The sequence below is a fragment of the Acinetobacter sp. YH12112 genome (assembly GCF_013418945.1).
In the GTDB taxonomy this organism is placed as follows: domain Bacteria; phylum Pseudomonadota; class Gammaproteobacteria; order Pseudomonadales; family Moraxellaceae; genus Acinetobacter; species Acinetobacter indicus.
In genome coordinates this window covers 57,672-115,342 of the sequence record NZ_VPBA01000006.1, presented here as the reverse complement: position 1 = coordinate 115,342, position 57,671 = coordinate 57,672, and the positions used below count along the sequence as shown (strand labels likewise).

The 57,671-nt window shown below is 47.6% G+C and carries 43 protein-coding genes and 2 pseudogenes (2 of these 45 cut by a window edge); 23 read left to right on the top strand and 22 right to left on the bottom strand.

Annotated features, from left to right (window positions below; all coding sequences use genetic code 11):
- From FTU50_RS03865 to tusA, 9 genes and pseudogenes are all read right to left on the bottom strand, one after another.
- Positions 1-874, bottom strand: partial view of a hypothetical protein gene (locus FTU50_RS03865; protein WP_127801905.1) — the 5' portion only. 575 nt of this gene lie to the left of the window's left edge; only the first 874 of its 1,449 coding nucleotides appear in the window; it begins with the start codon at positions 872-874; its stop codon lies beyond the left edge, outside the window.
- A pseudogene (locus FTU50_RS03860) lies at positions 871-2,042 on the bottom strand (DUF2345 domain-containing protein); the annotation flags it as partial. The pseudogene FTU50_RS03860 and the gene FTU50_RS03865, both read right to left, overlap by 4 nt.
- Before the next feature lie 56 nt (positions 2,043-2,098).
- On the bottom strand, positions 2,099-3,217 hold the full coding sequence (locus FTU50_RS03855) for a hypothetical protein (RefSeq protein ID WP_180069504.1): 1,119 nt from the start codon (positions 3,215-3,217) through the stop codon (positions 2,099-2,101).
- A 122-nt stretch (positions 3,218-3,339) separates the two neighbouring features.
- On the bottom strand, positions 3,340-4,263 hold the full coding sequence (locus FTU50_RS03850) for a hypothetical protein (protein ID WP_180055213.1): 924 nt from the start codon (positions 4,261-4,263) through the stop codon (positions 3,340-3,342).
- The gene (locus tag FTU50_RS03845; protein ID WP_180055215.1) at positions 4,263-5,207 is read right to left on the bottom strand and encodes a hypothetical protein; all 945 of its coding nucleotides are present in this window, start codon (positions 5,205-5,207) and stop codon (positions 4,263-4,265) included. The genes FTU50_RS03850 and FTU50_RS03845 overlap by 1 nt, the downstream gene beginning before the upstream one ends.
- 2 nt (positions 5,208-5,209) lie before the next feature.
- Positions 5,210-6,157 (bottom strand): hypothetical protein, encoded by a 948-nt coding sequence (locus FTU50_RS03840; protein ID WP_180055217.1) that lies wholly within the window; start codon positions 6,155-6,157, stop codon positions 5,210-5,212.
- 17 nt (positions 6,158-6,174) lie between these two features.
- Positions 6,175-7,725 carry a hypothetical protein gene (locus FTU50_RS03835; protein WP_180055219.1) on the bottom strand — a complete coding sequence of 517 codons (1,551 nt, stop codon included), beginning with the start codon at positions 7,723-7,725 and terminating at the stop codon, positions 6,175-6,177.
- Positions 7,725-10,571: a type VI secretion system Vgr family protein gene (locus FTU50_RS03830; RefSeq protein ID WP_180069501.1), complete on the bottom strand. Its 2,847-nt coding sequence runs from the start codon at positions 10,569-10,571 to the stop codon at positions 7,725-7,727. The genes FTU50_RS03835 and FTU50_RS03830 overlap by 1 nt, the downstream gene beginning before the upstream one ends.
- 151 nt (positions 10,572-10,722) lie before the next feature.
- On the bottom strand, positions 10,723-10,980 hold the full coding sequence (gene tusA / locus FTU50_RS03825; RefSeq protein ID WP_005181880.1) for a sulfurtransferase TusA: 258 nt from the start codon (positions 10,978-10,980) through the stop codon (positions 10,723-10,725).
- 198 nt (positions 10,981-11,178) lie between these two features.
- On the opposite strand from tusA, the gene FTU50_RS03820 reads away from it, so the two are divergent.
- Positions 11,179-12,018: an HlyC/CorC family transporter gene (locus tag FTU50_RS03820; protein ID WP_005181878.1), complete on the top strand. Its 840-nt coding sequence runs from the start codon at positions 11,179-11,181 to the stop codon at positions 12,016-12,018.
- The gene (gene lnt / locus FTU50_RS03815) at positions 12,015-13,574 is read left to right on the top strand and encodes an apolipoprotein N-acyltransferase (RefSeq protein WP_168391332.1); all 1,560 of its coding nucleotides are present in this window, start codon (positions 12,015-12,017) and stop codon (positions 13,572-13,574) included. The genes FTU50_RS03820 and lnt overlap by 4 nt, the downstream gene beginning before the upstream one ends.
- A 151-nt stretch (positions 13,575-13,725) precedes the next feature.
- Here the strand turns inward: lnt and FTU50_RS03810 are convergent, their stop codons facing one another.
- From FTU50_RS03810 to gspF, 3 genes are all read right to left on the bottom strand, one after another.
- The gene (locus FTU50_RS03810; protein ID WP_045795389.1) at positions 13,726-14,061 is read right to left on the bottom strand and encodes a hypothetical protein; all 336 of its coding nucleotides are present in this window, start codon (positions 14,059-14,061) and stop codon (positions 13,726-13,728) included.
- 279 nt (positions 14,062-14,340) lie between these two features.
- Positions 14,341-14,778 (bottom strand): type II secretion system major pseudopilin GspG, encoded by a 438-nt coding sequence (gspG, locus tag FTU50_RS03805; RefSeq protein ID WP_005181871.1) that lies wholly within the window; start codon positions 14,776-14,778, stop codon positions 14,341-14,343.
- 51 nt (positions 14,779-14,829) lie between these two features.
- Positions 14,830-16,035 (bottom strand): type II secretion system inner membrane protein GspF, encoded by a 1,206-nt coding sequence (gspF, locus tag FTU50_RS03800; protein ID WP_045795388.1) that lies wholly within the window; start codon positions 16,033-16,035, stop codon positions 14,830-14,832.
- A 151-nt stretch (positions 16,036-16,186) separates the two neighbouring features.
- Between gspF and FTU50_RS03795 the strand changes: the two genes are divergently transcribed.
- From FTU50_RS03795 to FTU50_RS03770, 6 genes are all read left to right on the top strand, one after another.
- Positions 16,187-18,409, top strand: coding sequence for a primosomal protein N' (locus FTU50_RS03795; protein WP_168408507.1), 2,223 nt, complete (start codon positions 16,187-16,189; stop codon positions 18,407-18,409).
- 49 nt (positions 18,410-18,458) lie between these two features.
- Positions 18,459-20,300, top strand: a complete 1,842-nt coding sequence (locus tag FTU50_RS03790) for a monovalent cation:proton antiporter-2 (CPA2) family protein (RefSeq protein WP_016659637.1) — start codon at positions 18,459-18,461, stop codon at positions 20,298-20,300.
- Between the two features lie 50 nt (positions 20,301-20,350).
- Positions 20,351-21,226 carry an Hsp33 family molecular chaperone HslO gene (locus FTU50_RS03785; protein WP_005181862.1) on the top strand — a complete coding sequence of 292 codons (876 nt, stop codon included), beginning with the start codon at positions 20,351-20,353 and terminating at the stop codon, positions 21,224-21,226.
- 413 nt (positions 21,227-21,639) lie between these two features.
- A complete protein-coding gene (locus tag FTU50_RS03780) occupies positions 21,640-22,101 on the top strand; it encodes a DUF2147 domain-containing protein (protein ID WP_005181860.1) in 462 nt (153 codons plus the stop codon).
- A 403-nt stretch (positions 22,102-22,504) separates the two neighbouring features.
- A complete protein-coding gene (locus FTU50_RS03775; protein WP_005181858.1) occupies positions 22,505-22,843 on the top strand; it encodes a chaperone modulator CbpM in 339 nt (112 codons plus the stop codon).
- A 76-nt stretch (positions 22,844-22,919) separates the two neighbouring features.
- Positions 22,920-23,189: a YdcH family protein gene (locus FTU50_RS03770; RefSeq protein WP_034598128.1), complete on the top strand. Its 270-nt coding sequence runs from the start codon at positions 22,920-22,922 to the stop codon at positions 23,187-23,189.
- A gap of 87 nt (positions 23,190-23,276) precedes the next feature.
- Here the strand turns inward: FTU50_RS03770 and FTU50_RS03765 are convergent, their stop codons facing one another.
- From FTU50_RS03765 to FTU50_RS03735, 7 genes and pseudogenes are all read right to left on the bottom strand, one after another.
- The gene (locus tag FTU50_RS03765; RefSeq protein ID WP_180054572.1) at positions 23,277-24,503 is read right to left on the bottom strand and encodes a CorA family divalent cation transporter; all 1,227 of its coding nucleotides are present in this window, start codon (positions 24,501-24,503) and stop codon (positions 23,277-23,279) included.
- A 97-nt stretch (positions 24,504-24,600) separates the two neighbouring features.
- Positions 24,601-26,688, bottom strand: coding sequence for a polyribonucleotide nucleotidyltransferase (gene pnp, locus FTU50_RS03760; RefSeq protein ID WP_180069507.1), 2,088 nt, complete (start codon positions 26,686-26,688; stop codon positions 24,601-24,603).
- 247 nt (positions 26,689-26,935) lie between these two features.
- On the bottom strand, positions 26,936-27,205 hold the full coding sequence (gene rpsO / locus FTU50_RS03755; protein ID WP_004637724.1) for a 30S ribosomal protein S15: 270 nt from the start codon (positions 27,203-27,205) through the stop codon (positions 26,936-26,938).
- Between the two features lie 217 nt (positions 27,206-27,422).
- A pseudogene (locus tag FTU50_RS03750) lies at positions 27,423-28,490 on the bottom strand (RNA-guided endonuclease InsQ/TnpB family protein).
- A 685-nt stretch (positions 28,491-29,175) separates the two neighbouring features.
- The gene (gene recD, locus FTU50_RS03745; protein ID WP_127801100.1) at positions 29,176-30,951 is read right to left on the bottom strand and encodes an exodeoxyribonuclease V subunit alpha; all 1,776 of its coding nucleotides are present in this window, start codon (positions 30,949-30,951) and stop codon (positions 29,176-29,178) included.
- Positions 30,952-31,013: 62 nt separating this feature from the next.
- On the bottom strand, positions 31,014-34,730 hold the full coding sequence (locus FTU50_RS03740; protein ID WP_180054573.1) for a UvrD-helicase domain-containing protein: 3,717 nt from the start codon (positions 34,728-34,730) through the stop codon (positions 31,014-31,016).
- Positions 34,731-34,733: 3 nt separating this feature from the next.
- A complete protein-coding gene (locus FTU50_RS03735; RefSeq protein WP_180054575.1) occupies positions 34,734-38,420 on the bottom strand; it encodes an exodeoxyribonuclease V subunit gamma in 3,687 nt (1,228 codons plus the stop codon).
- 181 nt (positions 38,421-38,601) lie between these two features.
- On the opposite strand from FTU50_RS03735, the gene FTU50_RS03730 reads away from it, so the two are divergent.
- Positions 38,602-39,108 carry a hypothetical protein gene (locus FTU50_RS03730; RefSeq protein ID WP_180054577.1) on the top strand — a complete coding sequence of 169 codons (507 nt, stop codon included), beginning with the start codon at positions 38,602-38,604 and terminating at the stop codon, positions 39,106-39,108.
- Positions 39,109-39,182: 74 nt separating this feature from the next.
- Here FTU50_RS03730 and FTU50_RS03725 read toward each other — a convergent pair whose 3' ends face one another.
- Positions 39,183-40,607 carry a phosphate--AMP phosphotransferase gene (locus tag FTU50_RS03725; protein ID WP_180054579.1) on the bottom strand — a complete coding sequence of 475 codons (1,425 nt, stop codon included), beginning with the start codon at positions 40,605-40,607 and terminating at the stop codon, positions 39,183-39,185.
- A 207-nt stretch (positions 40,608-40,814) separates the two neighbouring features.
- Between FTU50_RS03725 and FTU50_RS03720 the strand changes: the two genes are divergently transcribed.
- The 14 genes from FTU50_RS03720 (at position 40,815) to FTU50_RS03655 (ending at position 56,662) form a co-directional block, all read left to right on the top strand.
- Entirely contained in the window at positions 40,815-41,519 is a 705-nt protein-coding gene (locus FTU50_RS03720) for a hypothetical protein (protein ID WP_127798531.1), read from the top strand.
- A 207-nt stretch (positions 41,520-41,726) separates the two neighbouring features.
- On the top strand, positions 41,727-42,668 hold the full coding sequence (ubiE, locus tag FTU50_RS03715) for a bifunctional demethylmenaquinone methyltransferase/2-methoxy-6-polyprenyl-1,4-benzoquinol methylase UbiE (RefSeq protein ID WP_005181822.1): 942 nt from the start codon (positions 41,727-41,729) through the stop codon (positions 42,666-42,668).
- A 19-nt stretch (positions 42,669-42,687) separates the two neighbouring features.
- Complete coding sequence (locus FTU50_RS03710; RefSeq protein WP_104471776.1) at positions 42,688-43,359, top strand: SCP2 domain-containing protein; 672 nt, start codon at positions 42,688-42,690, stop codon at positions 43,357-43,359.
- A 12-nt stretch (positions 43,360-43,371) separates the two neighbouring features.
- Positions 43,372-44,991, top strand: a complete 1,620-nt coding sequence (locus FTU50_RS03705) for an AarF/ABC1/UbiB kinase family protein (protein ID WP_104471778.1) — start codon at positions 43,372-43,374, stop codon at positions 44,989-44,991.
- Positions 44,992-45,184: 193 nt separating this feature from the next.
- A complete protein-coding gene (locus tag FTU50_RS03700) occupies positions 45,185-46,261 on the top strand; it encodes a patatin-like phospholipase family protein (RefSeq protein WP_005181814.1) in 1,077 nt (358 codons plus the stop codon).
- A 148-nt stretch (positions 46,262-46,409) separates the two neighbouring features.
- A complete protein-coding gene (gene hisIE / locus FTU50_RS03695) occupies positions 46,410-47,195 on the top strand; it encodes a bifunctional phosphoribosyl-AMP cyclohydrolase/phosphoribosyl-ATP diphosphatase HisIE (protein WP_005181811.1) in 786 nt (261 codons plus the stop codon).
- Positions 47,196-47,206: 11 nt separating this feature from the next.
- Positions 47,207-48,709 carry a UvrD-helicase domain-containing protein gene (locus FTU50_RS03690; RefSeq protein WP_005181808.1) on the top strand — a complete coding sequence of 501 codons (1,503 nt, stop codon included), beginning with the start codon at positions 47,207-47,209 and terminating at the stop codon, positions 48,707-48,709.
- 16 nt (positions 48,710-48,725) lie between these two features.
- Complete coding sequence (locus tag FTU50_RS03685; protein WP_180054580.1) at positions 48,726-50,093, top strand: AAA family ATPase; 1,368 nt, start codon at positions 48,726-48,728, stop codon at positions 50,091-50,093.
- Between the two features lie 339 nt (positions 50,094-50,432).
- Positions 50,433-53,270, top strand: a complete 2,838-nt coding sequence (locus tag FTU50_RS03680) for a monovalent cation/H+ antiporter subunit A (RefSeq protein ID WP_104499198.1) — start codon at positions 50,433-50,435, stop codon at positions 53,268-53,270.
- Positions 53,271-53,272: 2 nt separating this feature from the next.
- Complete coding sequence (locus FTU50_RS03675; RefSeq protein ID WP_075167613.1) at positions 53,273-53,638, top strand: Na+/H+ antiporter subunit C; 366 nt, start codon at positions 53,273-53,275, stop codon at positions 53,636-53,638.
- Positions 53,638-55,446 (top strand): monovalent cation/H+ antiporter subunit D, encoded by a 1,809-nt coding sequence (locus FTU50_RS03670; protein ID WP_168407410.1) that lies wholly within the window; start codon positions 53,638-53,640, stop codon positions 55,444-55,446. Before FTU50_RS03675 ends, FTU50_RS03670 begins: the two co-directional genes overlap by 1 nt.
- Positions 55,447-55,448: 2 nt before the next feature.
- The gene (locus FTU50_RS03665; RefSeq protein ID WP_005181800.1) at positions 55,449-55,970 is read left to right on the top strand and encodes a Na+/H+ antiporter subunit E; all 522 of its coding nucleotides are present in this window, start codon (positions 55,449-55,451) and stop codon (positions 55,968-55,970) included.
- On the top strand, positions 55,967-56,242 hold the full coding sequence (locus FTU50_RS03660; protein WP_005181799.1) for a monovalent cation/H+ antiporter subunit F: 276 nt from the start codon (positions 55,967-55,969) through the stop codon (positions 56,240-56,242). The genes FTU50_RS03665 and FTU50_RS03660 overlap by 4 nt, the downstream gene beginning before the upstream one ends.
- Before the next feature lie 9 nt (positions 56,243-56,251).
- On the top strand, positions 56,252-56,662 hold the full coding sequence (locus tag FTU50_RS03655; protein ID WP_016659653.1) for a Na+/H+ antiporter subunit G: 411 nt from the start codon (positions 56,252-56,254) through the stop codon (positions 56,660-56,662).
- A 202-nt stretch (positions 56,663-56,864) separates the two neighbouring features.
- Here the strand turns inward: FTU50_RS03655 and FTU50_RS03650 are convergent, their stop codons facing one another.
- A complete protein-coding gene (locus tag FTU50_RS03650) occupies positions 56,865-57,269 on the bottom strand; it encodes a ribosome-binding factor A (protein ID WP_005181793.1) in 405 nt (134 codons plus the stop codon).
- On the bottom strand, positions 57,269-57,671 hold the end of the coding sequence (gene infB / locus FTU50_RS03645; RefSeq protein WP_005181788.1) for a translation initiation factor IF-2. Its footprint extends 2,318 nt past the window's final position; the window shows 403 of its 2,721 coding nt (coding positions 2,319-2,721); the start codon falls outside the window, past its right edge — the gene reads right to left on this strand; the stop codon is at positions 57,269-57,271. Before infB ends, FTU50_RS03650 begins: the two co-directional genes overlap by 1 nt.

Genomic DNA, 57,671 nt, shown 5'->3' with positions numbered 1-57,671 from the left:
TCATGCGTTTTACATAGTAATAATCCGTAATGTGCTCACCACCTGAACCAAGTTCTTGATTCGATCTTCTTTTTCGCTGTAATTGTTGACGTCGTGTTGAAGTATTTTGACGACCTGGGCTTACATTATTTCCTCCAGTATTTCTTGATACATTGCCATTTTGCTGAGTTCGTGGGGCTGGATTTTGATTTGGTCTACTGGTTGTTGTCGGTGTTCGAGTCGTAATTGGAGCTCTAGCTGTAGTGTTAGGATAAGGAGTTGCTAGTGCCTTTTTATGGGCTGCTTGCATTTCTTTCATAACCATATCAATTTTTTGATTGGCAACTTTCTTCATTTGCTGAAGCTGAGTTACTAATGTTTTTAACTTAGCATTGCCGAGAACAGCTCGTGTCATCCAACTATCAAAAACGCCAATTAAACCATCAATAATTTTATTACTAGTTGTTTGCAGCTCTCTTGTGTATGTATTCCAATTTAAGGTTCTAAACCATTTATCTACATCACCACGTAATGTTTTGCTTGGTATTGCATCCAAAATAGCTCCCATAGCTTTACCTGAACGCAATTGTTTAAAAACAATTTTTAATCCATCACCAGCAATTGGAACAAATGCAACAAGATTAAATACCAAATCAAACCAATTCTCTTTATTATCTGGCTTTTCTGATATTTTAACGACTGAGACAATCACATTCCCGACATCAACGCCTTGACCAACAAAGGGTATACAACCTATCACAACTGCAACAATAATTTGAGCAGGACTGGAGCCACTACCATCAAGTACACCTTTAATCCATTGAGCCGCCGATTCTTCCCCTTTAGCTGTTATTCTCACAGCTTGCGTTGAACCCTTGGCTACGGCAGTATTCATTGTTTATCTCCTAGGTCTAATCTAGAAGTAGAATCATCTGTAAGTAAAATTTCTTCTAAATCATCTGCTATTGCATCGTCTACATCATTTTGTTGTGGTATTAATTGTTCTTCATAATCGCTTACATGATCGTCGTATTCGATATTATTTGACGTGAGCATCTCTTCAATTTCATCAGGGAAATATTCATCTAATAATGCATCAAGTTCCTGTTGATTATATTTTTCAATTAACTGCTCTGCTTCAGTAACACTCATCACTTTTTGATCTTTGAAAGGATTATCAACTTTTTCTCTATCTGGTTTCGCCTCAACACTACTAAAGCCATAGTAGACTTTAGGTTGAGTTTTATCACTAGGAATAGTGACTTTGGCATAACCTTCGGCATCTAGTACTCCTTCTTGAGAAGAACCATCAGCAAAAATCAATTTAAATGGAGCTTGTGCAACAGGTTTTAAGTCATCATAAATGTATTTTAATTCCACTTTATTAGGTAATAATTTAAAGGTAGGTAAAGCTGGAAATTTTGCTGATACATTCTTTCCATTCACAAACTGATGCTGCCCTGCTTTAACCTCAAACTTACCGCCAGTCGTAGGAAAAATCCCCGAAGCATTTATTTTTAGTTGCGAACCGCCTGCGGTCAGTACGATTTCTTTCGCACTGGTGATGTCGACATTTGCCTCCGTCGAAATAATCTGCACACCCTTTCTAGCAATCAGATCAGCACCATCCCCTTGAGCTTGAATCTCGATCTTGCCTTTGCCTGCATAGAGTCGTGCCCCTTCTTGCGCTGCAAATAAACTGATCTTTTTGCTGGCATGTCCGATGATGCTGTCTTGCGTGCTGGTGTTAATGCTTCCTTGTGCAATCTGGTTGATCTGTCCATCTGCACTGAGGTGGATGTCTTCGTTACTTTCTAAGGCAATTGAACTTGGTGAAGCCAAGAGCATGATCGCTTGTTTGAAAGCCGCGGCTTTGCTTTGGTCTTCACTCTCTAAGTTCTTGAGGTAGCCCTGTAGGTTTTCGAGTAAGCTCAGTGGATCAGTTTGTTGGTTTTTGGCCACTTCACTGAGGTCTTTCGCTTGTTCCTGTTTGTAGGTAGAGATGAGTATACCTTCTCCTGCACGCACTGCCCCCTTTGATCTGTTCTGAGTTCAAAGATTTCATCATAAGGGGTAGCATTACAAAGCGTTCAATTAAATAAAAGCCTAGAATGACTTTCTATTCTTCACTGTCATATACCCAATATTCTTCGCCCCAGTCTTTGCTAGATTTATTCATTACGGTTCCTTTGGTGAAATACAGTCGTTTTCCTTTATCATTAGATAAAATCCAATAACCTGTTCTTGGGCATAATTCTCCCCCTATAACTTTTAAATCAGGTGTAGCAAAAGTATCTACATCCTCACCCCCAATATCTTCAAACTCACCTTCTATTAACTCAACGAAATACCAGCTAGAATCAAAGCTAGTAAATGCATTTCTTGAGATTAATGATGGGGTTAGTTCCAATTGTACTTCTCGATCTGATTTTAAATAATCCCAATCATCTTCTATTCGCTTATTTTTAATATTTTCAATTGCGAACGCCCTTAACTCTTCAGAAGGAGTCCATGCTGTATATTCATTAAACTTAGAAAATAAGTCCTTTCCTAAAGCATTTAATGTTTCACACTCTTCTAATTGCCCACGTGTAAAACTATTTTCATCACGATAAGTCCAAGCAAATTGTGGTACGCCATATCGATCACCCACAGGAATATATACCCCTGTTTTTGGAATAATTTCCCCACTATTTACACGTATGTCTGTACGAAGCTTAAATTTAGGTACTTTATATTCAAAAATTCCCAGTTCTTTAATCACTTCAAATAAACCATATAAACTCCATGATCTTGGAGGCTTTACGCAAGAGTCGTAATAACTACATAATCTATATAATTCATCAAAACGCAATTTAAAATCAGCTTCTTCTTCTTCTGACATCCAGTTCGGTCGAAACTCGCCTAACATACGTGCTGTATTATATGCAGGTGTCCAGCCATATTTTTCCTGTTTCGTTTCTTCAATAATTCTGATTAGACCTAATCTGAAATCGAGTAAAGATGGGTAAGCATAGGTACTCCAATTAGCTGAAGTATCCCCCATTCCCCAACCTTCTTGCAATAAAACACGGTCACGATACTGCTGATCAGCCAAATCAATTACTCCACCAGTATATTGAATCAAATCATCCAGTTTGGTCAGTAACATTTCCAAATAAGATCGTGAAGTAACATAATAGATTAGGGCAACTGATTGTTTTTGAAAACGAGTCAATTTAGAACAGCTTCTAAGCATAAGTTAGTCATCACTATCAAACTACCAAAACTCCTCATCCCAATCAGATTTGATCTCAGGTAGAATTTTACCATCATCAAAACTTTATCATTATTTTGACAATCTAATCTTGTATACATAAATTATTTCTTATTAGTAACTTCTAAATACCAAATCGTTTCACCCCAACTATTATTCTCAAACTCAGGAAATACTTCTCCCTGTTCAAAATAACGGGATTGCAATTGATTTGCAGGACTCCACCAATTACCTGTCTGTTGACAAGTCTGCCCAGCAAAACCTTTTAAATTTTCAGCTTGAATAGTCTCAGATGACCCACCCTCGTCTGCAATTCGTTCAACCAATACCCATTCCGTATCTTCCTCATGATCATATTGTGGGCAATCTGGATCAAGTCCCACTAATGCTTCTATCGCATCATGCCCTTTAAGCAGCAGCTGTGCACTTGCTTCCTGTATTTCAGGAATGTAAATACCATCCTGTGGCACAGTTTCGCCTGTTTTGACCGTAACATTTTGGTTTAACTTATATATTGGTAAAGATGATGGTAAGTTTAACTCTCCTAAATAATCTGAATCATAGTCTTCTTTTAAAAAAGTCATAGGCCAGCTACCAAAAACTGTAGCTTTAATATTAGATGATAACTTACTAGCTTTACTTTGCCATTGATCAAATAAGGCTAAATTACCCTCATCCATCCAATCAGGGAAATAGTCTATTCTTTGATTTCTAAAGTCAGTCACCACATTCCCTGCATATTGTAAAGCAGATAAATCACCCTCTAATAAACGTTTATATCCATAATTTAATGCCTCTAGAGTTGATCGAAAATTAGGCAAAACATGCTCACCCCAAACCACATCGGGCTGTTGTGAAATATGACGGTTCCGATAATCATAAGGTAAATCTTGCATAAATAGCTCGAGCGCATCCCCTGCTGCATCCAGCATATTCTTAAAAGTATCGACTAGTTCGCTAAAGTATTCAGCCGAACTATAGCGTTCTAATAAATAAATTTCTTGAGGATGAATCTTAAACTTAGACATTATTTCTTATTCGTCACTTCCAAATACCAAATTGTTTCCCCCCAACTATTATTTTCAATCTCAGGAAATACCTCTCCCTGTTCAAAATAACGGGATTGTAATTGATTTGCAGGACTCCACCAATTGCCTGTTCGTTGGCAAGCCTGACCAGCTAAACCTTTTAAGTTTTCTATTTGAATTGTCTCAGATGACCCACCTTCATCTGCAATGCGCTCTACTAAAGTCCATGTGGTCTCATAATATATGTTTCTTCCAGTTTCTTGATCTTGAATCGCATATCGTGGAGCAAAACCATTATCATCTTCTGGACTAGCTGCTAAAAATTTTAAATTATTGTCAAATCCACCACAAACATAAATACCTGTTTTAATTATCTTTTCTCTAGAATCCACTTTCACTTCTGGATTTATCCTATAAATAGGATAAGAAACTGGTAACATTACATCTATATTATTAAATCTGCTTAAACTTGGAAAATTTTCTTCCAAAAATCCTTTTTCCCAATATGTGGGATAAGTATTCCCAATAATCGAAGCATAACTTTTGGCAATTGAATAGTAATTCCAACATTTTTCTACTCTATCTTTAGGTAAATCATCCATCCAATGTGGAGAAAATTCACTTAAGCCTTTATCATTGGAACGAACATCACCCACACAATCCAAATATGTAAAATCTCCTGATTTTATTTTTACATAACACTCGTCCATATAGTCCATTGTATTTCTTAAATTAGGTAAAACAGTTTCTCCCCATTGAATATCTGCTTGCTCAGGATGAGGTAAACTTCGTAAACTATATGGTAAATTATGCATATAGATTTCAAATAGTTCTTCTAAACTATCTAAAAAAAGACGGTAGTTATCTCGCATAGTTTCAAAAAATGCTAGCGAGCTAAATTGTTCTAATAAATATGCAGCTTTAGGATTTACGCTATAACACATATTTACTTCTTATTCGTCACTTCTAAATACCAAATCGTTTCACCCCAACTATTATTCTCAATCTCAGGAAATACTTCTCCCTGTTCAAAATAACGGGATTGCAATTGATTTGCAGGACTCCACCAATTACCTGTCCGTTGACAAGTCTGACCAGCAAAACCTTTTAAGTTTTCAACTTGAATTGTCTCAGATGAACCACCTTCATCTGCAATGCGTTCAACTAGTACCCAAGTACAATCGCCATAAAAAGTCTCAAATGTTTCAGGATCCATTCCAGTAGCTATAACACTTCCTACTCCTCTACCTTCCTCCTCACTTGCTGCCATAAACTCAATTCTGTTTCTATCTTCTTCACAAATATAGATACCTGTTTTCCCAACGTTCTCATTAGATTTAACTATTATTTCTGGATTTATCCTATAAATTGGATAAGAGTCAGGTAAAACTAGATTGATTTCATGAAATATATCAGCTTCAGGATAATCAATAACAAGCTCATCAATATTCCAATAGGTTGGATAAGTATTTGAAATAATTGAAGCATAACTTTTGGCAATTGAATAATAATCCCAACATTGTTTTACTTTATCTGTAGGTAAATCATCCATCCAATGTGGAGAAAACTCACTCAAACCTTTATCATTAGAGCGTATTTCTCCAGTACAACGTAAATAAGTAAAATCACCTGTTTTTATTTTTGCGTACGCAGACTCTATACGATCCATCGTATTTCTTAAATTAGGCAAAACAGTCCCCCCCCATTGAATATCTGCTTGTTCTGGATAGGGTAAACTTCTTAAATTATAGGGTAAATTATGCATATAGATTTCAAATAGCTCTTCTAAACTATCTAAAAAAAGATGGTAGTTATTTCGCATAGTCTCAAAAAATTCTAACGAGCTAAATTGTTCTAATAAATATGCAGCTTTAGGATTTACTTCGTAATTCATGATCTTCTCTATCTTGTTTATCTCGGTTTATATTCTAGTTTGGCAGCTAAACTATAATCGCCCATTTTAGTTTGCAAAGTTGGAACTCCAACCATTGAAAAATCACCAATTTCTGTGTCCGTACCATAACCCCAACCTGTCAATTTTCGCTTGCTTAGTCCGGAAGTAACCAAGTCATTGGGATCTAGTACGATCTGAATACCTCCACCTTTTAAATAAAACTCACCAAGCTCTTGTGAGGCAGCAGGACCTTCCCAAGCATATAACTTTTTACCTTTAGGGACTGTATATTCAAGATATTCACCATTAGCATTCCAGCTCGCCCAAACTGCAAATTTATCACGCCACTCTTCACGGCTTTTTAGCTTTTCAAACTCGGACTTACGCATCCAACAAATACTATTGTCAAAACTACCTGGCGCTAATACACGCACTAAAATATCACCTTCATTAAATATTTGTGCTTTAATTAATTTCTCTCCCTTTGGACCTTGAGCAAAAGTATCAAATTTTCCTTTTAAAGGGTGTGTTAGTTTAGGATTTTTCAATGCAGGTTGCACATTTCCTAAACTAGGATGGAATGGTGTAGTTGCTGTTTTGGGGTCTTTTCTAGCTTTAGGAAAAGGTAATCGCCCATTTTCTGGAGTTAGATGAACCCAATTTGGCTTTTGCTTACGAAATGCTTTAAGTTCTTCGCCATCACCCAATCTTCTAAATTGGGTCACATTTCTAACATTAGTCGTCGCTTTAAAAGCCTGATCACCCTCTTTCTCGATTCTAACCGCCAATCTTTCCAAAAAGTCTTGCACAGGTTTTAAAAATTCACCAAGTTTTTGATTCGCCAAGTTACGGACATCAATTACGGTTTGCAACATTTGTCGTGCTTTTGCACCAATTGCCTTACTTGCATATTTATCAATAAATTTAACCGTATCTCTTAAATACCCTACAAGTTTATCAAACACACCCAACAAAGCCTGCTTGGTCAACATGCCTTTAACTTCTCGAATTTTGCTCGCTGTTGCTTTATAAATATTGGTAATCTTTGCGTTTTTAATGGCTTTTTTTACCGCTGGGCGTGCAAGAAATTTATTTAACTCTGTAATTCCACTTTCAATCGCAGGTTCAGCAAACTTATAAATATTTCCACCTGTAAACTTTAAACCTTTGGTTGCAGGCTTAAGCATAAAGCGTCTAATAGGAGCCAAAATAACTTTGAAAACCCCTTTAAATAGTGAACCCAATACAGGAAATAAACCAATCAATGTCAGAATCAGCCCAACCCATGCCCACGGATTATTACTGTCTTCTTTAATCTTTGTTGCATTCGCACAAATATCCCGAACATCACAAATCTGATCTACAAAAGGAATCATCGAAATCACTGTACCCGTGACAATTTGTGCAGTCGTTTGATCTTCAGCAAAATCTCCTTGTAATACAACCCAAAGCCATTCTGCGATATCCGCCGCAGTTTCTTTTCCTTTCTTGATTGCATCATTTACTGGAGCTGTGAACCATGCTAAGGCATTGGTTAACTCTTTTTTAGATGGTAAAAAATCCGGCATTAAAATTGCCCCTTATTCTTATCAATCTTATTCAACTCTGCCATGACGGTATCAAACTGATCCCAAGGCTTGTCTTCTTCCATTTCAGGCTGCTCATACTCAACTCTAATCGCTTTCTCTGGAACGTTTTCATGATGAGCTTTACCATGCTCATCTAACTTTCCTTCAATAACCTGATTATTTTGAAAAAAGATTTTATAGCCCAAATTTGAAAATGGTTGACGATCTACATCTAGATGTTCTAAAGCAATCCAGTTTTTATTATCAAATTCAGGTAGAGCTAGCAATTGTGCATTTACTTGTGCCCCCCCCACAAACAAATGCTGCCCCGCTTTCACCTCAAATTTACTTGCAGTCGTAGGAAATATCCCTGAAGCATTTATTCTTAGTTGCGAACCGCCTGCGGTCAGTACGATTTCTTTCGCACTGGTGATGTCGACATTTGCCTCAGTCGAAATAATCTGCACCCCCTTTCTGGCAATAAGATCTGCACCATCACCTTGGGCCTGAATCTCAACCTTGCCTTTACCAGCATACAGACGTGCACCCTCTTGTGCTGCAAATAAACTTAGTTTCTGGCTGGCATGCGCAATCAAAGATTGCTGTGTGCTGAGGTTAATACTCTCTCCGGCACTGTGGCTGATCTGACCATCCGCAGAGAGATGTACATCTTGCTGGCTACTTAAGGCAATAGAGTTTGGTGCGCTAAGAATCATTAAGGCCTGTTTAAAAGCAGCGGCTTTGCTTTCATCCTGCTGTTCGATCTGTTCCAGGAAGTTCTTTAAGTTATCGAGAACTTCTAAAGGATCAGTCTGCTGGTTTTTGGCCACTTCACTTAAGGCTTGAGCATTGTTCAGGCTGCTTTCTAGCTGACTCTTGGCTTCACTGGCATCGAGATGGTTGCCTTCGGCCTGTGCCTGTGGATGGGTGGAAATTAGTAGCCCTTCTCCAGCACGAACTGCGCCCCACTGATCGGTTCTCAGTTCAAAACCTTCACCACGACCGTCACTTTCGGCACTGGCTTTGGGATGACTTAAGTTCCCCAGGTTCAGTTGGGTCACGCCATGGCTGCTTTGCAGCTGGGCAGAGATCTGCTTCGGAGTATCATCAAAGCGCAGCTGGTTAAAGCCACTGCCCTCAATTTCCTGTGAGCGGATCCCGCTGAGTTTTTTGGTGTCGGGTAGTTGGCCTTGTTGGTCGAATTGGGTTGGCGAGCGTTCTGCTTCATGTAAACGACCAACCACGAAAGGCCGGTCGATGTTACCGTCAAAGAAGTCGATCACCACAATTTCATTAATCCGTGGCAGGAAACGTGCCCCGTAGCCTTCTCCGGCCCAAGGCGTCAGTACATCGACCCAGGCGGAATCGGTGTCATTGTCATTACTGCCGGCCCCGCCATCATGCTGATGGTCATCACTGCGGGTAAACAGGAAACGGACTTTAATCCGTCCCCATTCATCGACATGGATGCTTTCGCCAGCAGGACCGACTACCCGGGCGCGCTGTGGATGAGCCGCCGGTCGGTGCTGTAGTGGATGGTATTCCGGGACGGTGCGGATATTGCGGCGTTGCAGGGCTAAGGTATTGCCTTGACGTTCATCCGGGTGTTGTTCGTGTTGAAAGCTAAAATGGCTATGCCAGTGGCTTTGACTGAGTAACTGGTTAATCTGCTGATTGAGGTCTTTGGGTAAGTTGTTCTGGTTATAGAACTGTTTGCCGGTAATTAGAAATTCTTTGTCGGCTGCGCTGTGCTGGTCAATTTCCGGGTGTTCATTCAGTTCAAACCAGTAGCCGACCTGGGCATCACGGACGGTGGAATGGGCACTAAAGTATTTGGATTGCAGGTCGTTGTAGTGGCTGAGGTTCTGGTTCAGTTTATCCAGCTGGTTGTTGGAAGAGGCTGTGGCCTGGTCTTCGCCATTTAAATCCTGCATCCAGGCCGGGCTGATCTGCCAGGCTTGTTCCAAGCTCAAGCTGGCATTGTCCTGATTATGGCTGTGCTGGTGTTTGCTTTGCACTGAACCGGCGCCTTCTTCCTGGCTCAGGCTATCTGACTGCCAGCGTTGCAGATGTACGGCAGTCGGTTGCAGGCTGCGCTGGGCAATCAACTGGGTGATGCTGTCCAGTTGTTCGGTGGCACTGGAGCGATGAAAGCGGATACTGCGGCGGTTTAAGGCGCTGTACTGGCTGTTGTCATCAATCAGGCGTAATTTCTGGGCCTGTATCGGGCTGCTGGAATGTACGACCTGTAACTGGGCTTCATCAATCAGCCAGTTAATGCCTTCACTGCGCCAGAGCCGGGTCAAAAAGTCATAGTCGGTTTCATTGGACTGCATGATAAAGGGACGCACATCCAGTTCCTGGGTCAGTCCGGTTAAGTCCAGGGTCAGGCTGGCGGCAAAGAGCGGGCTTTTGTTTTGCCATTCTTTAAATAAAATTTCACTGACCTCACGCACGCTTTTATTCATAAACACACGGCTGTTACGGCGTTTATGCCAGAGTGCAGTCGGATCTTCTAGCGTGAGTTTATAGAGGGTGAGTGAGCCATCACTCTGGCCTTGCGCGGCTGCGGTGATAATACCGCTGCTGCGAAACAGCTGGCCCTGGTCAGTGACCTGATCGACGGCAACCTGCGCGCCAATAAACTGTTTTAACGGAATCTGGGCATTGGTCGAAAGACAGATCAGTTCGGCACATAAGCCCTGATTGAGCTGGTGTTCACCATCGATGCGCTGTAAAAAAACATCGGTATTTAAGGCAGGCTGAGAAAATTGAATATGGAGGGCACGTTTTTGTGGGCTGAGGCCTAATTTTTCTAGTGCTGCAAATATATTGCTTGGCATCATTGTTCTGTAATAAATAGCTAAAAAAAAGTGTGGCTATTTTATACAAAATAACCACATAAAACATCGCTTCAACCCGGCCGCTTGTTTATCAATATGTAACTATCCGATAAAAAGCATGGCCTTTAAAACCGCGGCATTGTCGGAGGATGACCTAGCCTTTTTTGACCAGATAATGAAATTCTTTATTGCCAGCAGCATCCAGCACTTCTTCCTGTAACAGCAGCTCATGACCCAAATGCATACAGAATTTTGGAATATCCCACGAAGTAGAATTGTCGGTGGCAAAAATCTCCACCACATCGCCCGATTTAGATTTACGAATGGCTTGATGCAACATCATCACTGGTTCAGGGCAACGCAGACCGCGCGTATTTAGCTGAATGGCAGGGGTAATGGATGAATCAGACATAATAAAACTCGGCGAGATACAATTTTTCTATTCTAACACAAAGCCAGCAAAACCACTGATGCTGCAAGCTGGCTTTATCCGCCTGATAAATCATCAAATTCATTGTTTCGGCGAAAGTCGATAAACAATAGACAACTGTATTTTCTGCGGTATGATTAAATCAAGTTTTTTAGATACAACGAGTCTTTAGGAAGGATCATGCACGAGGAATCAGGCCCATCGTGGGGTATGCGTGGCTTACGTAAATGGTTAGGTACTGCACCGGAAACCCGCGATGAATTGCTAAAATTAGTACAAGATTCACGTCGTTTTTTAGAACCCGATACTGTGGCAATGCTGGAAGGTGTGCTGGATTTGCCGGCCACCAAAATCCGTGAGGTTATGACCCCGCGCACCTCCATGATCAGCTTGCAGGAAGATGATGAGCTGCTGGATATTCTGCATGTACTGGTCGAGTCGGCCCATTCACGCTTTCCGGTCTTCTCTTCAGACCAGCCTGACAATGTAGTGGGGATTCTGCTGGCCAAAGACTTGTTACCCTTTCTGACCGAACCAACGCCGAAGGTCGATATCCGGGCACTGATGCGTCAGCCACTATTTGTGCCAGAAAGTGCGCGTTCCGATCAGGTCCTGCGTATGCTGAAAAATACCCAGACCCATATTGCCATTGTAATTGATGAATATGGCAGCACTTCAGGACTGGTAACCCTAGAAGATATTCTGGAAGAAATTGTTGGTGAAATTGAAGATGAGCATGATCAGGCCGATGCCGAAGCACAATATATTGTGCCCGATCATGATCCGCAGACCGCCAACACCTGGCTGGTACAGGCACTTACACCAATTGAACACTTTAACAATGTTTTAGATGCTGATTTTTCTGACGATGAAGTAGAAACTGTCGGCGGTTTACTGCTTCAGGAAATTGGATTGGTGAGTGATCTGCAAGGTCAAATTATTGAAATTGGGGATTGGCAGTTTAAGATTCTTGAAGCAGATGCACGCACTATTCATCTGATTCGAGCTGTACGTCAATGAGGACTTATTTCACCAAGCTGTTAGATTCATCCCAACAACACAAACAGCTCCCGCTAGTTTATCCCCTGCTGATTGCCTTAATCGCAGGTGCCATTTTCAGTTTTGCCCTGGCACCGTATTATTACTGGTGGATTGCCCTGCTGTCTCCGGCCTTGCTTTATGCAGTTTTACGTCAGCGCTCTGCCAAACAGGCCTTTTTTATTGGCTGGGCCTACGGTATTGGCCTGTGGTTTGTCGGTGCCTTCTGGCTATATACCTCCATTCATGTCTATGGAGATACCCCGGCCATTTTAAGCGTGCTGATGATTGCGATTATGGCCTTGGCCATGGGGCTGTTTACCGCCATTCAAACCTGGCTGTATCGCCGCTTCTTCCCGGAAACGCCACTAACTTTCGCTCCGCTATGGGTGTTCTTTGAATGGGCCAAAACCTGGGTATTTACCGGTTTCCCGTGGCTATTTGTCGGCTATGCCTTTACTGAGCGTTTTCTGGACAGCTATGCGCCCTTATTCGGGGTGTTCGGAGTGTCGTTTGTGGCCCTTATTCTGGCCTGTGCGCTGGTGGAAATTCTGAATAAACGCATCTTCTGGCTGGTGCCGTCATTGCTGCTCCTGGCCGGTGCTTGGGGTGCTTCCCAGCTCAGTTTTGTCAGCGAGAAAGATGAACCGCCGCTGTCCGTGTCCTTGATTCAGGGCAATATTCCACAAGACCTGAAATGGCTGACCGAATATCAACTGAAAACCCTGCTGATCTACAGTGAACTGACCCGCACCGAATGGGGCCGCGACCTGATTGTCTGGCCGGAATCTTCCATTCCAATGTTCCAGACCGATATCGAACCGTTTTTAGCGGCCATGAAAACCGAGGCGGAAAAATCGGGAAGTGCCTGGGTCACCGGTATTCCGTATTGGGACCTGCCTGAATCTCAGCAAAATGGCCAGCCGATGTACTACAACAGTATTATGGCCACCGGTACAGATTCAGAAGGCTTATACAAGAAACAGCGCCTGGTGCCATTTGGTGAATATATTCCTTTATCCGGCCTGTTAAGCTGGGTCTTGCCGGCCTTGCAGAATGATCCATCCATGAGTGGTTTTTCGCGCGGTGCCAAAGAACAAAAGCCGCTGATGATTCATAACTCACCGTTGGGTGCAGCCATCTGTTATGAAGTGGCCTATCCGAATCTGACCCGTCGTAATGCCAGCCAGAGTGATTTTCTGGTGACTGTGTCCAATGATGCCTGGTTTACCGGTACAGCCGGCCCGTGGCAGCATTTACAGATGGTGCAGATGCGTGCCAAAGAAAATGGCCGCTGGTTTATTCGGGCCACCAATACCGGCGTGACCGCTTTTATTGACCATCAAGGCCATATTGTGCAGCAGGCCCCGATTGATCAGGAAGCAGTGCTACGCGGTGAATTACCGGCAATGCAGGGCCAGACCTTGTACACTCGCCTTAGTGATTGGCCGGTGCTGATCTTCTCCTTCCTGTTGCTGGTTTTGGGCTGGATCTATCGTCCACGTAAAGTAGATGTCAGCTTTAAGTCGAGAAGATAATTCGCCTATGAAGTCCCCCTTTATCAAAGGGGGGTTAAGGGGATTAATTTTATAAATCCCTCCCTTGCGAAGCAGTGCTTCTCACCCTTTGTAAAAGGGAGGAGTAATAAAAAAAACCGAGGTTCATGCCTCGGTTTTTTATTGTCTACATTTAAAGCTGGGTCACCAGATAGGACAGCATCGCCGCCAGAGAGAGCATCGGCAGATAGCGATAAACTTTTACCACTGCCTGCTCAAAGCAAGAAGCCTGTTCTGGTTCTAGTTTTAAAACAGTGGCTTGTAGCGCCGACCAGAAACTTAAGAGCAAGCACGAGCTCATCAGGCTCAGGGCGAAGAAACCGACCATAATCTGGCTGCTGCCTTCGGTGCTTTGCCAGAGATGCAAAAACCCCTGACTCAAGGGAAGCAGGCTTAAAATCAGCAGAACAGACTTCAGCATCGTCCAGTGAAACTGGTTAATTTCATCCGACAAGATTAATGCTTTCATACCATCCTCCAGACAAATATGTGCCTTTTGACTTATTATGAACGGTTTTAATGAAATAAATAGATGATATTGCTCCACATTCCCAGGATTATTGTAATCAGTACTGTTGGAAATAATTCTTATTATGAATCTCAAATCTGGAAGATTATCTTAAATTCATATTTATCAGAATATTAGAATATTTTTTATAATTAAGAGCTATTATCACTTCACCTTTAATTGAATAGTCCAATCAGGTGAAGTGATATATTCCATCACGGCATTTATAATCAAGCCGGCTTAAGGCTGATAATAAATATCGGCATCGGTGCCTTCACCGCCCTGCTGACCATCTGCACCAAAAGAATACAGGTCAAAAGCGCGACCTTCAGAGCCTGGAATCACATATTGAATGTCATTGTCCCAGCTGTCTTTTGGATAACCGCCTTTGACATAACCACCCGGCAACCAGTTTTTAGCTGACGCGGGCTGATTGACCAGCGCATCTAAACCACCATCCTGCATGGACGGATAACGGCCATTGTCCAGCTTGTATTGATCCAGCGCGCCGGCCACACCTTTTAAGGTAATTGCGGTGGTATCGACTTTGGCTTTTTCACCACGGCCCATCACGTTCGGGACAATTAGCGCCGCCAGCACGCCTAAAATGACAATCACCACCATTACTTCAATGAGGGTAAAACCGGCCTGTTTATTCGAATAGGATTTCCGTTGCATCAGGTTCTCTCTTGAATCTTTCATCATTTGTTATCTTCAATGGGTCTCGATTTAAATCATATTATTCATATTGACAATAGGCAGCATCACCGCAATCACAATCACCAGCACAATACTGGCCATCAGCACCAGCATTAAGGGCTCCAGCAGCGCCAGTAAGGTCGAGATGAGCGTGGTCACCTCCCGATCCTGCATGGTCGATGCGCGCTCCAGCATCCGGTCGAGCTCACCCGATGCTTCACCACTTTTAATCATTTGTACCATCATCGGCGGGAAATAACCACTGCGCTCCAGCTGGGTGCCCAAGTTCCCCCCTTCGGTGACTTTCTCGGCCGCCAGATTAACCGAATCGCGGATCACCCAGTTACTGCTGACCGCAGCGCCAATTTTTAAGGCATCAACCAATGGTACACCGGACTGGGTCAGAATCGACAGGGTGCTGGCAAAACGTGCTGCGTTTATACCACGTGACAGTTTACCAAATAGTGGCAGTTTGAGGGTTAAACGATCAAATGCATAATGGCCGGCCGAGGTTTTTAAAAAGCGGACCAACAGGAAGATGCCCAGAATCGTCCCGACCAGCAAAAAGGGCCAGGCCAGACGGATAAAATCACTGGCTTGCATTAACGCCACGGTAATCCACGGCAAGGCGCCTTTGTCCTGATCAAAGGTTTTGACAATATCCGGCACCACATAGGTCATCAGCCCCATCACAATGGCAAAGGACATCAGCATTAAAATAATCGGATAAATCATCGCGCCCTGCACTTTTTTCTGCATGGCAAAGCGGTTTTCAGTGTAGTCCGACAGCTGGTCCAGAATTAAATCCAGATGTCCAGAACGTTCCCCGGCGGCAATGGTGGCAATATATAAATCCGGAAAATGCCCCGACTGCTGCAAGGCATTGGCCAGTGAATATCCTTCTAAAACCTTGGAGCGTACTGACAGCAATAAATTCTGCACATGGGCTTTTTCACTTTGCTTGGCCACGGCGCGCAAGGCTTCTTCCAGCGGGATGGCTGCGGCTACCAGTACCGACAGCTGCCGGGTCATTAAGGCCAGATCATAAGCGGTCATTTTTTTCTGGAACCAGCGCTGGGCCTGATGCTTCTGTTTTTGTTCTACCGGATCAACACTAATCGGGATAAGGGCCTTGTCACGCAATTGCTGACGAATCTGCCGTGCAGAATCCCCTTCTAAAACCCCTTTTTGCTGCTTTCCTGATGCATCAAGGGCTGTAAACTGATATGCAGGCATTGTAATGCTCTAATTTTCCAAAAAATTATTCAACGCAGTTGCGTCTCACCACCAAAATCATTCATATTCTGAGATATAAATTATTTGCTCACTCTATCATAACTCCAGATCGAGCACGACGACATTTTCATCAGGAAGCAGACCCGCTGTTATGCCAAATTCGCCCGTCCATCCCGCCCCCATCTACCGTGTTCGTGTAGCTGTTCCGGTCTATCTGTATGACGGGTTTGACTATATGCTCAGTGCGGCTGAATATCAGCAGGCTGCCGTCGGCGCGCGGGTGCTGGTGTCCTTTGGCCGGCAGAATCTGGTGGGCATCATTATTGAAAAACTCCCGCCCGATCATCCGCTTGACCCCAAGATTAAACTGAAAGCCATTAGCGAGCTGCTCGACCAGCAGCCGATTCTAGATCAGAAAGTTTTAACTTTGTTGACATGGTCGGCGCAGTATTATCAGTTTCCGATTGGCGAAGTGATGCATAGCGCCCTGCCCAGCCTGTTACGTCAGGGACGCCCGTATAATTTACTGGCACGAATGTGGAAACTACTGGATGATCAGGCCGAAGCCAAACTGAAGCGCTCCGAGAAGCAGCAGGAGGCTTATAAAGTCCTGAAGCTGCATCCGAGCGGGACTTCAGAAAATATCCTGAATCTGGCCGGTATTGAAACTGCAACCTTAAAAGCGCTGGAAAAAAAGCAGATTTGCTATTGCGATCTGGAGCAGCAGGATTTTAGCCCGGTGCCAATGACGCTGGCGCAAATGCCGTTAACCCCGAACAGCGACCAGAAACGGGCCATTGAAACCGTACTGAAAGCACAGCATCGTTATCAGGCCTTTTTACTCGATGGTCTGACCGGCAGTGGTAAAACCGAAGTCTATCTGCAGATCATGCAGGAAGTGCTAAAACAGGGAAAACAGGTATTGGTGCTGGTGCCGGAAATTGGCCTGACCCCTCAAACCATTAGCCGCTTCCAGTCTCGTTTTCACTGTCATATTGCGCTGCTGCATTCCGGTTTAAATGACAGCAAACGTCTGCAGGCCTGGCAGGCCGCCCAGACTGGCAAGGCTTCGATTATTCTTGGTACACGCTCGGCAATTTATACCCCGCTGCCCAATCTGGGGCTGATTATTCTGGATGAAGAACACGACCTGTCATTTAAACAGCAGGAAGGCTTTCGTTACCATGCCCGCGATGTGGCCTTATACCGTGCTCATTTAGAACACTGCCCGGTGATTCTCGGTTCGGCCACGCCCAGCATTGACAGCTATGCCTTAACGGAACAGGGTAAAATGATCCGTCTGGAACTGAACCAGCGTGCCGGCCCGGCACTGATGCCGAAAATTCACATCATTGATTTAAAAGTTGCGCAAAAGCAGCAAGGTCTAAGCCTGCTGCTGATTCAGGAAATCAAAAAACGCCTGCAGAAAAAAGAACAGGTGCTGATTTTCTTAAACCGCCGCGGTTATGCGCCAGTGCTGGTCTGTGACAGCTGTGGCTGGCAGGCACAATGCCCACACTGTGATGCCAATTTTACCCTGCATCATAGTCCATATACCCATCTGCATTGCCATCATTGTGGCACCATTCACCGCAAGCCGGAGCAATGTCCGCAGTGCCAGCATAGCGAACTGAAAACCCTGGGCATGGGCACAGCCAAGGTTGAAGAAAACCTGCAACAGCTGTTCCCGGATTACGATGTGGTGCGGGTGGACCGCGATTCCACCAGCCGCGTCGGCAGCTGGCAAAAAATTTATGACCGCATTCAAACCAGCCAGCCGCTGATTCTGCTCGGCACCCAAATGCTGGCCAAAGGCCACCATTTTCCTTATGTGACTCTAGTGGCGATTTTGGATATTGATGCCGGCCTGTTAAGTGTTGATATCCGGGCGCCAGAGCGGACTGCGCAGCTGATTGTGCAGGTGGCCGGTCGTGCCGGCCGCGGTGAACATAAAGGCGATGTCTATTTACAGACCCTGCGTCCTGATCATCCGCTGCTGAGCACCCTGGTCGAGCAGGATTATCGTGCCTTTGCCCGGCAAACCTTAAAAGAACGTCAGGCCGCCCTGCTGCCCCCATTTCGCTATACCGCCCTGATTCGCTGCGAATCTAAAAGTCAGGAGCAGAATCAGCAGTTTTTACAGCAACATGCTCAATGGCTGCGAGAAAATTCTGAACAGTTAATTGATATCTGGGGACCGATTCCGGCACCAATGGAACGCAAGGCCGGCCGCTATCAGGCCCATTTAGTATTGTTGTCGCAAGATCGTGCCCGTTTACATTTTTATCTACGTGCATGGTGGCAAAATATGTTGCATCACAAGCCATCAAATATGAAACTTAGCTTAGATATAGACCCTCAGGAATTCAGTTAACCACTGACTTAGCTGCAGCCTGAGGGCACCATAACTCCTAGGATTGTCGATGTCGTTACTGCTGCAAATCACCCTGTTTCTGGGTGCCTCTTTATTACTGGTTCCGCTGCTCAAGCGTTTTGGGATTGCCACCGTACTCGGCTATCTGTTTACCGGTATTTTATTGGGCCCGAGTGTGTTCAATATCGCCAGCGACCCGGAAGCCATTCAGGAACTGGCTGAATTTGGCGTCATTTTACTGATGTTCATTATTGGTCTGGAACTCAGACCCCAGCGGCTCTGGCAAATGCGTCAGTCGATTTTTGTCATGGGCAGCGCGCAGGTGGCCGTCACTGGCCTGTTACTGGCGATTCTGGTGTTTTTCAGTTTGCAGCAGCAGATTGCCGCCAGCCTGATTATTGGTTTTGCCCTGGCCCTGTCCTCAACCGCCTTTGTGCTGCAACTTTTAAATGAAAAACAGCAACTGAACAGCAGTTATGGCCAGCAGTCTTTTTCAATTCTGCTATTTCAGGATATCGCCGCCATTCCATTAATTGCAATTATTCCCTTGCTGGCCGGTACTGAATCGACTCATCATGGGCTGGCCTATTTCGCCGCGATTCTGGCCACCTTTAGCGGACTGTTTTTATTTAGCCGTTATCTCATGCGCCCGTTTTTCCGTTTTGTTGCCAAAACCGGCGCGCATGAGCTGATTACCGCGGTCGGCCTGTTTATTGTGCTGGCCGTGGTCTGCCTGATGGATGTCTTGGGGATTAGCACCACGCTTGGCGCCTTCCTGACCGGGGTGCTACTGGCCGATTCCGAATTCCGGCATGAACTGGAAGCCAGTATTGCACCGTTTAAAGGACTATTGCTCGGCCTGTTTTTCATGACCGTGGGGATGACCACTCAGATGTCCCTGCTGATCGACAGTCCACTGTTCATTCTCGGCGGCGCCTTAGTACTGCTGTTGGTGAAATTTATTTCCCTGACCGCAATTGCCCGGTATTTTAAATATTCCTGGCAAAACAGTTTGCTACTGGCCACCTGTCTGGCGCAAGGCGGTGAATTTGCCTTTGTGGTGTTACAGGTTGCCTTAACAGAAAAAGTGGTGGCACAGGCCATTTTAGAGCCGATTACCCTGATGGTGACCCTGTCGATGGTGCTAACCCCGGTGCTGTACTGGTTCATGACCAGCCAGGTGATTCCGCGTCTGAATCAGGACAAGACGCCGGAATATGACCAGATTCCCGATGCGCATCCAGCGCTGATTATTGCCGGTTTTGGCCGGGTTGGGCAGATTATTGCACGGGTGGCCTATTTGCAGCACCTACCCTATACCGCCATTGACAGCAACCTGGATAAAGTTGATTTTGTGCGCAATTATGGCGGTAAAGTCTATTATGGCGATGCCACCCAGCCCGATATTTTACGTGCTGCGGGGATTGAACATGCCAAGACCTTTATTCTGGCCATTGATGATATTGAAGACTCGATGAATGTGGCCCGGCATATCCGCCTGAATTATCCGCAGCTCAAACTGCTGGTGCGTGCCCGTGACCGCCATCATGTGCATTTATTGCGGGATTTAGGCGTTGAACACATCTGGCGTGAAACCTATTTATCTTCTTTAGGCATGGCCTATTGCGCGCTACGCGACCAGGGTATTGCAGAAGAAGATGCTTACAAGAGTATCGAATTGTTTCGCAGTTATGATGAAAAATTACTGGCCCAGCAGCAGAACATTTATACCGATGAGCAAAAAATCTATGAAACTCATCGCAATGCACTGGCCGAGCTGGAGCACCTGTTCGAGAATGATGCTCAGGTCCGGGAAAGCCCGACCGGTGTAGATTTAAAGCGTTCACTACAAAACCATCATATTGATGTAACACGTAATGAATCAAACTGACTTGTGATTTACAATATCATCACCATTAATGCAGGGTTATGGAGAATTTTATGTCTGATTTACGCCAACGCTTTTTTATTGAAGATAGCCCTGTCCGCGGTGAGATTGTTCATCTTGAAGAAGCCCTGCAAACCATTTTGGCCCAACGTGACTATGCGCCAGCCATTCAGGTCCTTTTGGGAGAAATGCTCAGTGCCACCGCTTTGCTGGCCAGTACCTTAAAAATTAAAGGTCGGATTAGCCTGCAAATTCAGGCCAGCGGTACCTTTAAATGGGCAATGGCCGAATGTAACCATCTGGGTGAAATTCGTGCTTTGGCAGATTATGAACCAGATCCACATTTCCAGCAGGCTGAAGACAGCAGCACGGTACTTAAAACCCTGGTCAATCCGGTGCTGTTTATTAATATTGAACCGGAATTTGGTGAGCGTTATCAGGGTATTGTGCCTTTAGACAAGCCAAACCTGGCCGGCTGCCTGATGCAATACTATGATTTATCTGCACAAATTCCAACCCGTATTGTACTGGCCAGCAACGACCAGCGTTCTGGCGGTTTGCTGATTCAGCTGTTACCGCGAAATAGCGAAGAAGAACAGCAACGTGTAGATGAAGATTTATGGCCACGTCTGACCATGCTGACCGAAACCCTGAAAACCAGCGAACTGACCGATCTGGAAGTTCAGGAAGTATTGTACCGTCTGTACAACGAAGAAGAAGTACGTCTGCCAGAAGTTGAACATCTTAAATTTGGCTGTACCTGTTCCAAAGAACGCTGTGCTACGGCACTGACCCAGATTGGGGCCAATGCAGTACGCGAAACCTTGGAACATCAAAACCCGATTGTGATGGATTGCCAGTTCTGTAATGCACGTTATCAGTTTACTGCAGAAGAAGCACTCGGCCTGTTTGGTGAACACCTAAGCTAAGCGGCAAGTTTTCAAGCCCACCAAGAGATCAAACTGGAGAACGGTTTGGTCTCTTTTTTATGTTCAGTTTTATGCGTTTATTCAATCTTTATGACCCTGCAGATATAGGTTCAAATAGCGCACGCTTTTTACTGAACTCAGCATCAATCTCGCTCAAGCTGTTACTCATCTTTTTTAAGCGACTGGATTACGACAAACCATACCGCTTTATTCATCTACCGCAAGCACATATTCTGTTTATAACCTGACTGATGAATTCAAGCGCACGCAATAGCTTAAACTACTTAGCAGTTTCATATCTTATTGTGATCGTTTTCACTTATTATCTCATTGATTTAACAGTATTTTCTTCTATAGAATTAGGTACTTTACTCTAATTTTAATAACGCGCATTGCGTTGTGGGATAATAATCATGAAAAAGGGATTTACAGGGATTGTTGCTGGATTGCTTTTGGCAACAGTTTCAGGCGTATCTTTCGCAGAGAATGATCCATTGGTGGGGAAATGGAAAACAATTGATGACCGTACCAGTTATTCCCGTGCCGATGTCGAAATCCGTAAAAAGCCAGATGGCACCTATGAAGGTATTATTGTTGAAACCCGCAACATTCCGGGTGCAGAAAAAATGAATATTTGCCACCAATGTCCGGGCCAGCTTAAAAACAAACCGTTTATCGGCTTGCCATTTATCTGGGGCTTTAAGCAGGATCCAAAAAACCCGTTACAGTTTGTGCAAGGCAGTGTACTCGACCCGATTGGTGGCAAAGTCTATAAAGGCAAGGCACGCCTAAGTGCCAACGGTAAACGCCTGACCTTACGCGGCTATGTCGGTGTTTCCGTGATTGGTCGTAGCGTGACCTGGATTAAATACTGATTCTTCAACAAGTTTACAAGAGGCTTCTACGGAAGCCTTCATTTTATCTTAATGATATGGACATAATTTGAAACAATATAGTTGCTCTACCCTCTGTCCGTCCCTCTCGAAAGCCTGAATAATGAATAAAATTTAAACAGTTTATTTAAACTGGAGATTAGCCAAAAGTAGGCCTGCTGAGCGTCCTTGGTGCCAGCAAAATGGCGAAAAAGCAAGCAAGGCTACGTTTCAAGCACAAAGGAATACCAAACAAAACAGCCAAATGCTGAAATATGGTTTTAAATAAAATTAATCCTTCAGATAAAACAACAAGAGCGCAGCGCATAGACCCGAAATTACGTTAGAACAACCCATGCATCTGCTCTTCCTTGTTTTAACAAGTTCAAGCTAAAAGGAGTAAGCCATGACCACGATCCAATATCGCGAAAACTCCCAGTCTGGTCGCCCACAAGCTGAAATTATAGATGAGCGCGTATCTTTTGATTTAGAGCATTTTGCTGAAGCTTGTGGTCAAAGCCCGGAATGGGTATTACAGCTTTTAGAATATGACATTCTCCCTTCACGTCCGGAAGAACGGATTCACCAGTTTTTTGGGGAAGATGTCTCTCGTGCCCGCCAGGCCTATCGCCTGCAACGTGATTTTAATGCCAGCTTTTCTGCCGTCGCCATGATGCTCGATCTGATTGATGAGCTGCAAAATTTGCGCAAAGAAGTCAAACATCTGCATTTAAGACAAAGCTAGGCACCACGCCATTTACTCTCTACAGGGAAATCTGCGTATTTCCCTCTCTTTATTTTTGGGAAAATAGACGGTCGCAATGAAAACAAAAGAATGCAACAAAAAGGTCAAACTCATGTTCCCGGAGTTTCGGGAATTAATGCAACAACTGCGCGAAGACAACCCACATTTTGCGCGCCTGTTTGAAGATCATGAACATCTGGACCGGAAAATCAGCCAGCTCGAGCTTGATCCGGTTCATCAGATTAATGATGATATCGAGGCGCTGAAACGCAAAAAATTAAAACTGAAAGATCAGATTTATCAGCTTTTGCAGCAGGCCCAGCAAAATCCTTCATCTTCACCTTAACCGGTTTTTATTGCAGTGCGATGAAATCTGCATTCTGCCCGAAAGAAAGTATATGCTTTCTTTCGGGCAGGCAAATGAAGGACTGCGTTATTTTGGTTTAAGCTGAGAATCTCGAAGAGCGTTCTGACCTTCCGGTGGTAACGGCTTGCCGGGCACATAATCCAGAAACCAGAACAGGTCAATCCGGGTCTGATCCGGTCGCTGCGAAAGCATGTCCAGCACACTTTTTTCACCGCGTCCCACCATATGCCGCCGATAAAAATAATACAGCAGCAACAAGGTGGTAATAAGCATGGTGCCAAGCATCACCCAGAAAGCATAGGGTGAATCCAGCCCCGGAATCATCACGAAATTCATGCCATAAATTCCGGTTAACAGGGTTAAGGGTGCAAACACCGCGGTAATAATCGCCAGAATCCGCATATTCTCATTGGTCTGGTTGGCAATGGCAGAAAAATGCAGGTCAATGGCCGCCTGAATGGCACTTCTTAAACGCAAGGTATGTTTCTGGATGCGGGCCACATGGCTGCTTAAGTCATCTACCCGCACCAGCATGATTTCCTGTTTTTCACTGCGTTTCTTGCCTTTTAAATGCAGATAGTTTTCGACAATTTCATCGCGCAGTTCCTGCAAGGTATCAATCTGTTCTTCACACAGATTTTCCACATGCTGAAATGCCATATTTTCCTGTAGCAACTGATGCCACTGGTTAAAACGGCGATGGCCCTGCAACAGCTCACGCTGCCAAAACTCGACCCGGCGGGTTAAAGGATGGCGCAGGTTTAAATAGTCATCGACCATACTGTTCAGTAAACGTAAGGCCAAATCTAGAGGCGAGGTTGCCAGTTTTTTCGGTTTATTCTGCTCTTCAACCGGCCGGCTTAAAATGGTGTCTAAACGGGCAATATAATTTTCAATGGCTTTATTGCCCTGCTCACGCACCGTAATAAGTATCTGCGGGGTCAGAATAAAACTGACCGGTGTGGTGCTTAAGCCAAACACATGCTCATGCGCTTCGTCATTAAAGTTATAAATCTGGTCACCCGGGGTAATCAGTTTGCGGAAAATCAGCAGGTCATAATCTTCCAGACTATCGAAATTGCAGGGATGTTCCAGATTTAAAATATCGCGCAGATGATATTCGTTCAGCCACAGCTGGGTGAGCTGCAGTACCTGTTGCTGCCACTGTTCCGGATGCTGGCGTACATCTTCCCGGGTATAGTCCAGCCAGATAAATTCTGCCTCGGCGGCCGGCTCCCGATGCAGAAATAACTGTTGTGTGGTGTCATGAAGGGAAAAATGATACTGTTGCATCCGCGTGCATCCACATTCCTGTCATTTTATTTTGCGATCATGCCATAAAAAAGCCCGCTTCATAAAGCGGGCTTTTTCAATTCATCAGGGCCTGAAATTAAGCCTGATCAATGTCTTTCATGGTTAACTTGATACGGCCACGGTTGTCGACATCTGCAACCTGGACTTTCACTTCCTGGCCTTCTTTCAGTACGTCAGTCACGTTAGCTACACGCTCATTTGAAATTTGAGAAATGTGCAGCAGACCATCTGTACCTGGCATGATGTTTACGAAGGCACCGAATTCAACAATACGAATTACTTTACCGGCGTAGATTTTGCCTGGTTCAACTTCAGCAGTTAAAGCCTGAATTTTGGCAATAGCCGCTTGTGCAGCTGCTTTGGTTTCACCAAATACGCGAACGGTACCGTTGTCTTCAATATCAATTGCCGCTTTGGTTTCTTCAGTGATTTGACGAATGGTTGCACCGCCTTTACCAATCACGTCACGGATTTTGTCCGGGTTGATGGTAATGACCTGGAAGGTAGGCGCATGCATTGAAATTTCTGGACGTGCACGTGAAATCACTTTGTTCATTTCGTTCAGGATGTGCATACGACCGGTATAAGCCTGGTTCAATGCCACTTCCATGATCTCTTCAGTGATCCCTTCGATTTTGATGTCCATTTGCAGCGCAGTAATACCGTTGGCAGAACCGGCAACTTTAAAGTCCATGTCGCCCAGGTGGTCTTCGTCACCCAGGATGTCAGAAAGCACTGCGAAACGCTCGCCTTCTTTGACCAGACCCATCGCAATACCCGCAACTGGTGCTTTTAGTGGAACACCGGCATCCATCAGTGACAGAGATGCACCACATACAGACGCCATAGAAGATGAACCGTTCGATTCAGTAATGTCCGATACAATACGGATTACATACGGGAAGCGGTCAGCTGGTGGAAGCACAGCTTGTACACCACGACGCGCCAAACGACCGTGACCGATTTCACGACGTTTAGGACCAGATTCACGACCAGTTTCACCTACAGAGTATGCAGGGAAGTTATAGTGCAACATGAAATTGTCAGTTTTGGTACCTGCAAGGGTATCTACCATCAACGCATCACGAGTGTTACCCAGTGTAGTAGTGACTAATGCCTGAGTTTCACCACGAGTAAACAGTGCAGAACCGTGAGCACGGTCTAATACGCCCACCTGGATGTCCAGTGCACGAACAGTTTTGGTATCACGGCCATCGATACGTGGCTTACCAGACAGGATGTTGTCACGTACAGTACGGTATTTCAGGTCTTCAAACAGTTCATTCACTTCGTCAGCCAGACCAGTTTCGTCACCTTCTGGAACGAATTGAGCCAGTGCTTCTGCTTGAAGTGCATCAAGCGCAGCATAACGCTCTTGTTTAACAGCGATGGTATATGCTTCAGAAATTTTCGCTTCGAAAGCTTCTTTCAGTTTGGCACGAAGTTCTTCATTTTTCTGTGGAGCAACCCAGTCAGATTCTTTTGCACCAGCAGCTGCAGCAAATTCTTTGATCGCTTGGATTGCAATTTGCATTTCGTCATGACCGAACAAAACTGCACCCAGCATTTGGTCTTCAGACAGTTCTTTCGCTTCAGATTCAACCATTAGTACTGCAGATTCTGTACCTGCAACAACAAGGTCAAGATCAGATTGAGCCAATTGTTCAAAGCTTGGGTTTAGAACGTATTCACCATTGATCAGACCAACACGTGCTGCACCAATTGGGCCACGGAACGGTGTACCCGCAATTGCCAGTGCTGCTGAAGTACCTAACATGGCAGCAATATCCGCTTCCATGGTTTTGTCAGAAGAGACAACTGTTGCTGTTACCTGGATTTCGTTGTAATAACCTTCCGGGAACAATGGACGAATTGGACGATCAATAAGACGTGAAATTAAAGTTTCTGCCTCAGACGCACGGCCTTCACGTTTGCCATAACCACCCGGAATACGGCCAGCAGCGTATTGCTTTTCTTGATAGTTTACGGTTAGTGGGAAAAAGTCCTGACCGGCTTTTGCTGTTGGCTGTGCAACTACCGCCACCAATACCGATACACCACCCATGGTGATTAAAACCGAGTTGGCCTGACGTGCAACACGACCGGTTTCCAGTACCACGTTGTAATGACCATATTGGAATTCTTTACGAATAATATTAAACATTGACATGTATTTTTGTTTCCTGATTTTATTCTAGTGGAGACCCCTAAGGTTTGGCATTCACGACTCAGGTTCAAGTAAATGACAAAGCTTAGAAGCCGACCTCACTAGAAATATAGGTTTTTTAAACACAAAGAAGGAGCGAAACAATCGCCCCTTCTTAATTACCCGGTCAACGCCGGGTACACTTTAGTTTTCAGACATACAGCGCAACGCATGCAATAACCCGAAAATAAAAGTCTAAATCGAATTAACGACGTAAACCTAAAGCACCGATCAACGCAACATAACGACCGTGATCTTTACCGTTTAAGTAGTCTAATAATTTACGACGTTGGTTAACCATACGGATCAGACCGCGACGGCTATGGTGGTCGTGTTTGTGCTCTTTGAAGTGACCTTGTAAGTCATTGATTTGAGCAGTTAAAAGAGCTACTTGAACTTCTGGTGAACCAGTGTCGTTTTCAGCACGAGCAAATTTAGCGATGATCTCTGCGCGATCTGCGTTTGTTAAAGCCATTCGATTTCTCCGAGATGCTTATAAAATACCTTGATAAAAATCAAACCGATGTCAAGCATCTGTCTGACTGCCGTGCATCACTACAGCAAGTGCATTATTTTAAGACAAAACCGCTTAAATTGCAAAACACAACGCGAAAAAGCCATGAATTATCCGATGCGATGTCACATGAATGATGCAGCGTCTGCCCGGAGGATTGATTCTATTCTTGACATCCTCACCCACCTGAAAGGAGGGTAATTCCTACTGCTAGACGCTTATGCCCAAGCGCAAGTATGTTCTTGGCGGAGTTTAAATCGCGTTGATTTACACTTCCGCATTCACATTCCCATACTCTTATTCGCAAATCTGCTCTATCTTTCGGACTGCTTGCGGTGATTGCACCGCAGCTCGAACAGGTTTGGGTTGTGAATCTCTCGTTGACTTCCTCAAACATGACCCCTGCGTTCTCGCATTTATACTTGAGCATGGTTTTGAGTGCTAAAAATCCTGTATCTAAAACAGATTTCGCCATTTTAGTTTTTACAAGTTTGTTCGCACTTAGATCACCAACGACAATCAGTGCATTGTCTTTCACCAGCTGGGTGCTAGCCTTGTGCAAATGGTCTTTACGACAGTTTGCAATCTTGGCGTGTAATGCACGGACACGCTTTTTATTTCTCGCTCTCTGAGCAATCCCTAATTTCTGTTCATATTGATGGTAGAACTTGGGATTGGAAATGATCGTACCATCTGAACAAGTAGCAATATCTTTTAAGCCTAGATCAATACCCACGGCTTTTGTGGCGGTAGGTTTGTTTTGTTTGGGTGAATCAACCACTAAGCAGACATACTAACGTCCACGACTATCCTCTACAAATGAGCCTGTTTTAATGCTGTATTTCGATAGTCCGTAACTATCCCATAGCTTGAATTGATGCTTGCCATACTGAACGTATCCATCGGCATATTTAATAGCGACCTTTTTAAAGGGTATCCAACCTAGTGATCTTCTTGCTGATTTCTTATTACTGACACGCCATCTCAATTTTAATTTTTTGAACTGTTTTCTGCGAGTGACCAATTCTTCTGTTACAGCCTGAATGGTTTGGCTATGAAGACTACATTCCTTTGATGCGCCTTTCGTGTATTTAGCAATATCGTATGCTGAAAAGAATTGTTGTTTGCGCTGTAGGTGTTTGAAACACAAATCATTGACATAGTTCCAGACAAAATTAACTTCAGATGCCAATTGGTCTAGCACCTTACAATGTTTGTCTTTTATACGTAATTTAAGTGTTTTCATGGGCTTATATTAGCTCATATTAGGCTTGAAATAATGTTTTTTAGCAATTAAACGACATTTCATGTCGTGTCGCTTATATCTCTGACCTGAAAGACAGAGGTTTACGCTCCATTTGATAAAACACCGAGTAGAAGCCCAAGATGATCAAACGCAAATAAGCCAAGATGGAATAAAAATAGCCCGGGAATAAATTCCCGGGCTATTTTTTGCGCTGTAGTTTCTTCTTTTTTCGTTGTTCTAATTTTATTTATTGTGATGTATAGCGAGGCTTTGGCCTTCTTCTAATCAACATTCCCTGTTTTAATTGGCTTTCCTTATGTGATAGATTTTGCCACAAGCCCTTGGGGAAAGAAGCAGATAATTACCTCTCTCCTTGTACGTTTTCGCTTACGTCGATGAATGACGCTTCATTTTTTTGATTTTGAACTGCCAATAAAAAAGCCCTGTAGTCTCTCCCAAAACTACAAGGCTTAGCGGCTGTAAGTTTCCTCTTTTTTTCACCTACTTCAATGTAAGCTCGCTGTCTCTCGACTTTCTTATTCTGGTTTTGCGATTTTCCTCAACTTTCCGTGTTGAGCTTTTGTGTGAAGTCATCTTCTCAAAAACTCAGGCAAAGCTCTATGCGCAAATTTCTCGAATCGTTGTAAGCATTTTCTTACAACGGCCGGGTTTATTTATGCCAACTTTATAATGACAAATGTTCATTTACTTTTTCTAACACACCACTGTTACGGCTGGTTTTCACGGTTAAGGCCTGTACCAGCGCCTGCCGGTCGGCCAGTAAACTCACCACCGATTTGGCCCGGGTAATGGCGGTATAGATCAGTTCCTTGCTCAGCAGATTCTGTGCGGCCTGATCCAGCACTACCGCCACATGCTGAAACTCCGAACCTTGAGATTTATGAATGGTCAGAGCAAATGCGGTTTCAATATTTTTTGGCAAGCGTGTGGCTGGCACCCATTTATCCAGACTCGGGAAATACACTTCAAACTGCCGGTTGCCCTCACGCAGACGTTGCAGACACAGGCCAATATCACCGTTGGACAGGCCGAGCTGATAGTCGTTATAGGTCATCATTACCGGCCGGCCGACATACCAGTCGCCCTGCTTGGCCACGTCCAGAGCCAGTTGCTGCAACAAACGCTGCTCAATCTGCATGTTCAGCTGTTGCAAGCCCAAGCCACCATGCCGAATTGCAGTCAGAATCCGATACTGGTCAAAGGCTTTCACCACCTGCGCCACCACCGCGTCCGGATCATCGGCCTGTAAATACTGTTTTAGGCTGTGCACATAGCCCTGATAGCCCAGCATCAGTTTGTCATAATAGCCCTGCCCGGCTATGGGATCCGGGGCTTCATCGGGTAAATATTCCAGTTGCAGTACATCGGCCATGTCCTGCGTTAAAGTTACGGCCTGTAATTCGCCCGGCTGCACCAGCTGTGCGGCAAACTGCTGCAAGATTTGCGCGGCCGGCTGTTCAGCCGTTTGCTGCTGAATAAAGCGGGCCATTTCACCAATTAAGGCACCGGCTTTAAAACGGCGACTGGTGACCAGATGCACATGATTATCTGCCAGTGCCGGCACCTGCTGTAAATCGGCCAGCACCGAACCAACATCGACCGACGCCAGCTGCTGCGCATCCCCAAGTAAAATCACCCGGGTCTGTTCAGCAATGGCATTGAACAGCATGCTGGCCAGATTCAGGTCCAGCATGGAAGCTTCATCAATCACAATCAGGTCATAAGGTAAAGGCTGCCGAGCATGAAAACGTGGCTGCTGCCGGTTGCCAAGGCCCAAAAGCCGGTGGATGGTAATCGGGGTCAGGCGTTTGAGATCGTCACTGACCAGATTGGCAATTTTCGGATCATCAAAGGAATTCTGCAGTGCTTCTTTCATACGCTGCGCGGCTTTTCCGGTCGGGGCCGCCATGGCAATCCGGATTTCCGGCAAGGCCTGGTTTAGCACGGCAATAATCCGCGCCAAAGTATAGGTTTTACCGGTACCCGGGCCGCCCGTAATCAGGTTAAAAGCGGTAGTCGCGGTCATTTTGAGCGCCTGCTGCTGGTGCTGGTCTTCCAATAAATGTAGATAGTCCGACACATCTACCGCCGTAACAGCTTGCTGTTTTAAGCGTGCCACCTGCTGTGCCAGCGCCGACTCCAGCGCCCAATAACGGTACAGGTATAAATGCTGCTGGTCATAAATAAACGGCGCCACCGAACCCGGTTCAGAACCGGAACCGACCAGATTGGCCAACGCTGCCACCTGTTCGGCAGAAGCGGCTATACAGCTGTCACCATTGAGAGTAGCCTCCAGCAACTGCGCGATGATTTTAGCGGAATCTTCTCGCTTTTCCGCCTGAAAAAAAGGCGCCTGTAAAAGATAGTTACTCCAAAGCGCAAACCATGCCGGGGTTTGGGTTTCAGGCGTTGCTGCTAAAACTGTCCGCTGGTTGTCCACACTATTATCCTCAAAGTTATCCACATGCTAAATCATTCTTTCTTTAAATGTTATTAAATGATTTAGGCAATTTTCCCCAGTTGATCGACAGTTGGATTCCCCAACAGTGCATCCAGTCGCAAAATAAACTCGACCGGCGGTTTCCAATGGTACACGCCCTGCCCGGCCTGACCATTCATGCCGCGCAAATACAAATAGCTGGCCCCACCTAAATGTTGATAAATATCGTAATTTTCCAGATGGACTTTCAGGTAGCGATGCAGGGCCACCAGATACAGACCGGCCTGCAGCCAGTAACTGGACTGTGACATGCTGGCCTGCACCGAGGCCGCCTGATAATGCGACTGATCGGCGCCTAAAAAGTTACTTTTATAATCGGCAATATGGTAACGGTGGCCATCAAAATACACCAGGTCAATCGAACCGGTTAAATAGCGCGCCGAATTGGCATCATGAAAATCCAGCATCTGAATGCCATATTCATCAAACAGCTGATGAATCCGCTTGATCGCCAAGACCTGATCGGACAAGGACAGATAAAACGGAAATTCTGCCAGATGCTGCTCGGGCGCCAGCTGTTTTAACTGAAAGCCCGGATGCAGCGGTGTACTCAGCACATCCAGCAGCCATGCCGACAGCCAGCTCAGCAAGATTTCCTCCGTATGTTCCGGATATTCCTGACTAAACTTGTCCTGCAGCTCCTGCCACAAGGAAGGATAATCATTTTTAAAACGGCGCTGGATTTCCAGCGGCCAGTCCTGCTGATCCTGAAAATCAATGTGTTCAAAAATCTCATGCAGGAAATTACCGGCCAGCGTACCCATCGGGAACTGGCGTTTAATCCAGGCAATCGGCTGATTCAGGATGTCGACATCAGCCACCGCTACTGGCTGATGCAGTTCATCAGAGGCACTGCTGTGCTGCTCAATATGAGCCGCCAGCGCATCAATCGCCTGTTTACGGCTTAAATGCTGGGCCAGAGCACTGAAACTGGTTTTACTGCGCGGATAAAAACGCTGCTGCGGGAAAGTCTTTGCCGTTAATGGCAGCGTCTGCTCATGCTGCTGCAGCTTCAGCCTTGGCGGCTTTTCAGTCAGCAACGCTTCATCGCCACAATGCGGATGCTGGAAAACGTCACTGCCCTGACCGCGCCAGAAAGCCAGACCGGAACAGGATTTGCCGCTCTGATCCTGCAAAATGGCATAGACCCGATGGCTGGCCCGGGTCAGCGCCACATACCACAGACGGCGTTGCTCAGCTTCGGCCCGAAGCTGATGCTGCTGTTGATCCTCTGCACTGAGCAAGGCTGCTGCATTTACCGCAATCAGACGCTGCTGCTCGGTTTGACCGGTCAGCGGATTGACCGCCTGAATGGTCGAGAAATTCAGGGTTTTGTTGACCTCGCGAAAGTCCTTATCAGCCCCCAGCAAAAACACCACTTTAAATTCCAGCCCTTTGGACTGGTGGATGGTCATCAACTGTACCCCGGCGGCATTGGACAGTTTTCGCTCCAGTTCCCACTCGCGTTCACTTGGCGCCTGCAACTGTTTTAAATACCACTGATACAGGGTTTGTGCACCCTGATAATGTTCGCTGTGCTGGCTAAGCAGTTCGCTTAAATGGCGCAGATTGACCACCACCCGTTCATTGTCACGGCTGTGATGGGCGACCAGATTCTCCCAGACCTGAAACAGGTTCAGGGCATATTGCCAGGCACTTAAAAAGCCTTTTTCAAACCAGATGCTGCGGATGCAGTCAAAATCATCCATAAACTGGCTCAGGCCGGCCGGATGAGCCTCCAGTTCCAGTAAGCGCTGTAAATTAAAATTCAGCAGGCGGCTTAACAAGGCCCGTTTGACTTTGGCTTCATCATAAGGATGCATAATTGCGGTCAGCACCGCCCCCACATCTTTGGCGATCTGGCTGTCAAACACACTGCGTTTGGATGGACGGTTCACCCGAATCCCGAGCCGCTCCAGCTCGTACTGCACCTTGTCCAGCCCGTCATGGTTTTTGGACAGCACCGCAATATCATCTTCAATTAGCGGGCTGCGCTCCTGACCATTGTGCAGATAGATTTGCTGCTGCGCCGCCTGATTTAAAAGCGCCTGGATTTTCCAGGCCACCTGCAATGCTTCATTATTTTTGTCTTCCAGCATTAACCAGCGTAAGGGCTGCCGGTTCTCCCCTTGCCCGTCAATTAAGGCCGGATGGGGGCGAGGTCCAGCTTCTACCAGGCTATATTGCACCTCTTCACCAAAATCCATCTGGCGCTGGAACAAGGCGTCCACCACTTCCACCAGAGCCGGAATAGAACGATGATTGTATTTCAGGCTATACAGGCGCCCCTGTTTGGCCTGCACATCGGCCCGGGCCTTGTTATAGGTCAGCATATCACCGCCGCGGAAACCGTAAATGGCCTGTTTTGGATCACCGACCATAATCATGCAGCCCTGCTGATAATAGCGGGCATGACGCCAGATACTGGCCAGCATACTGTCCTGATCCTGGTTTGTATCCTGAAATTCATCGACCAGAATCAACGGATATTTACTGTGCACAAACTGGGCAAAACGCAGTCCCTGCTCGCCCTGCAAGGCTTCCGACAGGCTGCGGATCTGCTGGGCAAAGGTGGTTTCACCTTTTTGCTGCAACACCTGTGGCAGGCGTTTTTTCACTTCGCGGCTTAAATAGTATTTGAGATAGGCATCCAGCAGCTCTAAATCCAGTTGCAGCTGCTGCAACTGCTGGCAGAAGGCTTTTAGCCGTTGAATCACCGCATGCTGTTCAAACTGCGTCAGCACCTCGTCCGGACATTTGTTCAGCACTTTTTTGGTGGATAAATCGGTACACAGCTTTAAGGTTTTTTCAAAATGTGGTGCAAACAAGGCATAGCCACGTTGCTGGGACAACGCCTTTAGTAATGCCGGCAAAGCCTCGCATAAGGTGTGTTGCATCAGCTGATTGGTGCGCCACTTTTTCCCAACCAATGCAGCGTACTGGCCCTGCTCCAGATAATAGTCGCTTAGGCTGTCGACATCAGCCAGATCCAGCTGCAACAACTCATCAATGGCTGCTTCAAACTGGTTTAAATCCAGTTCGGGCGCCGGTACTTCACGAAACTGGGCCGAGGCAAAATTCAGGGTATTTTCAACAATACCCACATAGGCGTCGACATGCTTGAGTTTCTTTTGCAACAGCAGATAATTCACCACCTGCTGTGGCTGGGCCTGCAGCCATTGCCGCAGCACATCATGAATCAGCTGATGCACATAACTTTTGGCATCATCAGTAATATCGGCGCGTTCAATCTTGCCACATTCAAAACTGAATTCTCGCAACAACTTCTGGCTAAAACTGTCTAAGGTACCCACAAACAGTTCATCCAGCTGGTCAATCACCAGCTTGAGCCGGTCACGGGCAAAGTCCGGTTTGGCAGCATAATCCGCCAGCACTTTTTGCAATAGCGGATCGGACTCAGTCTGGGCCTTGGCTTGCAGTTCGGCTTCAGTATAGGACTGGCACTGTTCAAAATAACGTAGGGTTTCAACCAGACGTGCACGAATCCGGCTTTTCAGCTCGGCCGCGGCGGCACGGGTAAACGTGGTCGCCACCACCTGATGGGGTAAATAGGCTTCCAGAAAAATCCGCACAATCAGGCTGGATAAGGTATAGGTCTTGCCGGTGCCAGCCGAAGCTTCAATCCAGTGCAGCCCCTTGAACTGCATGTCGGTAATGGGCTGGAAAGATAGTGGCGAAGAATGTGGAGTAGCGGCCATCATTTACTCCTCAAGCGTCTGCTGGTGCCAGAAAATCGGCTGGTATAAATCATAGGAAAACTGTTCACAGGCATGCGCCAATAATAAACTGGCATCCTGCTCCTGCAAAATAAACTGCCAGTCACGATGATGCTTGCAGGCTTCGTTGTCGGCCACCGAAAAGGCACTAAACTGGCCTGAATCATTCCAGTCCTTATACAGCCCCTCCAGATCTTTCAGCTGCATACGCTGTTCGGCATCGGGTTCCCATTCATGCTGCTTGCCTTTTTCCGCCACTTTCAGCAGCAAGGCTGATGGCAGTACCAAGGGCTGGCGCTGGCCATAGTCCCAAGCCTTAAACCAGTGTTCCAGCCACTGTCTGGCCTGATTGGAACTGACCCCTTCACAGCAGACGGTATCATCGCTAAATACCACAATCCGCTGATGCTGCTGGCCGCCATCGCCCAGATTCAGATAGGCCAGCCAGAGCAAATATTCCAGCCAGAGTGCGGTACGGCGTTTGGCACGCGCACTGGACGCTTCCAGACTGACCCAGCGCTCTGCGCCCTGTTTTGGCAGGGTCAGGCGGATGTGCAAGTCAGGACGCACTTTCCAGACCTGTCGGGTGATAGTCGTTTCACTCGGTGCATAGTGCTGCAAGCGGGCCTGTAGCTGCTGCTGTTCGACCAAACTCATGGTCCAGCTGCCTTCACGAATCTTGCCAATCGGCAGGCGGTCTTGTAACAGTGCCGGATCGGGCGTATCGTGCTGCTGTTTCAGAAAATCGCGGATGGTATAGCGACCCAAACCATCCAGCAATAACGGCTCGGCCTGATCGCTGCGCTGTTCCGGACGTAGGTTTTCCACCCCGACACTTTTTAAATACAGCCGCGCCGGGAAAATCATGTCCTGAATCCATTGCTGGCTGTCCAGCACCTGCAAATCCTGGGTCAATAAAGGATAAGGCTGATTGGCCCAGTGACTGCGCTGCCCACCCGGCTGACGAATCTGCTGTGCCACTGCATACCACTGGTCCTGAAAACGGATGATCTCGCTGGATTCAAAACCGAGCGGATCAAACGGCTGTAAACGGTGCACACAGTACAGCTGACGCAACTGCTCCGGCACCTCAATCCCGTCAATACTCACGGTCTGGTTCAGCGCAGACTCGGGCTGCGGCGCGGCAACAATCAGCGCCAGATGCTGAATCAGCTCCTGTAAGATGCTGGACGGATCACGCACCTGCCCGTCATTGACATCAAAGCCGTTATAAAACAGCCAGACCTTGTCCTGCGCCAATAGCAGTGCATCCAAAAATGCACCCTGATCATCTTCCAGACGCGAGCGGTCACCCAGTTGCGGTTTCAGCAACTGCATTAAATCGAATGGCAGCTGCACATTACGATTCGGGAATTTGCCACTGTCCAGATTCAGCATCACCACCAGTTTATACGGCAGCGGACGCAGCTGGCCCAGCTGGCAAAAGGTAATCTGGCCGCTTGGTTCAGCCTGTTCCAGTTGTGCTGCCAGCTGTGCTTCAATTTCTTCCAATATATACGGCAAAGGCAGACTTAAGGCCGCCAGTGCATGCCGGTCCTGCTCATCATAATAGCTGGCCAAAGTCAGCATACGGTATTGCTTTTTAATGATTTTATAGACGTTTTCCAGCGCGGTGACACCAGCTGCGCTAAACTCGTCAATGTCTTGCATTAAGCGTTTTAGCCACTGTTCGGCCCGCGTGTTCTCGCCGCGTTCATGCGCAATCATCCAGTGCCGGCGCTCGGCCAGGTCCTGATAAATCTGGATCAGTTTGGCAATCAGTTCAAAATCGGCCGGCATTACCTCGGCAAAACATAGGGTGTCCTGAAACAGGGTATGTTCCGGAATGGCCAGCCCCAGCGCCAGACGATCCAGCGCAAATTTAAAACTGAAGCGATAATCCTGATCATCGGCGCTCAGGCTGCGCTGCAAATGCTCGGCATCAAAACCGCGTTTAAAACCGGCGGCACTAAGCAGCTCCAGCAAACGCTCCAGCTGGGTAATGTCCAGCTCATAACGCTGCAAACTGGCCGCTAGCCCGAGCCAGTCAGCAAATTCATCCAGACTAAAGCGGCCCTGTAACAGACGAATCCGGCCGGCCACGGCGCGCCAGGCATTGCTGACATCCAGCTGGCTGACCCCGGCAATCTGAATTGGCAAATACACGCTGTGCTGGGCCAACCGGCTACTGTCATGTAAGGGATTGCCCAGATCACGCGCACTCGGTGGCGGCGCAAAGACACTGCGGATTAAAGGCTCAATCTCTTTTAAATTCGGACTTAAAACCAGAATATCGCTTGGCCGGCGCGGCTGCTCTTTCGTGCCTTGCGACAGCCAGTGCAACAGCTGGTCTTTTAACACTTCCAGCTGACGCAGACTGGAATGGCAGACATGAATCTGGATGGAATCATCATGCTGCTCTAAAGCATATTGATGCGCGGCCGGTTCATTTAAATACAGGATATCGGCCTGCAGCTTGCCCAATAAGCTGGGCTGATAGTCATCAATAAACAGATCGGCCCAGACGCCTTCTTCACCGGAAGATAAGGCAGAGAGTAAGGAGAAATGATCGCGTGCCTGCTTGCCCAGACGGGTCAGCAAGGGATGACGCGACTCGCGGTTCTGGGCATTAAAATGCAGGGTAAACTGTTCGAAAAACTGGGCAATCTCGGCATCATTGGCCTGTGGATGCTGCGCCAGAAAACGCTGTTTCACCCGCGCATCATAACGTGCCTTCCAGTTCGGATCGACGCTGTCGGCCCAGTATTCCTGTGAAGGGTTATAATGCAGGATAAAAATTTCAATGTACTGACCTAAACGGCGCAGGAACTGTAACTGCTGCGGCGGCAAGTCCAGCAAGGTAAATACCACCAGCTGTTTCGGTAATTTGCGTAGCGCCTTGCCCGGCTGCTCCGGACTGCCCAGCGCCTGCCAGAACAGCTGGTCAATCTGCTGCATCTGCTCAAAATCTTCATGAAAAACTGCCTGCCACAGCCAGCGCTGCCACGCCTCCAGTTCTTCTGCCTGTTGCAGCATAAAGCCCGACACTTCGCTGTCGGTTTTAAAGAACATCTGCTCCAGATCGAGCGCCTGATCACGGCCCCATTGCATCAGCCAGTTGGTCGGACAGCGGCACTGCTCGCCACAGCCTTTCTGGCAATGCCCGCGATAAGTCATATAGTGGCTAAACAGTTTGGAGACCTGTTCGGCCACCCAGTACAGCATGCTCTGTTTTTTCAGCTGGCGTTCCAGCGGCTGTTCCAGCCGGTCGGCACTGGCATAAATCCGCTGGATAATCGGAAACAGCGCATGGCTGCTTGCTAGCGGATTCTGTTCCGGCTGAATAAATTCTTTTAGCGCCTGAAATACGCGCCATTTAATGATAATTCGTGGAATATTGGCCTGACGGACCAAGTCCTTCTGATCATGCAGCACCCATTGATAGGCACTCCACTGGAAACCGCGAATCCGGTGATGAAACTCGGTATTGGCACAGATGCTTTGATATTCGGCCAGACGTTGGGTTAACCAGGCTTCCACCGCAGGAGACGGCACAATAAAGTGCTGGGTTTTTAATACCTCCAGCGGATGCGCTGCAGGTTTACGGACTGTCTTCAGCATCGCCTCGACCAGTACATCGACACGCTGACTTTGAATGACATGAATCCCCATAACGCTCTACCCTGTTAAACTTTTGCCATAATATCTACAAAACCATAAAGATTCATTACTATACTTTTGCAGTTGCCTATGTCACTTTTAGCTCATGGTTCGATTCAAAAATGCTTTGAAATACGTACCTTAATAGTGCTTCAATAAAAAAATCGATACACCGCTTAAGGTATTTAATATTATGAAAATAGACAAGATCCCCAACTCGATTGACCCCAATTTAAATTTAGAGCAAGTTCGTGCTGACTGTCTGGAGCTGGTCAAAAAACGGGCCTACGTGTCCGCAGGCGCGGCGGTCATTCCGGTTCCATTTTTAGATGTCGTGATTGACGTCGGTATTTTGTCACAACTGATTCCTGAAATTAATGCCCGTTTTGGTCTGTCGCCGGAACAGGTCAGTGTCTATGACCCCGAAACCAAGCAGATTCAGTGGCAGGAACTGCGTAAACGCGGCATTGAATTTTCTGGTCTGGTGGTGGCACGTACTGCCGTCAAAAAATCATTGAACAATGTTGCCGCGAAAGTGATCACGAAGCAAGTCACCAAATTTATTCCTTTAGGCGGACAGCTGGTGGCGGCCAGCCTGGGCTATTTTGTCATGAAAAAAGTCGCCGAAGCGCATGTGGAAGAAAGCTATAAGATTGCCAAAGGCATCCAGCAGAAACAGACCCAGGTGGTCAATGGCTAAGCCTTTTTCCTCAATCTAATGCCGGTCCAGTGACCGGCATTTTTATGGCTGTTTCATGCATGGTTGCTGCCGGCTTAATCAGCTTTCAGCTGTTTCAAGATGGTTTTCAGCACTTCAATCCGGGCACTGTTTTTGTCATTGGTGGCAATAATATGCCACGGTGCGTCTTCAGTGCTGGTATGGGCAAACATATCGGCTGCGGCATTTAAATAATCATCCCAGCGGTTCCGGTTCCGCCAGTCTTCCTCGGTAATTTTAAAGCGTTTATGCGCAGTCTGTTCACGCGCTTTAAAACGCTGTTCCTGCTCATCTTTGCTAATCGCCAGCCAGAACTTGATAATCACGGTCTGATGCTCGGTTAAATCCTGCTCAAAGCGGTTAATTTCCGCATACGCGCGTTGCCATTCCAGGTCACTGGCAAAACCTTCAATCCGTTCCACCAGTACCCGACCATACCAGGAACGGTCAAAAATACAGATTTTTTCTTCCGGTTGCAGCTTGGTCCAAAAACGCCATAAATAAGGCCGGCGTAATTCATATTTTTCTGGTGCGCCAATGGTATAAATTTCGTATTCACGCGGATCCAGCTTTTTCACAATCCGTTTAATTGCGCCACCTTTGCCGGCTGCATCCATGCCTTCAAACACAATCACCACGTTGCGGTCATCAAAACGCAAAGCATCGGCCACTTTGCGGCTGAGTTTTTTGAGTTCGGCCTTATAGTCGCCCTCATCCAGCGCGGCATTGTCCGGATTGAGCAAGGCCTCGGGAATCGGCGCCTGCTGCCAGCTCTGCTCAACAGTTTTCGGATGCTCCGGGCAATCTTTAAAAGCCTGTAATACATGCTGGGCAAACTGCTGGTCACGCAGCTGCTCATCTTCACCATCAATAATAATCCAGTCATCGGTAAAACGCTGGCGCAGCTTTTGCAAGGTGTCGTACTGTTTCTTGTTGCGCCAGTCGAGGCCATTCATCTTGTGCCAGCGCACTTCGCTCGGGTCCATCTCGTTCAGGCGTTTTTGCAGGGTTTTCCAGGACAGGTCAAACCAGATCTTGACCACATCAACCTGGTTATTTTTTAAATCCTGTTCAAAGGCCCGAAAACGCTGCACATACTCATCAAACAGGCTGTTATCAAAAGGCTTCGAGACATGGGTGGCACTGCTGAGCAGATCGCTATACCAGTTGCCAAACAGAATCATGATCTGCCCTTCGGCCGGAATAAAACGGGCATAGGGCTGCCAGAAACTGGTTTTGAAATCAAACAGGTGTGCGGCATCGGCCTTCACATGCAAATAACGCGGATCGACCCATTCACGCAGCTGTTTCACCGCCTCGCCTTTGCCAGCCAGCTCAATGCCGCTGACCAGAATCACCAGACTTTTGGCATTGCTCTGACCGCGGCTGTCTTTTAGGGCATATTGTGCTTCAATCAGCTCGACAGACAGCTGATCTTCATCCATTAACTGAAATTCTGTTTGCGGGTTCTGCTCGGTCATAGGCACACACTCTTGTTTTATTGTTCCGTTCAGTATAACCAGCCTGCTGGCCGGGCGGCTGATGATTTTGTATAGCGCGTCTGTCTGATTTTGTCTATTTCTAGTGCAAACTGACCCGATGATCCTGAATCTGTCACCAATTTGTCATGGCCTGTGCATGTAACTGGCTTTAGAATGCCGCTTAAGTCAAAACAATTGAGACGCTCCATGTCCAAACTTGCGGTTTTAGATGACCTTTTAGAACTTTATAATCAATTTGAATATCATCGCCAGCCGGAAATTTTCACACGTTTGCAGGAAGTGCAGCTGTGGCAGAAACAGCGCATGCAACGCACCCATGCCCCGCATTTTGCCGAAAAAAATAATATGCTGATGGCCGAATATTTTCTAAACCGTTTATACGGCGGCCCCGATTTTGATGCGCTGGCCGGACAGATTGCGCGCCTGACCAAATACGCACATAAAGCAGAAAAACTGATTCCGGAAAATGCCATTAAAACCGGCACCTCCGGGGTGGCCCTGGCCATTTTAGCAGTGCAACTGGATGAACAGGTTGCCATTCAGCTGTTAAAGGATTATCCGGCGCAGACGCCATTGAGCGACGAGATGATGCGCCTGACCTATTTAAAGCTCGATCAGGGCACCGCGCGTTTAAAACAGCTGGACATGCTGGATGAACTGGGCAAAAGCCTGGACAAATACATGCGCTCCTTTATGGTTTATACCGCCTTTAAAATGTGTAAAGGCGCCGCGCATAAATACAATTTCGATATCATGTACGAGTTTATGCAAGATGGTTTTGTGGCCATGAAACCGCTGAAATCTGCAGAAAAATTTGTCCGCGAATTTACCGCAGTTGAACGCCAGATTATTGACAAAGTGCATCGGGGAGATCCGCAGCCCTTTCAATAAAGCCACATAATTTTTTGCATGTGATGGCCAAAATTTGGTACAAAAACAGCAGTAAAACGAATATGCATTCACGTTCATCAGGATAACAATTCAATTTTCTGTATTTTATTCCTGACAATTGCAGGCCGATGACTGTACAACGCCTAAGAATCTGTCATCATGCTTGCACTGCCACATCAACCCGATTTTCATGTTAGGAGTGACACTATGTCTAATGAAGAGCAAAAGCCTACCCATCCAGAAACGGCAACCAACACAGACAAAGTGAGCCCATTCTTAACCTCGCCATTACCGGAAGGTGCACCACAAGGTCAGCAGCAGTCTCTAGAACAGCGCCTAACCGATACTCCGGTAACGGGCAGCATTCCAAAATACAACCTGCCACGTGGCGCCAATACCGGTAATGTCGGCGCGACCACGCACTTTGGCTACCAGACCGTAAACAGCGAAGAAAAAGCCCAGAAAGTGGCGGAAGTGTTCCATTCGGTGGCCAGCAAATACGACATCATGAATGACCTGATGTCTTTTGGTATTCACCGTTTATGGAAACGCTTTGCGATTAACATGTCGGGTGTGCGTCGTGGCCAGCACGTACTGGATATTGCGGGCGGTACCGGCGACCTGGCCAAAGTTTTTAGCCGTGAAGTTGGTCCAAGCGGCCATGTGGTCCTTTCAGATATTAACGAATCGATGCTGAATGTCGGTCGTGACCGTCTGATTGATGCCGGCTGTACCAATGTCGATTTCGTCCTGGCCAATGCTGAAACACTTGAACCTTTTGCTGACAACAGCTTTGATCTGGTGACCATTTCTTTCGGTTTACGTAACGTGACCGATAAAGATGCTGCACTGCAAGCCATGTACCGCGTACTTAAGCCAGGTGGCCGTTTACTGATCCTGGAATTCTCAAAACCGGTATTTGAACCGTTCTCGAAACTGTACGACCTGTACTCGTTCACCGCACTGCCAATCATGGGCAAACTGGTGGCGAATGATTCTGAAAGCTATAAATATCTGGCGGAATCAATCCGTATGCACCCAGACCAGCGCACCCTGAAAGGCATGATGGAAAATGCCGGCTTCCAGAACTGTGACTACCACAACCTGACCGGTGGTATTGTGGCGGTGCACCGCGGTTTTAAACTCTAATTCCGAAAAGGACACTGCTATGTGGTCGATTCTGGCCTTAGGTGCCGTTGAACGATGCATCCATCATGTCATTAATCTGGATGCGATTACCCGCATCCAGCTGAACCAGCTACAGGGCAAAACCCTGCGCGTGGTGATGGATGCGCCGCAACTGTCGGTAGATGTATTTTTTGATGAAAACAAGGTGCGTCTGGAGCCGACCGTTACCGGACAGGCAACCCAACCGTCTATTTTCGAGCAGCGCCCGTTTGAGCGCGAACAGCAGCTCAGTGAAGCCACCGCCACCTTGCAGGTCAAGAATGTGGTGGAACTGCTGAAACTGCTGCTGGCCGATGATGTCGGCACCATTCCGGTACAAGGCGACTATAAGCTGCTACAGGACATCCAGCGTATTATCGAGCAGGCCGAACCCGATCTGGCCGCGCATCTGTCGCCATGGGTTGGCCCGACACTGGCACATGAGCTGGGTAAAATCCAGCTGGCGCCCAAGCAGCTGAAAAAAACCTTGCAAAGTCAGCTGTTTTTCGCCGAAGATGCCCTGAAAGAAGATTCCGGCCTGTTTGCACCGCGCTGGCAAATGGATGATCTGCAACAGGATACCCGCATCCTGAACCAGAATATCGACCGCGTAGAGGCCAAGATTCAACAGCTCCGCAAGCAGCTTGAAGACACTCCAGATTCACACGACTAGGTAAAGAGATTTATGATTCCGCACGTTTCACGTTTAATCGAACTTTGGCGTATTGCTGCGCACTATAGACTCGACACGTTGTTCCCTGCGGAAGAATTACCAGAAAAAGCCCGCCATATTCTGAGTCTGATCCGGATGCATCCGGCGGCCTGGTCCAGTAAGGAACGGAAAAATCCGCTCAAGCTGAAACAGGCGCTGGAAGATATGGGACCGCTGGCGATTAAACTCGGTCAGCTGTTATCGACCCGTCGTGACCTGATTCCACCTGAAGTATTACAGCAGCTGGTCTTGCTACAGGACCGGGTCAAACCCTTTGGTTCCGATGTCGCGCAAATGCGGATTCAGGAGTCCTTAAAGGCCGATGTCAACACCCTGTTCGCGCGTTTTGATGAACAGCCGCTGGCAGCCGCTTCAATTGCCCAGGTACATACTGCTGCCCTGCACGATGGCCGTGAAGTGGTGGTCAAAGTCACCCGTCCGAATATCCGCCAGCAGATTCTGCAGGATTTTGAAATTCTGGAATGGCTGGGCCATTTTCTGGAAAAACGTCTTGAAGCGGCACGCGCGCTGCATTTATCCGAAATTATTCAGGACTATCGCCAGATTATCCTGAAAGAACTCGATCTGACCTTAGAAGCGGATAACACCCGCCGTATGCGTCATTACTTCACCGGCTCCAGCATGATGTATGTGCCGGAAGTGTATATGGACAGCAAAGATGTGATGGTGGCCGAGCGGATTACCGGGGTGCCAATTTCCGATGTGGCCACCTTTGACCGCTTGGGTATGGACCGCGCCGATCTGGCGCAAAAAGGCCTGACCATCTTCTTTACCCAGGTGTTCCGCGACAACTTCTTCCATGCCGACATGCACCCGGGCAATGTGTTTGTAGAAACCATCAATCCGCAAAACCCGCGCTTTATTGCGCTGGACTGCGCGATTATGGGCGAGCTGTCCAAGCACGATCAGATGACCGTAGCGCGCATGTTACTGGCAGTCATGAACAGCGACTTTATGCAGCTGATCCAGATTGTGCATCAGGCCGGCTGGATTCCACCGGGCACCGATCAGGATGCTTTGGCACGTGAAATGCGCCGTACGGTAGGACCGATGGTCTCCAAACCCATGCATGAGCTGGACTTTGCCGGCATTCTGATTGAAGTGATGGATATTGCCCGCCGTTTCCATCTGGAAATTCCTCCACAGTTAATGCTGCTGCTCAAAACGCTGGTGCATGTTGAAGGTCTAGGCACCGATCTGTATCCAGAACTGGACATCTGGAGTCTGGCCAAACCAATCCTCACCGATTGGGTCAAGGCACAAATGAATCCGCAGAAAAACCTGAAAGAGCTGGGACAAAAAATTCCGGACCTACTGTTGGGTGCGCAGGATTTACCGACCCTGATGATCGACAGCTTAAACGGCCTGAAAAACCAGTCGGCCTGGCATGCCAAACAGCTAAATGAACTGCAAAGCATGCGTCTGCAAATGGAGCATCAGCAAAAACGCAGCTGGATCTTTGGCAGCGTAATGGCGATTCTGCTATCGATTGCGATTATTTCACCGTGGTTTGTCTCAGTCATTCTGATTGTGCTGGCCAGTATTCTGGCAGTCTGGCGCGTGGCCAAATAAGGCGAAATGGGCGAAGTTGCGTGAAGCCTTATATCCCCCATTATTTAAACCGGTCACATGACCGGTTTTTTATGCCACGCTATTGCAGACCACATGCCGGATGACTGAGCAGTCAGAGAGTGAACATTCCTGCCCTTGTGAGCCTTGGTCACTGGCCTAAAATACAGACAACTGTTTATTTTTCTGCCTGACCATGATCCAGATTCTGCAAAAACGTCCACCTGCCCTCACCCTTCGTGCCGGTCATCTGGCCCGGCAGCTGATTGCCGAGCAGGGCCTACAACCCGATCAGGTCGATATGATTCCGGGTGCTGCCGGTGGTCCAAAAGGTATTGGTATTCAGGGACTGGATCAGGCCATTTTTGGCGAGTTTTTGCCGCAGTCAGCGCAGCGCCGCACCCTGATTGGTTCTTCAATTGGCAGCTGGCGTTTTGCCAGCATTCTGGCCTGGGGCGCCAAAGCAGGTACCGAACGGCTGGCAGACTTATATACCAATCTGAGCTTTCATAAAAAAATGTCACGGCAGGACGTCAGTCATGTCTGCCGCGATATGCTGTTGAATCTGGTCGATGGCAAGGCACAGCAGCTGGTCGATCATCCGGATTATCATCTGACCGTGCTTTCGGTAAAAGCGCAGCATATTTTCCAGAGTGACCGTGCACTGGCCCTACTGGCCTCGGTGGCTGGTATTGTCAGCGGCAATGCACTGGCGCGCAAACATAACCGCCTGTTTATGCAGCGCGTGATCAGCCAGCCAGCTCAAGGCAACCAGTTTCAGGTGCAGGATGATTTCTTTACCCATTATCATGCGCTAACGCCGGACAATGTCACCAGCTGGCTGATGGCTTCGGCCTCAATTCCGGGCGTGATGTCCGCAATTCGGGATATTCCGGAAGCGCCGGGCAGCTACCGCGATGGCGGCCTGATTGACTATCATATTGACCTGCCGTTTCAGAGTCAGGGACTGGTGCTGTATCCGCATTTTACCGATAGCATTACCCCAGGCTGGTTCGACAAAATGCTGAAACACCGCAAAGCCAATCCGGACAATCATGCACGAACCCTGCTGATTTCACCATCAGCCGAATATTTACAGTCTTTACCCCTGGGCCGCCTACCCGACCGCAAAGACTTTAATTTAAAAGGTATGGATCAGGCACAGCGCATTCAGCTCTGGAAGCAATGTATTGCAGAAAGTCAGCGTCTGGGCGATGAGTTTTTAGAACTGGTCGAAAAGCAGTGTTTGCCGGAGGTGTTACAGCCGCTTTAAACAGGACGATAAATGAATGTTAGAGTGGTAACATCCTGAGCGAAAATAGGCAAAGATTTTTTCCTGCAAGCCGGTCAGATACCGTACACTATAGCGTTTGCGCACTGGCGTAATCTCGTTTTTCTGAACAAATTTTGGTGACATACTCATGAATAACTTGCAATGGCTCGATGAAGTAAAATTTAACGAACAGGGATTAGTGCCAGCCATTGCACAGCATCATCAAACCGGTCGGGTATTGATGGTGGCCTGGATGAACCGCGAAGCGCTGGCCTTAACCGCAGAAAAAAATCAGGCGGTGTATTTTTCCCGTTCACGCAACAAACTCTGGCACAAAGGTGAAGAATCCGGTCACTTCCAGACGGTGCATGAAATCCGTCTGGACTGCGATGCTGATGTGATTATCCTGCAAATTGAACAGCATGGCGGCATTGCCTGCCATACTGGCCGTGAATCCTGCTTCTATCGCAAACTGACTCCGAATGGCTGGGAAATTGTTGATGCGCAGCTAAAAGACCCGAATGCGATTTATGGCGAGAAGTCCAGCAATCCGCACACCTTGGCCATGAATGCCTCCACTGCGCAATCTGAACAGGTCGAAATTCTGAGCTATTTAGGCAAAATGATGGCTGAACGTAAAGCCGCCGATCCGGATTCTTCGTATGTGGCCAAGCTGTATCACAAAGGCCTGAACAAGATTCTGGAAAAAGTTGGTGAAGAAAGCGTAGAAACTATTCTGGCAGCCAAGGAATATCAGGCTGCAGCTTATGAAGACAATAAAAATGACCTGATCTATGAAGTGGCTGACTTATGGTTCCACAGCCTGGTCATGCTCGGCTATTTCAATCTGGACCCGCAACTGATTCTGAATGAACTGGCACGCCGTCAGGGCTTATCCGGTCTGGTGGAAAAAGCCAACCGTACTCAGGCTTAAGCTGTCGCCCTGTGTCTGAGCTGAAGAAACCGACCGCCACCTATGAGCAGGCCACTGCCATTGATAACGCACGTCTGGGCAAATCCTTCAAGGTGATTGCCTATGCCGGCACAGGGAAAACCACCACCTTGCAGATGATCAGTGAAGCCATGCCGGAGCGGCGTGGCATGTATCTGGCCTTTAACAAATCCATTGCCGCAGAAGCGCAACACAAGTTTCATCGCAATGTCGATTGTCGCACCTTTCACTCGCTGGCCTTTCGTAGTGTTCCACGTGGAGTCACCGACAAACTGCGCCTGCCGCGCCTGAGTCCGAGTTTTATTGCCAAGGAATATCGTCTCGAGCCAATTACCCTGCGCCGGATGATGGGTGGCCGCTATGAAAAATATGTGCTGATGCCTTCACGGCTGGCCAGTCTGGTGGCCAATGCAGTTGGCTATTTCTGCTCGACCAGCTCGCAATATCCGGCACCACGGCATATTCAGGCACCGAACTGGCTACATCCCGATGATGCCGAGCTGCTGCAAAAACATTTGTATCCGGCAGTAGAACGGCGCTGGCTGGAATCGATAGATCCGAACCATCAGGCCGGAATCGGTCATGATATTTACCTGAAACTGTGGGCACTGTCGGAACCGAATATTCCGGCCGATTATGTGCTGTTTGATGAAGCGCAAGATGCCGACCCGCTAATGCTGGGGATTCTGCTCAAACAGCGTAACACCCAGGTGATTTATGTTGGCGATGCCCATCAGCAAATTTATGCCTGGCGCGGTGCCATCAACGCCATGCAGCAACTGCCTTTGCCGGAGTCGCGCTTAACCACCTCATTCCGTTTTGGTCCGGACATCGCCATGACCGCCAATGCCATTCTCGGCGGTTTAAATGAAACTGTGCCGCTGCTCGGCAACCCGGATTTACATTCCAAAGTGGTGAACAAGCCGCATACCAAACAGCGTGATGCGATTTTATGCCGCACCAATGCCCGGGCGATGGAATTGCTGCTGGCCGGTCTGGTACATGGTGACAAGGTCAGCCTGCAGGCCGATCATGTCAAACTGAACCGCTTTGTCGATGCCGCCAGTATGCTGAAACAGGGCCGCCGCGTCACCGATGTGCCGGAACTGGCCTGGTTTAACTCCTGGCACGATGTACATGAATATTGCGAAACCAATGAAGGCAGCGACATTAAGCCGCTGGTAAAACTGGTGGATGATCATGGTACCGATCCGCTGAAAAAGGCGCTAGCCAAAATCACCCCGATTGGTCAGGCGGACTATATTATTTCAACCGCGCACAAAGCCAAAGGGCTGGAATGGGACCGCGTGCATCTGGAAGATGACTATCAGTTCAAGGTCAATGAACGTGATCATAAAATTAGTGATGAAGAGTTACGATTACTGTACGTGGCCTGCACACGTGCTAAAGTAAGCTTAAATATCCATCATATTTACGATCTGGTGCAACAGCTGAAACAGCAGATGCCGGTGTCCTTGCGTAAGGCGGTGGGTTAAAGCATGCAGGTGACCCATGAAAATTCAGTCTGTCCAGTTCAAGCACATCACCCACTTTACCGACCTTCAGCTACAACTGCATCCGCAGCAACAGCCTGTGGCCTTAATTCTGGGCAATCAGAGTTCCGGTAAAACCTCGCTACTGCGCTTCACCTATCAGGCACTGACCTGGTTTGCTGCCCGCTATAAAGATTTACGCACCTCCGGACTGGTCATGCTTGATCAGGACATTATGCACACCCGGCTGCAGTCCAAAATTGACCTGTGCGTGTGTTTTCCCAAAGACATTGGCAGCCTGCCGGAAAGCAGCGATGCCCAGCAGCAGGACCGTCAGTGCTGCGACTGGCAGCTGTACAAAACCCTGAACAGCAACGGCGTCGGGGTCAGCAAGGCTGAAACCCAGAAACTAGAAAAAATGGTCAGCCTGTACCAGCAGGCGGTAAAACAGGACCCGCTACAAGGCCTGCCATTAATTGCCTATTATCCGGCCGAACGTTTTGTCAATGAAGTCAATCTGCTGAGTAAAAACAATCCGCTGATTTTTCAGGCTGCACATGCCTATGAAATTTCTGCTATCCCCTTCACCACCTTTACACGTTTTTTTGAGTGGTTCCGGGAAATTTCCGATATTGAAAATGCTCAGAGCGCCCAACTGATTGAACAGTTATTACATCCGCAGCATCCCGACGCAGAACCTCCACGGCGTGACAAACTGATGCAGGCACATGCCCAGATGCACGCGCCAAGTCTGCAGGCCCTGCGCGATGCACTACAGATTGTACTGCCAGAACTGAGCCAGATTTATCTACAATATCATCCAAAACTGCAATTAATGGTCACCTATCAGGGCAAAACCCAGCTGTATCAGCAGCTGTCCAACAGTATCCGCAACTGGATTGCACTGGTCGGAGATATTGTGCGGCGTTTATGTCTGCTGAATCCTTATAGTCTGTATCCGACTCTAGAAGGCGACGGCATTCTGCTGATTGATCAGGTCGATCATCAGCTTGATCAGGATATGGCCTCGGTAATTCTGGCACGTTTGCATCAGGCTTTTCCGGCACTGCAGATTATTGCCACCGGTAACCGCACGGCACTCTTGGAAAATGCCGAAGACTATCAATGTTTAAGACTGGATCAGCAGCAATTGCATCCAATTCATTTGCAACCGGTGCAGGAACAGCTGGACGCTATTTATGCCCAGTTTATGCAGACTGAAGTCAGCAGCAGCGATGAAAGCCTGAGTGAAGCGGTACAGGAGCCCACCAGCATAGATGACATCTATCAGCAGATTCAGCAGCAACTGAGTGCCGAACAGCAGGAAGCCTTGCTGAAACGGCTGCAAAATGATGATGACACCTCGACCCCGCATCCGTTGCCTTAAATACGGCTTTGAATAGAGGGGAATATCGGAAAATCAGCCGAAAAAATCCGGTCTGATCTAACAATTTCATCCTGAAAAAAGTTCGGCGGCGTATAATGTCTGCCGTGTGCGCAAAAACAAATTGATGTTGTTTTATTCATGTAATAAAATCAATCAGATTTATATTTTTATAGTAAAATCCGATTTTCTATAAGTTTCTCAAGTTGCGCAACACAACTTGTTTATTTAGACATAATTCTATTTTTCGGCTTTCAAGATTGAGTATTTTGGACTGCTCCTTGCATTCCTGTAATCCTTGAAAGATAAGATTCACCCTTAGGTTTTGAACCTATCAAGACAATGGATACGAGTGTGCTATCGATTATTATATTGCTACCGCTGGTACTTGGCACAACCCTTGTCTCGTGGCTGAAGCAATTCTCGCGCGGGGTAACGGCTTTAGGGGCGATAGGAGTCAGTTTAAGCAGTCTGATCCTGTTACTGACTCAAGCAAAGGATGTCTTTAATGGCGCCACCATCATTCAGTCATGGTCGTGGCTACCCCAGTTAGGGATTGATTTAAGCTTTCGCCTGGATGCTTTAGGTTTATTATTTTCTTTGCTGATTACCGGTATCGGTACCCTCATCTTTATTTATGCTTATTATTATTTAAGCCCCAAAAACTCCCTCAGCAAACTGTATCTCCTGCTCATGCTGTTTATGGCAGCCATGCTCGGGATTTCATTGTCGAATAACCTGATTATCCTGCTGGTGTTCTGGGAACTGACCAGTATTTCCTCCTTCCTGCTGGTGGGTTACTGGAGCAATTACGAAGCGGCTCAACGCGGCTCACGTATGGCCCTGACCATTACCGGCATGGGTGGCTTGGCTATGCTCGGTGGTTTTGTCCTGCTCGGACAGATCACCGGCACCTATGAGCTAGACCAGATTCTGACCATGACCGATCAGATTCAAAGCCATGCGCTGTTTGTACCCAGTTTATTGCTGATTTTACTTGGCGCCTTTACCAAAAGTGCCCAGTTCCCGTTCCATTTCTGGTTGCCGAATGCCATGGCGGCACCAACGCCGGTATCGGCCTATCTGCACTCCGCGACCATGGTGAAAGCCGGAATTTTCCTGCTGGCACGTCTGCTGCCAATTTTTGCCGGCGCAGCGCTGTACCATAATCTGGTGACCTTTGTTGGTCTGTTTACCCTGTGTATCGCGGCTTTCTTTGCCATTTTCAAAGAAGATCTGAAAGGTCTGCTGGCCTATTCTACCATCAGCCATTTGGGCCTGATTGTCTGCCTGCTCGGGATTGGTTCTCCGCTGGCCGTAGCTGCAGCCATTTTCCATATTATTAACCACGCCACCTTTAAAGCGGCGCTGTTCATGATTGCCGGGATTATTGACCATGAATCCGGCACCCGTGATTTACGCAAACTGAGTGGCTTATGGCAGCTGTTACCGTTTACCGGTACGCTGACCATGATTACGGCTGCGTCGATGGCAGGTGTGCCTCTGTTCAACGGCTTCCTGTCCAAAGAAATGTTCTTTACCGAACTGCTGGCCAATTTAAGCGGACCGGTGGTGGTGATCTCGGCAATTGTGGCGACACTGGCCGGTATTTTTGCCGTGGCCTATTCGGTGCGCTTAGTGCATGGCGTGTTCTTCGATGGCCCGATTGGCAAAGACGTACCCAATAAAGATGCACATGAACCGCCAATGGGCATGCGCGCACCGGCCCTGATTCTGGCGATTTTATGTATTGCGGTCGGCCTGTTCCCTGCCCTGCTGGTTGAGCATCTGGTCAATAGCACCACCCGTGCCAGTACCCAGCTGATGAATTTTGAAGGCACCCATCTGGCCATCTGGCACGGCTTTAACCTGCCATTGCTAATGAGTGTGATTGCGCTGGTGGGCGGTCTGGTGATGTATTTTGCCCTGGCCAAAGGCGGCCGTATCCGCGAGATTGATCTTGATCCGGCATTGGGCCGCTTACAGGGACGGGTGTTATTTGACCTGTTCTTAAAAGGCCTATTGCTGAACTCGCGCCGCTTTAAACGCCTGACCGAAAACGGCTCCCTACAAAGTTATCTGTTCTGGATTCTGGTGTTTACTATTGCACTGGTGTCGGTGCCGCTGCTGAATCAGGGGATTGGTACCGGTACGCGTGAGCTGACCCAGGCACCTGCAATTGCCATTGTCTTGTGGCTGCTGTTATTCAGTGCCTGCTGGATGATGCTGTGGTTCCATCATGAACGGATTAAAGCTGTCCTGATCAGTGGCGCCGTCGGTCTGGTGGTAACCATGATCTTTGTAACCCTGTCGGCTCCGGATCTGGCTCAAACCCAGATTACCGTCGATGTGGTGACCACCGTCTTGTTACTGATGAGCCTGTCGCTGCTGCCACAATTAACCCCGTATGAATCAAGCAGCACCCGCCGCTGGCGCGATGCCGGGATTGCAATTCTGGCCGGTGCTGGTATTAGCTGGCTGGCTTGGTTAATCATGACCCGTGATCACAACTCGATTTCATGGTTCTTTAATCAGCAGTCAATTCCACTGGGCGGCGGTACCAACGTGGTCAACGTGATTCTGGTCGACTTCCGTGGTTTCGATACCTTCGGCGAAATTACCGTACTCGGTATTGCTGCCATTGGCGCCCTCTGCCTGATGGATGGGATGCGTGCCCACGGCACCACCATGACGCAGGGCCTGACCTATCGTTTTAACCCATCTCCACTGATGCTGCGCATGACCGCTTCCTGGATTTTACCGGTGGCCTTAGTGGTCAGCCTGTATATTTTCCTGCGCGGGCACAATCTGCCAGGCGGTGGCTTTATTGCCGGACTGGTCACATCAATGGCACTGATCATTCAGTACATTGCCATTGGTCAGGACCAAACCGAGCAAATGCTGAAAGCCAAATCCGGACGTTTATATGAAATCTGGATTGGTTCCGGTCTGACCATTGCCGGCCTGACCGGGATTGCAGCCTGGTTCTGGGGCCGTCCATTCCTGACCAGTGCACATATTTATGTCAATCCGCCGGTGATTGGTGAACTGCATTTGGCTTCAGCGGCACTGTTTGATGTTGGAGTTTACGTTACCGTTGTCGGGGCAACCATGTTGCTGATTTCCGTGCTGGGCGACTCGCGTCATTCCAGTATGTCTGGTCCAATTCCTCGGGGGTAAGCATGATTAGTATCGAATTTTTAGTCGCAACCTCTGTAGGTTTACTGGTCGCCACCGGCGTGTACCTGATCTTAAGGGCACGTACCTTTCCGGTGGTACTGGGCCTGGCCATGATTGGTTATGCAGTCAATATTTTCCTGTTCGCCATGGGGCGGATTCAGCTGAATGCGCCGGCCATTTTAACCACGGCGGCGCAATCCACCGACCCTTTACCGCAAGCACTGGTGCTGACTGCTATTGTAATTGGCTTTGCCACCACTGCCTTTGTGGTGCAGCTGGCCTTACGCAGCCGTTATGAATCGGGAACCGACCATGTGGATGCCAAAGATGATCCTGCTTTACTTGACCCACGTGAGGATGAGCCATAATGCATGACTTTATCCAATTATGGGCGCAACACACTCCTATTCTCAGCATCCTGCTGCCGGCTTTTACCGGTTTTATTCTGGTGCTGCTGGGCAACCCGGGTTCGGGTTCGCTGTCGTATGACTGGCGCCAGCCGTGGCGTCGTGGCATCAGCCTGATTTCGACTATTCTCGGACTGGGCTTGGCGATCAGCTATCTGATGCTGGCCAAAACCGGCCAGATTACCGTCTACAACCTGTCTGAATGGTCGGCTCCATTCGGGATTGTACTGGTGCTGGATCAGCTGTCTGCGCTAATGCTGGTACTGACTTACGGTCTGGCCTTGCCAGTGCTGTGGTTCGCCTGCCAGCAATGGGATGAACGCGGCCGCTACTTCCATGCCATGTTCCATTTCCTGATGATGGGCTTGTGCGGGGCTTTCCTCACCGGCGATTTATTTAACCTGTTCGTATTTTTTGAAGTGCTACTGCTGGCTTCTTATGTGCTGTTGCTACATAGCCAGGGCAAACCGCGCTTTCAGCTTGGGGTGCATTATGTCACCATCAACCTGCTGGCTTCAGCACTGTTCCTGATTGGTCTGGGTATGATTTACGGCAGTGTCGGCAGCCTCAACATGGCCGATGTGGCCCGTTTAATACCGACGCTGGCAGAAGATCAGCATCGTCTGGCGGTGGTCGGCGGCTTGATCCTGTTTATTGTGTTCGGGATTAAAGCGGCGATGCTGCCGGTCGGCTTCTGGTTACCGAAAACCTATGCCGTAGCGGCAACGCCTGTGGCGGCGATCTTTACCATTATGACCAAGGTCGGGATTTATGCGATTTTAAGGGTCAATGGGACGGTCTTTGATGATGAACTGAGCCAGAAAATTCTCAGCAACTGGTTATTGCCAATTGGCCTGATTACCTCGCTGTATGGCGTCATCGGCGCAATTGGGGCAGAACGCTTACGCCGTTTTGTCGGTTTTATGATGCTGTCGTCGATTGGGACCATCCTGATTGCGATTGCCCTGTTTAGCACCCAGGCCTGGACGGCAGCGTTGTATTATCTGGTACACAGTACCTTAATTGCCGCTGCCTTCTATCTGTTCTGCGGCTGGGTCACGGCGCAGCGCGGTGAATTTAAGGATCACTTTAATATCGCCCCGCAAATGAAACAGCATAAAGTGATGTCAATTACCTATCTGCTGATTGCACTGATGATTGCCGGCCTGCCGCCTTTTAGTGGCTTCCTCGGTAAAGTATTCTTGTTACAGGCCACGGCTGATGCGCCTTATCAGGGCATTATTATTGCCGTGGTGCTGCTAGTTGGTTTACTCAGTATTCTGGCCCTGACCCGGGTTGGCTTTATCCTGTTCTGGCGCGCATCGCGTCCGGAAGATGATCCGGACAATGACGCCTATCACAGCTACCAGGCCCTGCCAGCCAAGGCCCCGAAAGGCAATGATAAGGCCATTTACCTGTTATTGGCAGCACTGGTGGCTTATGTGGTTTTTGCTAATCCAATCCAGCGTTATGCCTTTAGCACGGCCCAGCAAATGCAGAACAACCGTCTGTATGAAATGGCGGTGTTAAAGCAGGATGAAACCGGCCAGGTGATTAGCGTCCAGCCTTATGATCCAAACTATTTGCCAGAAACCAAATACAGTGGTGAAAAACCGGACCCGAATGCCAAGCTGATTCCGTATGTAATCAGTCCAAATACACTGGAAGGTGAGCATATTTCGGACTATAAACAACGTCAGATCAATCAGCAGATTGAGCAGGACGCCGCCAGCGACGACCTGCCACAACTTAAACCTATGGAGCCATAACTATGCAAAAGACATCGTTTTGGGATATCTGGCTGCCACATCCCTTTGTTTCGGTGATTGTGGCCATTAGCTGGTTGTTACTGGCACATAGTGTTTCTGCCGGCAATCTGCTGATGGCATTGATCCTGAGTATCCTGATTCCGCTAATGGTCAAACCGTTTATTGCCCGCACCCCGAATATCCACTGGGTGCCAGCCTTTAAACTGTTCTGGGTGGTGGTCTGGGATATTATCCTTTCCAATATCCGCGTCGCCAAACAGGTGCTGGGACCCACCGATGCGCTGCATCCGAAATGGTTCCGTGTACCGTTGGAGACCGAGCATGAACAGGTCAACACCCTGCTGGCGATGATCATTACCACCACGCCGGGGACGGTCACGGCCGGTATTGACCAGGACCGTGGCGATATTCTGGTGCATGCCTTAAGTACAGATGACGAAGAAGCTGAAATTGCCCTGATCAAGAGCCGTTATGAACAGCCGCTGATTGAAATCTTTAACGTCAAGACAGGAGCGGCCTCATGATGATATTGCCTTATGCGCTTGGCATCTGCCTGATTGCCATTGCCGGCTCGATGTTTATGTGCCTGATTCGCCTGATTATGGGACCGTCAATTGTGGATCGTCTGCTGGCGCTGGATACCCTGTTTTTAAATGCGACCTGTCTGATTGTGGTGCTGGGCATTTACTGGACCAGTACTTCACTGTTTGAAGGTGCGTTACTGGTGGCGATGCTGGGCTTTGTTTCAACCGCTGCCCTGGCCCGTTACTTCACCTCTGGCCACGTGATTGATTAGGAGAACAGCATGCAACTGATGATGGAAATCCTGGTCTCCATTTTCCTGTTAATCGGCACCTTCTTTATGCTGGTCGGCGGAATTGGCATGATTCGTCTGCCGGACCTGTTTATGCGCCTGCATGCCCCGACCAAGTCCAGTACCTTAGGTCTGGGCAGCTTCCTGATTGCTGCCATTATTTATTCGGCTTATCTGGGTCGCTTTGGTTTTGCCGAAGTGCTGATTACCCTGTTTGCCTTTATTACCGCGCCGGTATCGGCCAACCTGATGGCACAGGCAGCCCTGCATTTACGTCTGCGCTCGATGAGTGGTGAAGTCCCAGAAACCCTGGAACGTCCGCTACCATGGCAGCGTAGCCGTCGCCGCGCCTTTACAGATCGTGAACCACTGGGCAGAATCAAACCCTCTAAAGACGAATAAGTCTTCGCTTCATCTTCTAAAAAAACCTGACCCGGATTGTTCCTGGTCAGGTTTTTTATGTGCTGTCTCAACCGCCCTGCCCTTGCCTGATTGCAATCTTAAAGCGCTTGTTTCTGCTGAAAGATAAGCAAGTTAAGCAATTCCGGATGACATAAAAAAAGCCACCCGAAGGTGGCTTTTTTGCATAGACCTGCTGGCCTACTTATTCTTCATCTTTTTTTGCATCGGCAGCTGGTAAATCTTTTACTGCTTCTGCAATCAGACCAAACATATAGTTACCGTAGGCATTGGTTTTGTCGTAATGGAAACGCAAACGCGGCGTAATCCGGGTCTTGATCCGACGGCTCAGCTCATGGCGCAGGAAACCGGAGGCTTTGTTAAGCACATCCAGGGTTTCCTTGTTTGCCGCTTCACTTTGCTCATCGCCAAGTTCACGACCCATTACGGTCACATACACTTCGGCATAGCCTAAATCTGGGCTGACTTTCACCGCCGAGATGGTCACCAGACCACCCAGACGTGGATCTTTCAGCTCCTGGCGGATCAGGTCGGACAACTCGCGTTGTACCGTATCTGCCATTCGCTTAAGACGCTGACTACCCGCCATTAAAGACTCCGTTTAATTAGTTGGACATCGTACACTTCAATCTTGTCTTGTACTTTGATGTCTTTATAGCCTTTGACTGCAAGACCACATTCCATACCAGCACGGACTTCTTCCACCACGTCTTTATAACGACGCAGAGATTCAAGTTCGCCCTGGAACACCACCACATCATCACGTAATACGCGAATCGGCTTGTTACGGTGTAAAGTACCTTCCAGTACCATACAGCCTGCTGCTGCACCGAACTTGCTTGAGTGGAATACTTCACGGACTTCCGCCACACCCAGAATCGTTTCACGGTGTTCTGGTGCCAGCTTGCCGCTCATCGCATCTTTCACGTCATCAATCAATTGATAGATGATCGAGTAGTAACGGATGTCGATACCGTCAGCATCGGCTTTT

Bases quoted from the DNA above. Each gene is read 5' to 3' on its own strand.
- FTU50_RS03855 (WP_180069504.1), bottom strand. From the start codon at position 3,217: ATGCTTAGAAGCTGTTCTAAATTGACTCGTTTTCAAAAACAATCAGTT.
- FTU50_RS03850 (WP_180055213.1), bottom strand. From the start codon at position 4,263: ATGTCTAAGTTTAAGATTCATCCTCAAGAAATTTATTTATTAGAACGC.
- FTU50_RS03845 (WP_180055215.1), bottom strand. From the start codon at position 5,207: ATGTGTTATAGCGTAAATCCTAAAGCTGCATATTTATTAGAACAATTT.
- FTU50_RS03840 (WP_180055217.1), bottom strand. From the start codon at position 6,157: ATGAATTACGAAGTAAATCCTAAAGCTGCATATTTATTAGAACAATTT.
- FTU50_RS03835 (WP_180055219.1), bottom strand. From the start codon at position 7,725: ATGCCGGATTTTTTACCATCTAAAAAAGAGTTAACCAATGCCTTAGCA.
- FTU50_RS03830 (WP_180069501.1), bottom strand. From the start codon at position 10,571: ATGATGCCAAGCAATATATTTGCAGCACTAGAAAAATTAGGCCTCAGC.
- tusA (WP_005181880.1), bottom strand. From the start codon at position 10,980: ATGTCTGATTCATCCATTACCCCTGCCATTCAGCTAAATACGCGCGGT.
- FTU50_RS03820 (WP_005181878.1), top strand. From the start codon at position 11,179: ATGCACGAGGAATCAGGCCCATCGTGGGGTATGCGTGGCTTACGTAAA.
- lnt (WP_168391332.1), top strand. From the start codon at position 12,015: ATGAGGACTTATTTCACCAAGCTGTTAGATTCATCCCAACAACACAAA.
- FTU50_RS03810 (WP_045795389.1), bottom strand. From the start codon at position 14,061: ATGAAAGCATTAATCTTGTCGGATGAAATTAACCAGTTTCACTGGACG.
- gspG (WP_005181871.1), bottom strand. From the start codon at position 14,778: ATGCAACGGAAATCCTATTCGAATAAACAGGCCGGTTTTACCCTCATT.
- gspF (WP_045795388.1), bottom strand. From the start codon at position 16,035: ATGCCTGCATATCAGTTTACAGCCCTTGATGCATCAGGAAAGCAGCAA.
- FTU50_RS03795 (WP_168408507.1), top strand. From the start codon at position 16,187: ATGCCAAATTCGCCCGTCCATCCCGCCCCCATCTACCGTGTTCGTGTA.
- FTU50_RS03790 (WP_016659637.1), top strand. From the start codon at position 18,459: ATGTCGTTACTGCTGCAAATCACCCTGTTTCTGGGTGCCTCTTTATTA.
- FTU50_RS03785 (WP_005181862.1), top strand. From the start codon at position 20,351: ATGTCTGATTTACGCCAACGCTTTTTTATTGAAGATAGCCCTGTCCGC.
- FTU50_RS03780 (WP_005181860.1), top strand. From the start codon at position 21,640: ATGAAAAAGGGATTTACAGGGATTGTTGCTGGATTGCTTTTGGCAACA.
- FTU50_RS03775 (WP_005181858.1), top strand. From the start codon at position 22,505: ATGACCACGATCCAATATCGCGAAAACTCCCAGTCTGGTCGCCCACAA.
- FTU50_RS03770 (WP_034598128.1), top strand. From the start codon at position 22,920: ATGAAAACAAAAGAATGCAACAAAAAGGTCAAACTCATGTTCCCGGAG.
- FTU50_RS03765 (WP_180054572.1), bottom strand. From the start codon at position 24,503: ATGCAACAGTATCATTTTTCCCTTCATGACACCACACAACAGTTATTT.
- pnp (WP_180069507.1), bottom strand. From the start codon at position 26,688: ATGTTTAATATTATTCGTAAAGAATTCCAATATGGTCATTACAACGTG.
- rpsO (WP_004637724.1), bottom strand. From the start codon at position 27,205: ATGGCTTTAACAAACGCAGATCGCGCAGAGATCATCGCTAAATTTGCT.
- FTU50_RS03740 (WP_180054573.1), bottom strand. From the start codon at position 34,730: ATGGCCGCTACTCCACATTCTTCGCCACTATCTTTCCAGCCCATTACC.
- FTU50_RS03735 (WP_180054575.1), bottom strand. From the start codon at position 38,420: ATGGGGATTCATGTCATTCAAAGTCAGCGTGTCGATGTACTGGTCGAG.
- FTU50_RS03730 (WP_180054577.1), top strand. From the start codon at position 38,602: ATGAAAATAGACAAGATCCCCAACTCGATTGACCCCAATTTAAATTTA.
- FTU50_RS03725 (WP_180054579.1), bottom strand. From the start codon at position 40,607: ATGACCGAGCAGAACCCGCAAACAGAATTTCAGTTAATGGATGAAGAT.
- FTU50_RS03720 (WP_127798531.1), top strand. From the start codon at position 40,815: ATGTCCAAACTTGCGGTTTTAGATGACCTTTTAGAACTTTATAATCAA.
- ubiE (WP_005181822.1), top strand. From the start codon at position 41,727: ATGTCTAATGAAGAGCAAAAGCCTACCCATCCAGAAACGGCAACCAAC.
- FTU50_RS03710 (WP_104471776.1), top strand. From the start codon at position 42,688: ATGTGGTCGATTCTGGCCTTAGGTGCCGTTGAACGATGCATCCATCAT.
- FTU50_RS03705 (WP_104471778.1), top strand. From the start codon at position 43,372: ATGATTCCGCACGTTTCACGTTTAATCGAACTTTGGCGTATTGCTGCG.
- FTU50_RS03700 (WP_005181814.1), top strand. From the start codon at position 45,185: ATGATCCAGATTCTGCAAAAACGTCCACCTGCCCTCACCCTTCGTGCC.
- hisIE (WP_005181811.1), top strand. From the start codon at position 46,410: ATGAATAACTTGCAATGGCTCGATGAAGTAAAATTTAACGAACAGGGA.
- FTU50_RS03685 (WP_180054580.1), top strand. From the start codon at position 48,726: ATGAAAATTCAGTCTGTCCAGTTCAAGCACATCACCCACTTTACCGAC.
- FTU50_RS03680 (WP_104499198.1), top strand. From the start codon at position 50,433: ATGGATACGAGTGTGCTATCGATTATTATATTGCTACCGCTGGTACTT.
- FTU50_RS03675 (WP_075167613.1), top strand. From the start codon at position 53,273: ATGATTAGTATCGAATTTTTAGTCGCAACCTCTGTAGGTTTACTGGTC.
- FTU50_RS03670 (WP_168407410.1), top strand. From the start codon at position 53,638: ATGCATGACTTTATCCAATTATGGGCGCAACACACTCCTATTCTCAGC.
- FTU50_RS03665 (WP_005181800.1), top strand. From the start codon at position 55,449: ATGCAAAAGACATCGTTTTGGGATATCTGGCTGCCACATCCCTTTGTT.
- FTU50_RS03660 (WP_005181799.1), top strand. From the start codon at position 55,967: ATGATGATATTGCCTTATGCGCTTGGCATCTGCCTGATTGCCATTGCC.
- FTU50_RS03655 (WP_016659653.1), top strand. From the start codon at position 56,252: ATGCAACTGATGATGGAAATCCTGGTCTCCATTTTCCTGTTAATCGGC.
- FTU50_RS03650 (WP_005181793.1), bottom strand. From the start codon at position 57,269: ATGGCGGGTAGTCAGCGTCTTAAGCGAATGGCAGATACGGTACAACGC.